Origin of the sequence: Saccharothrix sabaoui (assembly GCF_051756985.1) — a bacterium.
In the GTDB taxonomy this organism is placed as follows: domain Bacteria; phylum Actinomycetota; class Actinomycetes; order Mycobacteriales; family Pseudonocardiaceae; genus Actinosynnema.
The window spans coordinates 1-54,900 of sequence record NZ_JBPKJK010000052.1 but is presented as its reverse complement, the minus strand read 5'-3'; the positions used below and the strand labels follow the sequence as shown (position 1 = coordinate 54,900).

General features: G+C 74.0%; 45 protein-coding genes and 1 pseudogene. 14 read left to right on the top strand and 32 right to left on the bottom strand.

Going from position 1 to position 54,900, the window contains the following annotated elements; translation table 11 throughout:
- Positions 1-145: 145 nt before the first annotated feature.
- The 9 genes from ACR807_RS18385 to ACR807_RS18345 form a co-directional block, all read right to left on the bottom strand.
- On the bottom strand, positions 146-703 hold the full coding sequence (locus ACR807_RS18385; protein WP_438922557.1) for an acyltransferase: 558 nt from the start codon (positions 701-703) through the stop codon (positions 146-148).
- Entirely contained in the window at positions 700-1,791 is a 1,092-nt protein-coding gene (locus ACR807_RS18380) for a DegT/DnrJ/EryC1/StrS family aminotransferase (RefSeq protein WP_438922560.1), read from the bottom strand. Before ACR807_RS18380 ends, ACR807_RS18385 begins: the two co-directional genes overlap by 4 nt.
- On the bottom strand, positions 1,791-2,450 hold the full coding sequence (locus tag ACR807_RS18375) for a NeuD/PglB/VioB family sugar acetyltransferase (RefSeq protein ID WP_438922556.1): 660 nt from the start codon (positions 2,448-2,450) through the stop codon (positions 1,791-1,793). Before ACR807_RS18375 ends, ACR807_RS18380 begins: the two co-directional genes overlap by 1 nt.
- Positions 2,447-7,294 (bottom strand): DUF4082 domain-containing protein, encoded by a 4,848-nt coding sequence (locus tag ACR807_RS18370; protein WP_438922555.1) that lies wholly within the window; start codon positions 7,292-7,294, stop codon positions 2,447-2,449. The genes ACR807_RS18375 and ACR807_RS18370 overlap by 4 nt, the downstream gene beginning before the upstream one ends.
- Before the next feature lie 260 nt (positions 7,295-7,554).
- Positions 7,555-8,700, bottom strand: coding sequence for a DegT/DnrJ/EryC1/StrS family aminotransferase (locus ACR807_RS18365; protein WP_438922554.1), 1,146 nt, complete (start codon positions 8,698-8,700; stop codon positions 7,555-7,557).
- A gap of 8 nt (positions 8,701-8,708) precedes the next feature.
- Entirely contained in the window at positions 8,709-9,710 is a 1,002-nt protein-coding gene (locus ACR807_RS18360; protein ID WP_438922553.1) for an SDR family NAD(P)-dependent oxidoreductase, read from the bottom strand.
- 25 nt (positions 9,711-9,735) lie between these two features.
- Positions 9,736-10,797, bottom strand: a complete 1,062-nt coding sequence (locus ACR807_RS18355; RefSeq protein ID WP_438922552.1) for a Gfo/Idh/MocA family protein — start codon at positions 10,795-10,797, stop codon at positions 9,736-9,738.
- Positions 10,798-10,813: 16 nt separating this feature from the next.
- Positions 10,814-12,298 (bottom strand): sugar transferase, encoded by a 1,485-nt coding sequence (locus tag ACR807_RS18350; protein WP_438922551.1) that lies wholly within the window; start codon positions 12,296-12,298, stop codon positions 10,814-10,816.
- Positions 12,299-12,966: 668 nt separating this feature from the next.
- Positions 12,967-13,188, bottom strand: coding sequence for an RNA-binding S4 domain-containing protein (locus tag ACR807_RS18345; RefSeq protein WP_438922550.1), 222 nt, complete (start codon positions 13,186-13,188; stop codon positions 12,967-12,969).
- 119 nt (positions 13,189-13,307) lie between these two features.
- Here ACR807_RS18345 and ACR807_RS18340 point away from each other — a divergent pair, with 119 nt between their 5' ends.
- A complete protein-coding gene (locus ACR807_RS18340; protein ID WP_438922549.1) occupies positions 13,308-14,066 on the top strand; it encodes a DUF742 domain-containing protein in 759 nt (252 codons plus the stop codon).
- Here the strand turns inward: ACR807_RS18340 and mug are convergent.
- From mug to ACR807_RS18320, 4 genes are read right to left on the bottom strand one after another with little or no spacing between them, the layout of a single operon-like run.
- Entirely contained in the window at positions 14,043-14,558 is a 516-nt protein-coding gene (gene mug, locus ACR807_RS18335) for a G/U mismatch-specific DNA glycosylase (protein WP_438922548.1), read from the bottom strand. The genes ACR807_RS18340 and mug overlap by 24 nt on opposite strands.
- Complete coding sequence (locus ACR807_RS18330) at positions 14,555-16,360, bottom strand: bifunctional metallophosphatase/5'-nucleotidase (protein WP_438922547.1); 1,806 nt, start codon at positions 16,358-16,360, stop codon at positions 14,555-14,557. Before ACR807_RS18330 ends, mug begins: the two co-directional genes overlap by 4 nt.
- A gap of 40 nt (positions 16,361-16,400) precedes the next feature.
- Positions 16,401-17,366 carry a copper resistance CopC family protein gene (locus ACR807_RS18325; RefSeq protein ID WP_438922546.1) on the bottom strand — a complete coding sequence of 322 codons (966 nt, stop codon included), beginning with the start codon at positions 17,364-17,366 and terminating at the stop codon, positions 16,401-16,403.
- 11 nt (positions 17,367-17,377) lie between these two features.
- The gene (locus tag ACR807_RS18320; protein WP_438922545.1) at positions 17,378-17,935 is read right to left on the bottom strand and encodes a hypothetical protein; all 558 of its coding nucleotides are present in this window, start codon (positions 17,933-17,935) and stop codon (positions 17,378-17,380) included.
- A gap of 163 nt (positions 17,936-18,098) precedes the next feature.
- Here ACR807_RS18320 and ACR807_RS18315 point away from each other — a divergent pair, with 163 nt between their 5' ends.
- The 5 genes from ACR807_RS18315 to ACR807_RS18295 all read left to right on the top strand — a co-directional run bounded on the left by ACR807_RS18315 (position 18,099) and on the right by ACR807_RS18295 (position 25,435).
- Positions 18,099-18,836: a response regulator transcription factor gene (locus ACR807_RS18315; protein WP_438922559.1), complete on the top strand. Its 738-nt coding sequence runs from the start codon at positions 18,099-18,101 to the stop codon at positions 18,834-18,836.
- On the top strand, positions 18,814-20,253 hold the full coding sequence (locus ACR807_RS18310) for a sensor histidine kinase (RefSeq protein ID WP_438922544.1): 1,440 nt from the start codon (positions 18,814-18,816) through the stop codon (positions 20,251-20,253). Before ACR807_RS18315 ends, ACR807_RS18310 begins: the two co-directional genes overlap by 23 nt.
- Before the next feature lie 297 nt (positions 20,254-20,550).
- Positions 20,551-22,350: a glycosyltransferase family 39 protein gene (locus tag ACR807_RS18305; protein WP_438922543.1), complete on the top strand. Its 1,800-nt coding sequence runs from the start codon at positions 20,551-20,553 to the stop codon at positions 22,348-22,350.
- Between the two features lie 38 nt (positions 22,351-22,388).
- Positions 22,389-23,639, top strand: coding sequence for a bifunctional glycosyltransferase family 2/GtrA family protein (locus ACR807_RS18300; RefSeq protein ID WP_438922542.1), 1,251 nt, complete (start codon positions 22,389-22,391; stop codon positions 23,637-23,639).
- Entirely contained in the window at positions 23,636-25,435 is a 1,800-nt protein-coding gene (locus ACR807_RS18295; RefSeq protein ID WP_438922541.1) for a glycosyltransferase family 39 protein, read from the top strand. Before ACR807_RS18300 ends, ACR807_RS18295 begins: the two co-directional genes overlap by 4 nt.
- Before the next feature lie 66 nt (positions 25,436-25,501).
- Here the strand turns inward: ACR807_RS18295 and ACR807_RS18290 are convergent, their stop codons facing one another.
- The 4 genes from ACR807_RS18290 to ACR807_RS18275 all read right to left on the bottom strand — a co-directional run bounded on the left by ACR807_RS18290 (position 25,502) and on the right by ACR807_RS18275 (position 31,188).
- On the bottom strand, positions 25,502-26,701 hold the full coding sequence (locus tag ACR807_RS18290) for a hypothetical protein (RefSeq protein WP_438922540.1): 1,200 nt from the start codon (positions 26,699-26,701) through the stop codon (positions 25,502-25,504).
- Between the two features lie 112 nt (positions 26,702-26,813).
- Complete coding sequence (locus ACR807_RS18285) at positions 26,814-27,755, bottom strand: DUF389 domain-containing protein (RefSeq protein ID WP_438922539.1); 942 nt, start codon at positions 27,753-27,755, stop codon at positions 26,814-26,816.
- A 6-nt stretch (positions 27,756-27,761) separates the two neighbouring features.
- The gene (gene aspS / locus ACR807_RS18280; RefSeq protein WP_438922538.1) at positions 27,762-29,600 is read right to left on the bottom strand and encodes an aspartate--tRNA ligase; all 1,839 of its coding nucleotides are present in this window, start codon (positions 29,598-29,600) and stop codon (positions 27,762-27,764) included.
- A 403-nt stretch (positions 29,601-30,003) separates the two neighbouring features.
- Complete coding sequence (locus tag ACR807_RS18275; RefSeq protein ID WP_438922537.1) at positions 30,004-31,188, bottom strand: S8 family peptidase; 1,185 nt, start codon at positions 31,186-31,188, stop codon at positions 30,004-30,006.
- Between the two features lie 234 nt (positions 31,189-31,422).
- Here ACR807_RS18275 and ACR807_RS18270 point away from each other — a divergent pair, with 234 nt between their 5' ends.
- Positions 31,423-31,872 carry a GNAT family N-acetyltransferase gene (locus ACR807_RS18270; protein WP_438922536.1) on the top strand — a complete coding sequence of 150 codons (450 nt, stop codon included), beginning with the start codon at positions 31,423-31,425 and terminating at the stop codon, positions 31,870-31,872.
- On the opposite strand, the gene ACR807_RS18265 is transcribed toward ACR807_RS18270, so the two are convergent.
- Together ACR807_RS18265 and ACR807_RS18260 are read right to left on the bottom strand one after the other, a co-directional pair.
- Entirely contained in the window at positions 31,869-33,053 is a 1,185-nt protein-coding gene (locus ACR807_RS18265) for a S8 family peptidase (protein WP_438922535.1), read from the bottom strand. The two genes, ACR807_RS18270 and ACR807_RS18265, sit on opposite strands and share 4 nt — an antisense overlap.
- 150 nt (positions 33,054-33,203) lie before the next feature.
- Positions 33,204-33,506: a hypothetical protein gene (locus ACR807_RS18260; RefSeq protein WP_438922534.1), complete on the bottom strand. Its 303-nt coding sequence runs from the start codon at positions 33,504-33,506 to the stop codon at positions 33,204-33,206.
- Positions 33,507-33,759: 253 nt separating this feature from the next.
- Between ACR807_RS18260 and ACR807_RS18255 the strand changes: the two genes are divergently transcribed.
- On the top strand, positions 33,760-34,722 hold the full coding sequence (locus tag ACR807_RS18255; RefSeq protein WP_438922533.1) for a hypothetical protein: 963 nt from the start codon (positions 33,760-33,762) through the stop codon (positions 34,720-34,722).
- A 1-nt stretch (position 34,723) separates the two neighbouring features.
- Here ACR807_RS18255 and ACR807_RS18250 read toward each other — a convergent pair whose 3' ends face one another.
- The 8 genes and pseudogenes from ACR807_RS18250 to ACR807_RS18215 all read right to left on the bottom strand — a co-directional run bounded on the left by ACR807_RS18250 (position 34,724) and on the right by ACR807_RS18215 (position 43,936).
- Entirely contained in the window at positions 34,724-35,881 is a 1,158-nt protein-coding gene (locus tag ACR807_RS18250; protein WP_438922558.1) for an acyl-CoA dehydrogenase family protein, read from the bottom strand.
- Between the two features lie 2 nt (positions 35,882-35,883).
- Complete coding sequence (locus tag ACR807_RS18245) at positions 35,884-37,794, bottom strand: acetyl/propionyl/methylcrotonyl-CoA carboxylase subunit alpha (protein ID WP_438922532.1); 1,911 nt, start codon at positions 37,792-37,794, stop codon at positions 35,884-35,886.
- Between the two features lie 7 nt (positions 37,795-37,801).
- Positions 37,802-39,397, bottom strand: a complete 1,596-nt coding sequence (locus ACR807_RS18240; protein ID WP_438922531.1) for an acyl-CoA carboxylase subunit beta — start codon at positions 39,395-39,397, stop codon at positions 37,802-37,804.
- Complete coding sequence (locus ACR807_RS18235) at positions 39,394-40,545, bottom strand: acyl-CoA dehydrogenase family protein (RefSeq protein WP_438922530.1); 1,152 nt, start codon at positions 40,543-40,545, stop codon at positions 39,394-39,396. Before ACR807_RS18235 ends, ACR807_RS18240 begins: the two co-directional genes overlap by 4 nt.
- Positions 40,542-42,055, bottom strand: a pseudogene (locus ACR807_RS18230) (acyclic terpene utilization AtuA family protein). Before ACR807_RS18230 ends, ACR807_RS18235 begins: the two are co-directional and overlap by 4 nt.
- A gap of 56 nt (positions 42,056-42,111) precedes the next feature.
- Positions 42,112-42,852 (bottom strand): TIGR03084 family metal-binding protein, encoded by a 741-nt coding sequence (locus tag ACR807_RS18225; RefSeq protein WP_438922529.1) that lies wholly within the window; start codon positions 42,850-42,852, stop codon positions 42,112-42,114.
- On the bottom strand, positions 42,849-43,451 hold the full coding sequence (locus tag ACR807_RS18220; RefSeq protein ID WP_438922528.1) for a TetR/AcrR family transcriptional regulator: 603 nt from the start codon (positions 43,449-43,451) through the stop codon (positions 42,849-42,851). Before ACR807_RS18220 ends, ACR807_RS18225 begins: the two co-directional genes overlap by 4 nt.
- Before the next feature lie 83 nt (positions 43,452-43,534).
- A complete protein-coding gene (locus ACR807_RS18215) occupies positions 43,535-43,936 on the bottom strand; it encodes a nuclear transport factor 2 family protein (protein WP_438922527.1) in 402 nt (133 codons plus the stop codon).
- A 43-nt stretch (positions 43,937-43,979) separates the two neighbouring features.
- On the opposite strand from ACR807_RS18215, the gene ACR807_RS18210 reads away from it, so the two are divergent.
- A complete protein-coding gene (locus ACR807_RS18210) occupies positions 43,980-45,377 on the top strand; it encodes an FAD-binding oxidoreductase (RefSeq protein WP_438922526.1) in 1,398 nt (465 codons plus the stop codon).
- A 268-nt stretch (positions 45,378-45,645) separates the two neighbouring features.
- On the opposite strand, the gene ACR807_RS18205 is transcribed toward ACR807_RS18210, so the two are convergent.
- Positions 45,646-46,602, bottom strand: coding sequence for a hypothetical protein (locus ACR807_RS18205; protein WP_438922525.1), 957 nt, complete (start codon positions 46,600-46,602; stop codon positions 45,646-45,648).
- A 46-nt stretch (positions 46,603-46,648) separates the two neighbouring features.
- On the opposite strand from ACR807_RS18205, the gene pnuC reads away from it, so the two are divergent.
- From pnuC to ACR807_RS18190, 3 genes are read left to right on the top strand one after another with little or no spacing between them, the layout of a single operon-like run.
- The gene (gene pnuC / locus ACR807_RS18200) at positions 46,649-47,302 is read left to right on the top strand and encodes a nicotinamide riboside transporter PnuC (RefSeq protein ID WP_438922524.1); all 654 of its coding nucleotides are present in this window, start codon (positions 46,649-46,651) and stop codon (positions 47,300-47,302) included.
- A gap of 26 nt (positions 47,303-47,328) precedes the next feature.
- Complete coding sequence (locus tag ACR807_RS18195) at positions 47,329-48,405, top strand: AAA family ATPase (protein WP_438922523.1); 1,077 nt, start codon at positions 47,329-47,331, stop codon at positions 48,403-48,405.
- Between the two features lie 54 nt (positions 48,406-48,459).
- On the top strand, positions 48,460-49,917 hold the full coding sequence (locus ACR807_RS18190) for a YibE/F family protein (protein ID WP_438922522.1): 1,458 nt from the start codon (positions 48,460-48,462) through the stop codon (positions 49,915-49,917).
- Here the strand turns inward: ACR807_RS18190 and ACR807_RS18185 are convergent.
- Complete coding sequence (locus ACR807_RS18185; protein WP_438922521.1) at positions 49,844-50,206, bottom strand: DUF1304 domain-containing protein; 363 nt, start codon at positions 50,204-50,206, stop codon at positions 49,844-49,846. The two genes, ACR807_RS18190 and ACR807_RS18185, sit on opposite strands and share 74 nt — an antisense overlap.
- Positions 50,207-50,248: 42 nt before the next feature.
- Between ACR807_RS18185 and ACR807_RS18180 the strand changes: the two genes are divergently transcribed.
- Positions 50,249-51,112, top strand: coding sequence for a spermidine synthase (locus ACR807_RS18180; RefSeq protein ID WP_438922520.1), 864 nt, complete (start codon positions 50,249-50,251; stop codon positions 51,110-51,112).
- Between the two features lie 141 nt (positions 51,113-51,253).
- Here the strand turns inward: ACR807_RS18180 and ACR807_RS18175 are convergent, their stop codons facing one another.
- From ACR807_RS18175 to ACR807_RS18165, 3 genes are read right to left on the bottom strand one after another with little or no spacing between them, the layout of a single operon-like run.
- Positions 51,254-51,877 carry a hypothetical protein gene (locus tag ACR807_RS18175; RefSeq protein ID WP_438922519.1) on the bottom strand — a complete coding sequence of 208 codons (624 nt, stop codon included), beginning with the start codon at positions 51,875-51,877 and terminating at the stop codon, positions 51,254-51,256.
- The gene (gene hisS, locus ACR807_RS18170) at positions 51,874-53,166 is read right to left on the bottom strand and encodes a histidine--tRNA ligase (RefSeq protein ID WP_438922518.1); all 1,293 of its coding nucleotides are present in this window, start codon (positions 53,164-53,166) and stop codon (positions 51,874-51,876) included. Before hisS ends, ACR807_RS18175 begins: the two co-directional genes overlap by 4 nt.
- 8 nt (positions 53,167-53,174) lie before the next feature.
- Complete coding sequence (locus ACR807_RS18165; RefSeq protein WP_438922517.1) at positions 53,175-53,876, bottom strand: MBL fold metallo-hydrolase; 702 nt, start codon at positions 53,874-53,876, stop codon at positions 53,175-53,177.
- A 145-nt stretch (positions 53,877-54,021) separates the two neighbouring features.
- Between ACR807_RS18165 and ACR807_RS18160 the strand changes: the two genes are divergently transcribed.
- Complete coding sequence (locus ACR807_RS18160; protein ID WP_438922516.1) at positions 54,022-54,888, top strand: peptidylprolyl isomerase; 867 nt, start codon at positions 54,022-54,024, stop codon at positions 54,886-54,888.
- Positions 54,889-54,900: the final 12 nt, after the last annotated feature.

Sequence of the window (54,900 nt, the reverse complement as noted above, 5' to 3'; positions counted from 1 at the left end):
GTGCCGAACGGCACCTGGCTCTTCTCACCCTCGTCGTCCTCGAAGACGACCTTGCCGGTGACCTTGCCCACGGGTTCTCCTCTGTCGGCGGACACCCGTACACCCGCGAACGGCCGCCGGCGTTGCACCGGCGGCGCGTCGCGGCTCAGGCCCGGGTGAGGCCCTTGTCGTCCTCGGCGTAGCGGTCGCCGCAGTCGGGGCACGTCAGCGACGCGTCCAGGCGCTGCCCGCAGGCGCACACCCAGCCCTTGTGGCGGGCCGGGTTGCCGGCGACGAACGCGTGCGCCGGCACGTCCTTCGTCACCACGGACCCGGCCGCCGCGAAGGCGTGCTCGCCGATCTCGACGCCGCACACCACGACGGTGCCCGCGCCGAGCGTCGCGCCCCGCCGCACCAGCGTGGTCAGCAGCTCGTCGCCGCCCCGCTTGATCGCCGCGCGCGGGCGCAGGTCGTTGGTGAACAGCACGTTGGGGCCGAGGAACACCTCGTCCTCGCACGTCACGCCGTCGTACACGAGGGTGCCGTTCTTCACCGTCACCCGGTCGCCCAGCACGGCGCGGCCCTCCACGAAGGCACCGTCGCAGATGTTGCAGTCGCGGCCGACGCGGGCGCCCGGCAGCACGTGCGCGAACGCCCACACGCGCGTGCCGTCGCCCACCTCGTCGCTCTCGCACAACCCCTTGGGGTGGACGAAGACGTTCACCGCACGGCCTCCGCCAGCGCCTCGACGACCCGCTCCTGCTGGGCGGGCGTGATCTCCGGGAACAGCGGCAGCGACAGGATCTCCCCCGCCGCGGCCTCGGCCACCGGGAAGTCGCCGGGCGCGTGGCCCAGGTTCTCGAACGCGCCGGTCAGGTGGACCGGGGTCGGGTAGTGGATGCCCGCGCCGACGCCCGCCGCGTGCAGGGCCTTGAGCACCCGGTCGCGCTCGGCGACGCGCACCACGTACAGGTGCCACACGGGCAGGTTGCCGTCCAGCACGACGGGCGTGGTCACGCCGTCCACGCCGGCCAGCAGCCCGGTGTACCGGTCGGCGGCGGCGCGGCGGGCCGCGTTCCAGCCCTCCAGGCGGCGCAGCTTCGCGGACAGCACCACGGCCTGGAGCGTGTCGAGGCGGCTGTTGAAGCCGAGCACGGTGTGCTCGTACTTGCGCGGCGACCCATGCTGGCTGAGCAGCCGCACGGCTTCGGCCAACGACGCGGACGAGGTGAGCACGGCCCCGCCGTCGCCGTAGGCGCCGAGGTTCTTGCCGGGGTAGAAGCTGGTCGCGGCGAGGTCGCCGAGACCGCCCACGGGCACGTCGTGCCGCCGCGCGCCCTGCGCCTGCGCCGCGTCCTCGACGATCGGCACGCCGAACGCCCTCAGCTCCTCCACCGGGGCGGCCTGGCCGTACAGGTGCACCGGCAGCAGCGCCTTGGTGCGCGGCGACAGCGCGTCGGCCACCAGCGAGGTGTCGAGGAGCCCGGTGTCGGCCGCGCAGTCCACGAGCACCGGCGTGGCACCGGTCCGGGCGACCGCCTCGGCGGTGGCGATGAACGTGTTGGCGGGCACGACGCACTCGTCGCCGGGACCCACGTCCAGGGCGCGCAGCGCCAGTTCCAGGGCGTCGGTGCCGTTGCCGACGCCGACGCAGTGGGCGACGCCCTGGTAGGCGGCGAACTCCGCCTCGAAGGCGGCGACCTGCCGCCCCCCGATGAACGCGGTGGTCCTGAGGACCTCCGCCCAGCCCTCGGCGACCTCGTCGGCCACCTGCTCGTGCTGGGCACCCAGGTCGACCAGCGGGATGTCGATCACGAACCGTTCCCCTCTCGCAGCCTCCGGGCGGGGTTCCCCGCCCAGACCTCACCCGCGGGCACGTCCGTGAGCACCACCGAGCCCATGCCCACCACCGCGCCCGCGCCGATCGACACGCCCTCCCGGACCGCCGAGCCCTGTCCGAGGTAGGCGCCCTCACCCACGCGCACCGACCCGCCGAGCGACGCGCGGCCGGCGAACGTGACGCCGTCGCCCACCTCGTCGTCGTGCGTGACCAGCACGTGCGGCATGGCGACGACGTGCGCCCCCAGGCGCAGCGGTGTCGTCACCACCGCTCCGGCGAGCAGGACCGTCCCCGGTCCCACCACCGCGCCGGCGGCCACCGAGGCCGCCGGGTGCACCACGGACGCGTACCGGTCCTCCGGCAGGCCGAGCCGGGCCACCACGCCCAGCCGGCCGCGGGGCCGGTGCGCGTTCGCCACGCACACCAGCACCGCCGCGTCGGTCATCTCGTGCACCAGGTCCGACCCGCCGATGACCGGCAGGCCGTCCAGGTCCGCGCCGCGCCGCGCCGGGTCGTCGTCCAGCGCGCCGACGGGTCGCCACCGCTCCGGGAGGAGGCGGACGGCCGCGAGGACCTCGCGGGCCAGTCCGCCGCCGCCCACCAGCAGCAGGGGTCGTGGTGTCGTGCTCATCCGGTGGTGAACACGACGTCGACCCAGTAGTTGCCGCCCGAGTAGGACTGCTCCGGGAAGCCCGTGCCCGCCTTGAAGAGCCCGTTCGGCGCGCCCTCGACGGAGGCCGGGGCGCTCAGCGGCGGCGCGGTCACCGAGTTGCCCATGAAGTACCCGGTGTCGACCGAGTAGTGGCCGTTCGGGGCGGTGTAGGAGGCCACGTAGCTCGTCCCCGCGTTGACCAGGACCGGTTGGCTGAACACGAGGGTCTGCCAGCCGGTCGCCGTCTCGTTCTGGAACGTGCCGGTCGCCATCACCTGGCCGGTCGCCGACCACAGCGTGCCGGTGTGCGTGCCGGTGTTGCCCGCGCCCTTGAAGAACTTCACGCCGGTGACCGTCCCGTTCGCCGAGGGCACGAACCGCACGCCCAGCTCGAAGGGGTCGCCCTCGTCGGCCGACTGGACCGTCGGCACGGTGGCCGCGCTGAACAGCGAGCACGGGCAGGCGCCCGCGGTCGTCGTGGTGAACGACCAGGTGGTCGGCGCGGCCATCAGGTTGCCGTAGACGTCCGCGATCCGCAGGCTCGCCGTGTACGTCGTCCCGCCGCCCAGGGGCGCGGCCGGCGTCCACGTCACCTGCTGCTGGCTCGCCGACAGGGTCAGCGCGCCCGCGAGCTTCGCGCCGCCGGCGTCGACCAGGGTGAACTGGGCCGAGCCGAGGTCGACCGGTTCGTCGAACGCCGCGGTCAGCGGCGAGGTCCGGGACACCCCGGTGGCGTTCGCCAGCGGCGTGCGCTCGGTGACCACCGGCGGCGTGTTGTCGGTGTTGGGCAGGTAGACGACGTCGACCCAGTAGTTGCCGCCGCCGTAGGAGTTCGTCGGGTGGCCGGTGCCGGAGCGGTAGACGCCGTTGCCGCCGTCGCCCGCGGCCGGCGCGCTCAGCGGCCCGGAGGCCACCGAGTAGCCGCTGAAGTACCCGGCGTCCACCGAGTACCGGCCGGCGGTCGTGGTGTACGAGGCGGTGTAGGTGACGCCCGTCTGCACGTAGACCGGTGCGGCGAAGACCAGCGTCTGCCAGCCGGTCGCCGTCTCGTTCTGGAACGCGCCGGTCGCCATCACCTGACCGGTCGGGGACCACAGGGTGCCGGTGTGGGTGCCGGTGTTGCCCGCGCCCTTGTAGAACTTCACGCCGGTGATCTGGCCACCCGCGGTCGGGGTGAACCGGACGCCCAGCTCGAAGGTGCCGCTGTCGGCCGCCGCCGGGACGGTCGGCACGGTGGCGGGGCTGAACAGCGAGCACGGGCAGATCACCGTCGGGGACGTGGTGAACGACCACGTCACCGGCTCCGGCAGCGGGTTGCCGTTGGCGTCGGCGATCAGCACGCTCGCCGTGTAGCGGGTGTTCGCGACCAGCTTCGCCGACGGCGTCCAGGTGACGGTCCTCTGGTCGCCGGACAGCGACAGCGAGCCGGTGAGCTTCGCGCCGCGCGGGTCGGCCAGGAAGATCTGCGCGGACGCCGGGTCGAGGGCCTCGGTGAACGTCGCGGTGAGCGGGGCGGTCGCGGCCACGCCGGTGGCGTCCACGCCCGGCGACCGGGCGGTCATGGTCGGCGGGGTGGTGTCGCCGTTGAGGCCGTTGCGGTAGACGACGTCGACCCAGTAGTTCGTCGCGTTGTAGGTCGACTCGGGGAACCCGCCGCCCGCGCCGTAGCGGTAGACGCCGTTGGGGCCGTCCACGCCGTCGGCCAGGGCCCGCAGGCCCGCGTAGCTCGCGCCCACGCCGGCGAACCCGCCGGGCGTGACCGAGTAGCGGCCGTTGGGCGCGTAGTACGACACGATGTAGGTGGTGTTCGCCTGCACCTGGACCGGCGAGGCGAACGTCAGCTTCTGCCAGCCGGCGGCGGTCTCGTCCTGGAACGTGCCGGTGGCCATGATCAGGCCGGTGGACGACCACAGGGTGCCGGTGTGCGTGCCGCTGTTGCCCGCGCCCTTGAAGAAGCGGATGCCCAGCACCTCGCCCTTGCCGTTGAAGCGGACCTTGGTGCCCACCTCGATCGGGGTGGTGTCGTCGGCGGTGTACGTGGCGGGCCGGGCGAAGTCGTCCCAGACCGTGCACGGGCAGGTGGCCGGCCGGGTCGCGCCGGTGGTGAACGTCCAGGTCGTCTGCACGGTCTGGTTGCCCGCCGCGTCCTTGACGCGCAGGGCCGCGGTGTAGGAGGTGTTCGGGGTCAGCGGCGCGCTCGGCGTGAACGCGACCGTCTTGTCCCCGTTGGACAGCGCGGTCGAGCCGGACACCGCGCCGCTCGGGCCGGTGACCGTGAACTGCGCGGACCCGGGTGCGATGACCTCGTCGTAGGTGCCGGAGACGGCCGGCGTGAGCGACACCGTGCCCTCGCCGCTGAGCGGGTTGTTCGACACCAGCAGCGGCGCGCGCAGGTCGGGGCCGGGGTCCGGCGCCCACACGACGTCGACCCAGTAGTTGCTGCCCCAGTGCGACTGCGTCGGGAAGCCCGTCGAGCCGAACCGGAACAGGCCGTTGACGCCGTCCACGCCGTTCTTGAGGCCGGTCATCGGCTCCAGGTGGCGCTCCTGCTGGAAGAAGTACTCCAGGTCGTAGGAGTAGTGCCCCTTGGGCGCGAAGTACGACACGACGTAGGTGGTACCGCCGGTGACCGCGACGGGTTGCGCGAACACCAGGGTCTGCCAGCCGGTCACCGTCTCGTCCTGGAACGTGCCGGTCGCCATCACCTGACCGGTGGAGGACCACAGCGTGCCGGTGTGCGTGCCGGTGTTGCCGGGCCCCTTGTAGAACTTCACGCCGCGCACGTAGCCGTCGCTGTTGGCGCGCCACTTCACGCCCAGCTCCAGCGGCGACGGGTCGCCGCTGTCCGCGGTGTCGGGCACGTCGTTGTTCGTGAACAGGCCGCACGGGCAGGTGCGGGCGGTGACGCCCGGGGTGGCGACGACGGGGGTGGACAGGTTGAGCGAGTCGTCGACCGCGCGGACCCGCAGGCTCGCGGGACCGGACTTCCCCGGCGTGTAGGTGTAGCTCCACGAGGTCTGCCCGGCCTGCCACACCGCCGGGTGCCAGCGGGTGCCGCCGTCGGTGGACACCTCGACGCCCGCGACCCGGCCGGCGGCGTCGGCCACCGTGCCGGCGAACGCGTAGGGGGTGCCGACCGACGACACCGGCGGGACGGAGGTGAACGCCACCGTCGGCGCGGCGGCGTCACCGGTGGCGGTCGCCTGCACCAGGCCCGGCTGGAGGGTGGTCGCCTGCACGCCCATGTCGGCCAGGAAGTTGACCGTGGCCTGCTTCATCCGGATGTCGGAGGTCGGCGTGTTGGTGAGGAACGCGTGCTCGTCGTCCACGCCCCACGCCCACTGCACCGTGCCCGCGCCGAACACGAGGGCGCCGCTGGGGTGCTTGTAGTAGGTGATGGCGTGGGTCTTGGTGTCCGGCGTGTAGAGGTCGCCGTGGTTCTGGAGCACGTACGGGCCGTCGTCCATGGTGACCGTGGTGCGCGAGAGCTGCGCCACGCCCGGCGGCTGGAAGCCGTTGTCCTCCACCGAGTTCCACTCGTAGCCGAGGGTGCCCGGCTGGAAGGTGTAGGTGGAGCCGGCGCTCATGTTCTGCAGCGACGTGTGCCGCCACAGCCGCATCTTGCCGTACGCGGCGGGCACCTGGAGGGAGTCCTCGCGGCGGCCGTTGACGGTGAAGATGTTGCCCAGCAGGGCGTTCTCCGGCCGTCCGCCGTCCTGCGCCGGGCTGTAGCGCGGGTCGCGCCAGGTGCCGGTCCAGTCGGCCAGGTTGTCGTTCTGGGTGCCCTTGGTCTCCTTGTAGCAGGCGATCGTGCGCCAGTCGGTCCGGGAGTCGTCGATGGACTTCTCCCACCGGTGCTTCCAGAAGATCTCGTTGCCGGTCAGGAACGCCATGTGCACGCCGGCGTCACGGGCGGCCTCGACGTTGGCGCGCTGCTCGTTGGACCAGTACTCGTCGTGGCCGACGGCCATGAACACCTTGTGGTTCTTGATCAGGTGCCCGCGGCGGGCCGAGTCGGCGTCGGTGGTGTAGCTGACGTCGTACCCGTTGGCCTCCATGAAGCGCAGCATCGGGTACTCGGCGTTGAAGATGAAGTTGTCGTCGCCGTCGCCGCCGGTGTACGGGCGGTTGTAGCTGACCTTGTACGCCTGGCCGCCCTGGCCGGGGCCGTCGCCGAAGTAGAGGCTGTTGCCGCCGTAGCGGTTGTAGGCCACCCAGGTGGAGTCCGAGGTCTGGAACAGGACCTTGGAGGTGCTGGAGTCGTCGCGCACGACGAAGACGATCTCGTTCTCCGCGCCGCTGCCGTCGTCGCGGACGGCCCGCGCGTAGTAGAGGCCGGAGACGGCGTTCGTCGGCACGTTCCAGTGCGCCGACACCTCCCAGTTGCCGCAGTCGATGAGCGCGCTGCCGTCCGTGCCGCGCTTGCACAGCGGCTGGTTCGTCAGCCTGTCGGGGTCGACCCGCTGCTTGAAGCGCGCGCCGACGCCGCCGTAGTAGCCGAGGCGGTAGATGTCGAGGTGGTAGTTCGTGCCGGCGGTCAGCATCTTGAAGTCGACCCGGCCACCGGGGTTGACGCTGATGTCCGTGGTGAAGCCCAGGATCGCCTCGTCGCGGTAGCCGACCTGCCAGTCCGGGGTGCCCGTCAGGGTGTTCTCGCACGCCACCTTGTTGACCACGGGCGCGTCGCACGGCGCGGCGACGGCCTCGGGTGCGCGCAGCACCGAGACGACGACCACCGTCGAGGCCACGAGGGCGGTCACCACCAGTAGTCGCAGCAGGTGCACCGCAAGCGCGGGTCTCGCCCGCGTCGCATCGGCGGTCATGGGAGTTCACCTTTCGGACAAAGCGGCCTGTTCACTGGGCGTGACCGCGTCGGCACTGCCCCGACCAGCGGAGCGCTGTTGCTCCGATCGTCGTGCGAGTCCTGTTACGCGTTACACCACAGGGGAAGCGGACTCACCGCCGAGAACCGGCCCACCTCGGTGGGCGGTCACGGGCAGTAGCCGCTATGCGACACGCCCCGGCGGCGGGCGGTGATGGGCGCCCGCCGCCGGGGGTGTCGTGTGGGTGGTCGTCGACCTTGCTAGTGCGACACCAGGGGCAGGGCCAGCGCCGCGCGCAGCTCCTCGACCACGGTGTCCTGCTCCGCGGCCGTCATGTCGTGGTAGAGCGGGAGGATCAGCGACCGACCGGTGAACGCCTCCGTCACCGGCAGGTCGACGTGCGGGTGGCCCGCGTACGCGGGTTCCAGGTGGGCGGCCATGATCCCCCGGCGCGCCGACACCCCCCGCGCGGCGAGCCTGGCCAGGACCTCGTTGCGGCCCGGCGCCGCCCCCTCGGGCAGCATCACCCAGAACGACTGGTAGTTGGTGGTCCCGTGCGCGGGGTCGCGCACGGCGCGCAGGTCCGGGCCGTCCTGGCCGAACGCCTCGGCGAGCAGCTCGTGGTAGCGCGCCGCCAGCTCGCGCCGGCGCCGCACGATCGCGTCCAGCTTGCCCAGCTGCACCAGGCCGACGGCGGCCTGGATGTCCGTCATGCGGTAGTTGAACGCGGTCTCCAGGTAGCTCTCGACCACCGCCCCGCCACCGGAGTGCCGCTCCGCCGCGCTCACGCTCATGCCGTGCTCGCGCAGCCGCCTGCCCCGGACCGCCCACTCCTCGCGGTTCGTGGTGAGCATCCCGCCCTCGCCGGTGGTGATCAGCTTGCGCGGGTGGAACGACCAGGCGGCCATCGCCGCGTCCGCGCCGACCGGCACGCCGCGGTAGGTGGACCCGGCCGCGCAGGCCGCGTCCTCGACCACGGTGACGCCCTTCGGGTCGCAGAGCGCGCGCAGCGCCTCCACGTCCGCGGGCACGCCGCCCTGGTGGACCAGGATGACGGCCTTGGTGCGGCCGGTGAGCACCTGCCCGACGGTGGCCGCCGACAGGTTCCCGGTCTCCGCGTCCACGTCGGCGAACACCGGCGTGGCACCGCAGTAGCGGACCGCGTTGGCGGTCGCGATGAACGACAGCGACGGCACGACGACCTCGTCGCCGGGGCCGACGTCGAGCAGGTGCAGCGCCACGTGCAGCGCGGTCGTGCACGACGACACCGCGACCGCGTGCAGCGCGGCGACCCGGCGGGCGAACGCGTCCTCGAACGCGGCCACCTTGGGCCCCTGCGCGACCCAGCCGGAGAGCACGGCCGCCGCGGCGGCGTCCGCCTCCTCCTGGCCGAGCCAGGGCTTCATGACCGGGATCATCGCACCGCCTCGGCGGCGCCGTCGCCCAGGCCGACCCACCAGGCGACCAGCTCGCGCAGGCCGTCCACCAGGCCGATCTCCGGCTTCCAGCCCAGGTCGCGGGCGGCGGCGGAGATGTCGGCCAGGCGGCGCGTGACGCCGTTGACCGCGCGCTCCGGACCGTGCTCCAGCGGCAGGTCGGAGTCCATCGCGGACAGCAGCGCCAGCGCCAGCTCCCTGAGGCTGGTCTCCTGGGCGCTCGCGATGTTGTAGACGGCGTCGGTGACCGGCGCCTTCGCGGCCAGCACGTTGGCGCGCGCGATGTCGTGCACGTGGACGAAGTCCATGGTCTGCGCGCCGTCGCCGAAGATCAGCGGCGACTCGCCCTCGGCGATGCGCTCCATCCAGCGGATCAGCACCTCGGTGTACTTGCCGTGGGCGTCCATCCGCGGGCCGTAGACGTTGAAGTAGCGCAGCGCCACGTAGTCCAGGTCGTACATCGCCTTGAAGCTGCGCAGCATGCCCTCGTTGAAGGCCTTGGCCGCGCCGTAGAACGTGTCGTTGTTGTACGGGTGGTGCCGCTCGGTGGTCGGGAACTCCTCGGCCAGGCCGTAGACCGACGCGGACGAGGAGGCGATCACCTTCTTCACGTTCGCCGCGGCGGCGGCCTCGACCACCGTGAACGTGCCGTCGACCAGGGCCTCCAGCGCGAGCCGGGGTTCCTCGGCGCACTGCGTGATGCGGATGGCGGCCAGGTGGAACACCAGGTCGACGCCCTGCGTGAGGCGGCCGACCAGGTCGCGGTCGTTGATGTCGCCGTCGACGACGGTGAGCCGGTCCCCCGCGGCGGCGGTGGCGTCGGCCAGGTTCTCCCGACGGCCGCGCACGAAGTTGTCCAGCACGACCACCTCGGCGGCCCCGGCGGCGAGCAACTGGTCGACCACCGCGGAGCCGATGGTGCCCGCCCCTCCGGTGACGAGGGCCCGCTGCCCGCTGATCGGCTGAGCCGCTTCCGACATGATGCCTGTTCCTTCCGGTGCTTCTTCAGACGGCCGCGAGGCCGGTGGTCCGGCCGACGGTGACGAACTCCCCGCCGGCGGCGAGGCTGGCGGAGGCCGCTTCGAGGATGGCGAGGACCCGCAGGCCCGACCAGCCGTCGGTGAGCGGTGCGCGCTTCTCCGTGATGGACGCCGCGAACTCGGCCATGACGCCGCGCAGCGCCTCCTTCTCCGGCAGCGCGGGCGCGACGGTGTCGCCCCGGCGGTAGGAGATGATCGCCTGGTGGCGGTCCTCGTCGCTCTCGATGCGGTCCGCGCCCCGGTCGTGCACGGAGAGGCGCTGCACGGCGTTGAGGTCGTCCCACACGACGGTGCGGCGGGAACCGCCGACGATCATGGTGCGGATCTTGGTCGGCGACAGCCAGTTCACGTGCACGTGGGCCAGCACGCCGTCGGACAGCTCCAGCGTGAGGTGGCCGACGCACGCGCGGCCCGCGCCGATCGGGTCCGATCCGTGCGCCGACACGCGGGTGACGCGCACGTCGTCGGGCAGGATCGCGTCGAAGATCGACAGGTCGTGCGGCGCGAGGTCCCAGAACACGTCCACGTCGGGCTGCACGAGCCCGAGGTTGATGCGCACCGAGTCCAGGTACTGCACGGTGCCCAGCTCGCCGGAGCGCACCAGGTGCCGCAGGTGCTGCACGGTCGGCGTGTAGACGAACGTGTGGTCGAGCATCAGGGTCAGGCCCCGCTCCTCGGCCTCGCGGACCAGCTCCAGGCCCTCGGCGTAGCCCGCCGCCAGCGGCTTCTCCACCAGCACGTGCTTCCCGGCGCGCAGCGCGGCCAGGGCGACGGGCAGGTGGGTCGCGGCCGGGGTGGCGATGGCCACCGCGTCGACCGCCGGGTCGGCCAGCACGTCGTCGAGCGAACCCGACACGCGGACGGTCGAGTAGTCGCCCAGCACGCGGCGGGCCCGCTCGGTGTCCAGGTCGCACAGGTAGCGCAGCTTCAGCCCCGGGGTGGCCTGGGCGTTGCGCACCAGGTTCGGTCCCCAGTAGCCGGCGCCGATGACGGCGATGCCGATCGGCTGGTCCATCTCGTTCCCCATTCTCTCGGCCACCACTTCAGTAGGCCCCCTGCCCACCGAAGACGGCGCGGAAGGTCTTCCACAGGATCAGCGCGTCCAGGGCGAGCGACCAGTCCTCGACGTAGCGCAGGTCGAGCCGCACGGACTCCTCCCACGACAGGTCGCTGCGGCCGGAGACCTGCCACAGGCCGGTCAGGCCCGGCTTGACCAGCAGCCGGCGACGCATGTCGGGGCCGTACTTCGCGCTCTCCTCCGGCAGCGGCGGCCGGGGGCCGACCAGCGACATGGCGCCGGTGAGCACGTTGAGCAGCTGCGGCAGCTCGTCCATCGAGTACCGCCGCAGGACGCGGCCGACCGCGGTGACGCGGGGGTCGCGCTTCATCTTGAACAGCACGCCCGCGCCCTCGTTGACCGCCTGGAGCTTGGCGCGCAGGGCGTCGGCGTTGGTGACCATGGTGCGGAACTTCAGGATCGTGAAGTGCGCGCCGTCCTTGCCGACGCGGCGCTGCTTGTAGAGCACCGGGCCGCGGGTGTCGACCATGATCGCCACGGCGACCGCCAGCAGCACCGGCGCGAGCAGGCTCAGCAGGAGGAACGCGCCGATCTTGTCCACGGTCGCCTTGACCATGCGGCGCACGCCGGTGAACGACGGCTCGGAGACGCGCAGCAGCGGCATCCCCAGCACGCCGGTGACGTGCAGGCGCGGTCCGGCGAAGTCCATCAGGGCGGGCGCGACGACCATCTCGGTGCCGGTGCCCTCCAGGTCCCAGGCGAGCTGCTGGAGCCGGCGCGGCGTCCAGTAGGCGTCCGGGGTGACGGCGACGACGCGGTAGCCGCCGCGGCGGACCTGCTCGGCCAGCTCGGCGAACCGGCCGACGACGGGCGTGCCCTCCAGCTCGACGCCGATCTCGGCGCGGCCGTCCACGGTGCACACCGCGTCCACGCGCCAGCCCAGGTGCGGGGCGCGGCGGGTGCGCGAGATGAGGTCCTTGACGGTGTCGACGTTGCCGGCGGCCAGCACCGGCAGCAGGCAGCGGCCCTCGCCGCGGGCCCGGTGCAGGGGGCGGCGCAGCGCGTAGCGGACCGGGAACACGACCAGCGCGACGGCCGGTCCCACGACGAACACCCACAGGCGGGCGCCGGGCAGCCCGGCCGCCAGCGCGCCCAGGCCCAGCGCGACGACGGAGCCGAACAGGCCCCGGCCGAGGCGGCGGAACTCCTCCGCGCCCTGGCCCAGCACCGTGGTGTTCCACACCCGGTTGAGGAACAGCGACCCGATGACCACCACGACCGTGACCGCCTCGAGGGCGAGCAGCGGCAGCGGGCCGAAGGAGGCGTGGTAGTGGGACAGCACGGCGCCCGCCAGGGCGACGACCAGCAGGGTGCACAGGACGTCTGCGGCGATGACGCCGTAGCGGTAGGCGGGTTCCCAGCTGTCGACGGTGGGGTGGGTCGTGCGGTTGGTGGTGGTGCCGACCCGCGCGACCGGTCTGCGTCGCGTGGGCTGGACCTGCTCGCTCATCGTGGTACTCCCCCGGTTGAGCCGGTTCGGACGTGCACGTTCGCAGGGCATCCCCGACGGACCCGCGTGTGGTGTACGGCAAATGGCGCTCGGCGATTTTTCGCCTCGGCAAACCGTGATTCGTCTTGGCACCGACGTGCGTTACACACACGGCGAACGTGGGCCGGTCGGACATTCCCCGGTGCGGCACACGGCGCACACCCAGGAGCATCACGAGGTGACTTCGGGTTACCGGCGTCCGGGCCGGAAAGGCTTGCCGGAAACCGGTAGCGTGCCCGTACACAGTGGTCGGAGACCTCGCCGGGTACGAGCGGACCCCACTATCGCCGCACGGCCGCGTTCTGTTACAGGGGGTTTCCGGTCGTCGCCGACGTCGTCCGGGAATGAGTCCGGAAAGGGTCTTCCGCCCCTTCTCCGAGACCGCATCGTGGCGGGCCGCGATCACCCATTCACAGACCGGCAGCAGCTATTCGGCGCAACGGCGTCGCCACTTCCGGTGATGGCCGCCGGGCAATTCCCACCCGGCCGGCCGATCAAGGGTGACGGACACCACTGGGCGACACCACCGGGGGCGGTCCGCGACGGGCGGGGGTGAGCGCCGGTTCACCTCGGTCCGCGCCCCACCCCACCCCGGTGGCGCGGGGCCGCGGGAGTGCGGCGGGGTGCGGCTACGCGTTCGTCACCAGGCGGACCTTCTCGTCGCCGACGGCCACCACGTCACCGTCGCCCAACTGGGCCCCGCGCCGGTTCTCCACCCGGCCGTTGACCGTCACCTGCCCGGACTCCACCAGGTCACGGGCGTGCGCGCCGTTGTCCGCCAGGTCCGCCAGCTTGAGGAACTGGCCCAACCTGATCATGTCGTCGGAGATCCCGACCTCGCGGATGCGCATCGTCCTATCATCCTCTCGGCCGCACGTGCGCCCGCACGTGCACCGGTTAACGAGGATTGCACGGACTCGAAACACGATCGACACGCGCCGCGCGCGCAGGCGGCTACGGTTCCCGCAATGTGAGCACAGCCAGCTCGGACCCGGAGTTTACCGGTGGCGGGGAGCGCAAGCGCCGCCGGTCCCTGCGCGGCGAGGTAGGCACCACCGGTGCCCGGTTCGGCTCGTCGGCGCTGCGGCGCAGCCTGGAGGAACCGGACGTCGACGTGCCCAAGCAGCCCCGCCGGCGGCGGTCGCTGCGCGGTGAGGTCGGGGCCACCGGTGCCCGGTTCGGCTCGGCGGCGCTGCGGCGCTCCCTGGACGAGGAGCAGGACCGGTCGGAGGGGACCGCGCCGGCCGGGAAGCCGGCCGGGGAACCGTCCGACGAGCCGTTCGGGGGTTCGTTCGACGAGCCGTTCGACGACTCCACGCGGCCGTCGATCCCGGTGGCGCGCGGCGGACCCGCCCCGACGCCGGAGCCGGAACCGGTCGAGGAGTTCTCCGGCCCGCTGGTGCGCCCCTACGCGTGGACGGGCGGGCGCACCGCGTCCGACTACGACCTGAGGCTGGAGACGCTCGTCTCGCTGGAGGAGAACGGCATCGCCGTCGCCATGCGCGAGTCGACCACCGAGCAGCGGTCCATCGTGGAGATGTGCGCGCGGTACCCGCGTTCGGTGGCCGAGGTGTCGGCGCTGCTCAGCGTGCCGCTGGGCGTGGTGCGGGTGCTGCTCGGCGACCTGATCGCGCTGGGCGTGGTGGCGGTGCACGACAACGCGTCCGCGCCCGGCGGTCCGGACCTGACCCTGCTGGAACGCGTGCTAGCCGGTCTTCGCCACCTCTGAGCGCAGCTGCCCGAACACCTCGGCCAGGTCGCTCAGGCGGTAGTGCGCGTTCAGCCCGCTCGGGTTGGGCAGCACCCACAGCCGCGACGGCCCGACCAGCTCGTCCTGGGGGCCGACCCCGGCCTTCTTGCGGTCGAACGCGGTCCGGTAGGCCGTGACGCCCACCACCGCCACCACCTCCGGCGCGTACCGCTCGGCCAGCGCCGTCAACGCCACCCCGCCGGCCCGCAGCTCCTCGCGCGACAGCTCGTCGGCCTTCGCCGTGGGCCGGTCGACCAGGTTGGTGATGCCCAGGCCGTGCTCCAGCAGCTCGAACTGCTCGGAGGGCGTGAACAGGCGCGGCGTGAAGCCCGACAGGTGCAGCGCCGGCCAGAACCGGTTGCCCGGCCGCGCGAAGTGCTGCCCCTTGGCACCCGACATCAGGCCCGGGTTGATGCCGCAGAACAGCACGTCCAACCCCGGCCCGACGACGTCCGGAAGCGGCTTGGTCACCCGGCGACCACCACCGGGACGCCGTCCACGACGAGCCGCCAGTCGGTGCGGGAGAACTCGGCCGGGTCGATCTCGCCGCGCTCCTGCACCCACTCGATCAGCAGCTGCCTGATCTCCAGCTGCCGGTTGTGCAGCACGGGCGCGGTGGCGACGTGCGGGAAGTTGCCGCCGCCGGACTGCCGGTAGTTGTTCACCGCGACCGCGAACGCCTGGTCGGCCGCGACGGGCGTGCCGCCGTAGCTCAGACCGGTGACCCGCTGCCCGACCGGCTTCGCGAGGTCGACGTCGTAGGTCAACGGCGCGTCGAGGCCCGCCGCCACGTCGTACAGGTAGTCGGGGGTGTTGTCGGCGTTGGTCACCGCGTCGGGCGCGTGCGGGCCGGGACCGTTCAGCGGCTTGAAGTAGCTCACCGAGCGCTCCAGGTAGTCCTTGAGCTGCGCACCGGTGAGTCGTACCCCGAACAGGGTGTTGTCGAACGCGTAGAGGCCGGCCACGTCGCGCACCGACACGTCGCCCGCCGGGATCGCCGCCGCCCGGTTGAACGGCGAGGCCAGCGACAGCACCGGCAGCGCCTCGGTCAGCGACGCCTTCAGCGCCTCGCCCTGCACGCGGTTGACGAAGTCCAGCGCGGCGGTGTCCTCGTAGCGCGCGGTGGCGGCGGACATCGCGGACCGCGAGGTGCCGATCTTCGAGTTCACGTACGCGACGACCCGGTCGTGGTCGGCGCGCAGCTTGCGGGTGATGACCGCGTCCTCGGGGACCGTGGCGGTGTCGAGCACCTGGGAGCGCGAGGCGGTCAGCGCCCACCCGCCGCGCGCCGTCCACTCCAGGTCGAACTCCATCAGGCTCAACCGCTTGCCCCAGAACAGGGGCTCGGTGAGCAGCACCGGGCGGCCGGTGACCTTGTTCGTGACGAAGCGCTGGGCGATCTCGGTGTGCGCGTGGCCGACCAGGATCGCGTCGATGCCCGGCACCTCCTCGGCGACCAGCGCCGAGCAGTTCTCCGGGAACGGCACCAGGTCGCCCAGCGAGGACGACAGGTCCGCGCCCGAGTGGGCGGCGACCACGACCAGGTCCGCGCCCGCCCGCTTGACCTTCGGCACCCACTCGCGGGCCTGCTCCAGCACGCCGGGGAAGGTCATCCGCCCCTCGACGTGGGCCTTGTCCCAGATCGCGATGCCCGGGTTGGTGAGGCCGAGGACGCCGACCCGCAGCGGGGCCGCGCCCGTGCGCCACACCGTCTTCACCACGTACGGGCGGAACGCGGGGCGGCCGGTGGCGGCGTCCAGCGCGTTGGCCGCGAGCAGCGGGAAGTCCAGCTGCTTCTCGAAGGCGCGCAGCAGGGGGATGCCGTAGTTGAACTCGTGGTTGCCGAGCGCGGCGGCGTCGTAGCCCAGCTCGTTCATGGCCGTGGCCATCGGGTGGACCTTGCGGCGGCCGATCGTCTCGACCTTCGCGTAGTAGTAGGCCAGCGGCGTGCCCTGGATGGTGTCGCCCGCGTCGACCAGCAGGGTGCGGTGCGCGCCGCGCTCGCCGCGCACCGCCTTGACCAGCGTGGACAGCTTCGCCAGGCCGATGTCGTTGTGGGCGCTGTCGTCGAACTCGCGGTTGGCGAAGTAGTCCCAGTTGAACACGTTGCCGTGCAGGTCGGTGGTGCCGAGGACGGTGAGCGTGAACCGGCGACCGCCGGTCCGCCCGTCCGGGGCGGCCTGCGCCGTCCCGGCGTGGAACCCGGCGGCAGCGAGGACGCCCGCGGCGGTGCCCGCGAGCACGGCACGGCGGGGCAGGGGGGACCCGGTCATGGGGTGACCGTAGCCATTGACCGTTGACGCGGTGGCGCGCTCACGCCTTGCCGGTCGCGTTGCCGGTCGGGCCGGGTCGGTCGTCGGGGGCCTCGCCGGTCAACCGCTGGGTCGGCTCGCCGGGCGCCGGGTCGCCTGGGGTGGGGTCGCCGGGAGTCGGGTCGGGCAGTTGCCCGGTAGGCGGGTCCACCCGCTCGGTCGGCGGGTCGACCCGCTCGGTCGGCGCGTCGGCGGGCAGCACCCGCGTCGGAGTGGCACCGGCGGCACCTGCGGCACCGGCCGCACCCGCGGTTCCCGCGGCACCGGCGGTCGGCGGCGTGGGGGTCCGGTCGCCCTCACCGCCCTTGCGGCGGCCCGCGGCGATGGCGACGCCCAGGCCGACCAGGATCACGGCCAGGGCGATCCACACCCACACCGGGACGCCGCCGCCCTCCCCACCCTCCCCCGCCGGGGTGGCGGCGCCGGTCGTGGCGGTCGGCGCGCCGGTCGTCCCGTCCGTCGTCGCGTCCACCGTCCCGTCCGTCGTGGGCGTGACCTGGCCGGTGGTCGAGGCGGCCGGGGCGGTGGTGGTCCCCGCCGGGGCCGGGGGCGGGGTCGTGCCGGGCACGCCCGGCGTGCCCGTGGCGGCCGGCGGCTGGGCGGGGGCCGGGAGGGTGAAGGCGAACGTCCCGTCCACGAAGTCGCCGTCCAGCGACTGCACCATCCAGGTCACCGAGTACTGCCCGGCGGGCGCGCCGGAGTCCTTCATCGGGATGGTCAGCGTCGCACCCTGCGCCGCCACCTCGCCCAACGGCCACGCGCTGCCGTCAGGGCCGGTGACGGTGATGGTGGCGCTCTCGGCGGGCACCGGTTCGGTGAACGTCAGCGTGAGCCGCGTGGGCCGCTGGGCCGGTGCGGAACCGTTCGCCGGGTCGCTGGACACCAGGTCGGTGTGCGCCCACGCCTGGGGCGCGACGCCGAGCAGGGCCAGGGTCGCCAGCAGCGCCGAGAGCGCCAATCGCGTCATAGCCGTAGTTTCTACCGCGTCGGCGGGGTGTCCTGCCCGTCAGCCGGCGGTTGGTCCTGGCCCGGCTGCTGCCGGCCCTGCCGACCGTCGGCGCGCACCGCGTCGCCCGCCAGGACCGCGTCGGCCGTGGAGCCCGTCGCCACCACGGTGACGGCGTCGCCGGCCGCGATGTCGTCCAGGTCGCCCCGACCGCCGTTGACCTGCGTGTCGTCGTCGACCTGGTAGGTCTTGACGAACCCGTCGTCGCTCTCGACCGTGATGGACGAGTCGGTCACCCCGGTGACCTCGCCGTTCTGGAACTCGCCGTGCTGGGCGTCGCCGAACGGGCCGCCCATGATCGTGAAGCCGGGACCGCCGCGCATCCCGTACGCGCCGCGCGGGCCGCCCATGCCCTGCTGGGCGGCCTCGGAGTTGCTCGCGGCGTAGATGACCCCGCCGCCGGCGGCGGCGATGCCCACGGCGATGGCGACCGCGACGAGCGTCCTGCGGCCGTTCCAGCTCGGTCCGGGAGCGGCGGCCCCCGGCGGCGGCTCGTCACCCCAGGTCGGGTTCTCGGTTTCGGTAGTCATGACGGCCACCGTCCCGGGCGAGCCTGTGCGGGGGCTGTGCGGCCCTTGGGCGGTGCCTGTGCGTCACCCGCCCGTGCCCCTCCCGCACGCCGTCGACCGGCGAGGACGGTTCACAGGTGGTACACAGGGTCGCCACAGGAGCGGCTCAAGCGCCCGCACGATGATGTGGAGCATGCGCGCGGTGACCTCCCCCGAGATCCGGCGGCCGGACGGGAGCCCGGTGCGGGTCCTCGTGGTGGACGACGAGTCCACCCTGGCCGAACTCATGTCCATGGCCCTGCGGATGGAGAAGTGGGAGGTGCGCACCGCGCTGGACGGCACGTCCGCCGTGCGCGTCGCGCGCGGGTTCCGGCCGGACGTGGTCGTGCTGGACGTGATGCTGCCCGACTTCGACGGCCTGGAGGTGCTGCGCCGCCTGCGCACGGACTTCCCGGCCCTGCCGGTGCTGTTCCTGACCGCGAAGGACGCGGTGGAGGACCGGATCGCCGGGCTCACGGCGGGCGGCGACGACTACGTCACCAAGCCGTTCAGCCTGGAGGAGGTCGTGCTGCGGCTGCGCGCCCTGCTGCGCCGCACCGGCGTCACCGGGGCGACCGCGGGCTCCGAGCTGGTCGTCGGCGACCTGGTGCTGGACGAGGACACCCGCGAGGTGCGCCGCGGCGGCACGTCGGTCGACCTGACCGCCACCGAGTTCGAGCTGCTGCGGTTCCTGATGCGCAACCCGAGGCGGGTGCTGTCCAAGGCGCAGATCCTGGACCGGGTGTGGAGCTACGACTTCGGCGGCCAGGCCAACATCGTCGAGCTGTACATCTCGTACCTGCGCAAGAAGATCGACGCGGGCCGCACGCCGATGATCCACACGATGCGGGGTGCGGGGTATGTCCTCAAGCCTGCGCCCTAGGACGTGGTCGCTGCGCACGCGGCTCGTCGTCGGGCAGTTGGCCCTGCTCGCCGTGGTGTGCGCGACCGTCGGCGTGGTCAGCGGGTTCGCGTTGCGCGACTTCCTGGTCGACAAGCTCGACGAGCAGCTGTTCGGCACCGCCGACCGGGCGATCCGGGCGCAGCTCGCGCCGCCGGGCAACCGCCGGCCCGACGACCCGCTGGAGGGGCCGGGGTTCGGCGTCGGGACCATCGTGATCATCAAGGACACCGGCAGCACCTTCCGGGGCAGCCTGGTCGCCCCCTCCGGCGAGACCGTGGCGCTGGTGGACGAGCAGGTCGCCGCCGTCGAGTCGGTGCCCGCGGGTTCGCCGCCGCGGACCGTGTCGCTGGGCGACGCCGGGGACTTCCGGGTCGTCACCGTCGCCCTGCCCTCGGGCCGGACCGTCTACACCGGTCTGCCGATGGACGACGTGGAGGGCACCGTGCTGCGCCTGGGGCTCATCCTCGGCGGGGTGTCGCTGGCCGGGTTGCTGGCGGCGAGCCTGGCCGGGACGTTCGTGGTGCGGCGCGCGCTCAGACCGCTGGACCGGGTGGCCGACACCGCGACGCGCGTCGCCGGGCTGCCGCTGCACCAGGGCGAGGTGGCGCTGGCGGAGCGCGTGCCCGAGGCGGACACCAACGCGGACACCGAGGTCGGCAAGGTCGGCCTGGCGCTGAACAAGCTGCTCGGCCACGTCGGGAGCGCGCTGGAGTCGCGGCACGCCAGCGAGACGCGCGTGCGGCAGTTCGTCGCGGACGCCGGGCACGAGCTGCGCACGCCGTTGGCGGCGATCCGCGGATACGCGGAGCTGACCCGCCGCACGAAGGACACCGTGCCGCCGGAGATCGGGCACGCCATGCGCCGCGTGGAGTCCGAGGCGGTGCGGATGACGTCGCTGGTGGAGGACCTGCTGCTGCTGGCGCGCCTGGACGCGGGCCGGCCGCTCGCGCGGGACCCGGTCGACCTGTCGCGGATCGTGGTGGACTCGGTGAGCGACGCGCGGATCGCCGGGCCGGAGCACGAGTGGCGGTTGCAGCTGCCGCCCGAGGCGTTGGTGGTGACGGGTGACGGGCACAAGCTGCACCAGGTGCTGGCGAACCTGCTGTCCAACGCGCGCACGCACACGCCGCCGGGCACCACCGTCGTGACGCGACTGTCCACTGTGGGCGAGCACGTCGAGGTTGCGGTGACCGACGACGGCCCCGGCGTGCCGTACGACCTCCAGCCGGAGGTCTTCGAGCGCTTCACCCGGGGCGACACGTCGCGCTCCCGTGCGGCGGGCAGCACCGGCCTGGGCCTGTCCATCGTGGCCGCCGTGGTCGCCGCCCACGGCGGCGCGGTCCGCGTCGACAGCCGCCCCGGCCGCACCACCTTCACCGCCCGCCTCCCCCGCTAACCCCCGAGAGTCCAACCCCCAGGTCCCGAGAGTCCAACGCTCAGGTCCCGAGAGTCCAACCCTCAGGACCCCTGAGTTCTTCATTCGGGCATACCGACCGGTCGGCTCGAACGAAGAACTCACCGGGCCTGAGCGTTGGACTCTCGGGGTCTGAGCGTTGGACTCTCGGGGTCTGAGCGTTGGACTCTCGGGGTCTGAGCGTTGGACTCTCGGGGTCTGAGCGTTGGACTCTCGCGGCACAGGTGGTTCACAGGGTGGGGACAGGGGTGGCTCAGGTGGCGGGCCCAGGGTGTGGGCATGCGAGCGCGACTACCCCTTTTGCTGTTGCTGGCCGGGACGGCGGTGCTGTACCTGTGGCGCCTGGGCGACTCCGGCTGGGCGAACGCCTACTACTCCGCCGCCGCGCAGGCCGGGGCGGCGAGCTGGGAGGCGTGGTTCTTCGGCGCCACCGACCCGGCCGGCTCGATCACGGTGGACAAGACGCCCGCCGCCACCTGGGTGATGGGGCTGTCGGCACGGCTGTTCGGCGTCAACGCCTGGAGCGTCCTCGTCCCGCAGGCGCTGATGGGCGTGGCGAGCGTGGCCCTCCTGCACGCCACCGTCCGGCGCACGGCGGGCGAGGCGGCCGGGCTGGTCGCGGGCGCGGTGCTGGCGTTGACGCCGGTGGCGGTGCTGATGTTCCGCTTCAACAACCCCGACGCGCTGCTGGTGCTGCTGCTCGTGGCGGGCGCCTACTGCACGGTTCGCGCCACCGAACGGGCCCGGGTCGGGTGGCTGGTGCTCGCGGGTGTCGCGGTCGGGTCCGGGTTCCTGGCGAAGATGCTCCAGGCGTTCCTGGTGCTGCCCGCGTTCGGCCTGGTGTACCTGGTGTTCGCGCCCGCGCCGGTGCTGCGCAGGGCGTGGCACCTGGCCGCCGCGCTCGGCGCGCTGGTCGTCGCGGGCGGCTGGTGGGTGCTGGCCGTCGAGCTGGTACCCGCGTCGGCACGCCCCTACGTCGGCGGGTCGCAGCGGAACAGCGTGCTGGAGCTGGCGCTGGGCTACAACGGCCTGGGCCGGCTGACCGGTGACGAGGTGGGCAGCGTCGGCGGCGGTGGCGGCTGGGGCTCCACCGGCTGGAGCCGGTTGCTGGGCGCGGAGATGGGCGGTCAGATCGCGTGGCTGCTGCCGACCGCGCTGGTGCTGCTGGTCGCCGGGTGGTGGGCCGGCCGGCGACCGGAACGGGTCGGGCTCGCCCTGTGGGGCGGGTGGCTCGTGGTCACCGCCGCCGTGTTCAGCTTCATGAACGGCATCATCCACGCCTACTACACGGTGGCCCTGGCCCCCGCGATCGGTGCGGTCACCGGCACCGGCGCGGTGGCGCTGTGGCGCAGGCGGCACGAGCCGCCGGCGGCGGCGGCGCTGTCCGGCGCGCTCGCGGTGACGGCGCTCCAGTGCTACCTGCTGCTGCTCGACTGGTCGGCGACGTTCGCCGCGGTGGTGCTGGTGCTCGGCCTGCTGGCGGCCGTCGGCCTGTTCCTGGCCGCGGTCGTGCCGGTCGCCGTGCTGGCACCGGTCGCGCTGGTGGCCGCGCTGCTCGGGCCGGGCGCGTACTCGGTGGCGACCGCGGCGACCCCGCACTCCGGCGCGATCCCCGCCGCGGGACCCGCGCGGGGAGGCCAGGCGGGCGGGGTGGTGCTGTTCGACGGCGGGCGCGGCACGTCGAGGGGCGGCGCGGGCGGCCTGCTGAACGCGGCGGAACCCGGCGAGGCGCTGGCGGCGCTGCTGCGGGACGGCGGCGAGGGCTTCACGTGGGCGGCGGCGGCCGTCGGGTCGAACGCGGCGGCCGGGTACCAGCTGGGCAGCGGCGTGCCGGTGATGGCGGTCGGCGGGTTCAACGGCACCGACCCCTCCCCCACGCCGGAGGGCTTCCGGCGGCTGGTCGAGGAGCGGCGGGTGCGCTACTTCCTCGGCGGCGCCGGCATGCCCGCGGAGAGCGGCAGCGACGCGTCGCGGCGCATCGCCGAGTGGGTCGAGGACACGTTCGAGGTCACCGAGGTGGACGGCGTGGCCGTCCACGACCTCACCGCGCCGGTCCTCACAGGCGGGGCACAGGCATGACACACGGAGCGCCCAGCCACGCGCACGACGGTGGCGCCATGACCTTCGCGACGCCCACGGCGACCACGGTGCTCGACGTGGTGGTCCCCGTCCACAACGAGGAGCGCGACCTCGCGCCGTGCGTGCGCAAGCTGCACGCGGACCTCACCGAGAGCTTCCCGTACACCTTCCGGATCACCATCGCGGACAACGCGAGCACGGACGGCACGAAGGACGTCGCCGACGGGCTGGCCCGCGACCTGCCCGGGGTCACCGCCGTGCACCTGGCCGAGAAGGGCCGGGGCCGCGCGCTCAAGGCGGTGTGGTCGGCGTCGGACGCCGCCGTGCTGGCGTACATGGACGTGGACCTGTCCACGGACCTCGCCGCGCTCGCGCCGCTCACCGCGTCGCTGATCTCCGGCCACTCGGACCTCGCCATCGGCAGCCGCCTGGCGCGCGGCGCGCGGGTCGTGCGCGGGCCGAAGCGCGAGTTCGTCTCCCGCTGCTACAACCTGCTCCTGCGCGGCGCGCTCGCCACCCGGTTCAGCGACGCGCAGTGCGGCTTCAAGGCCATCCGCGCGGACGTGGCCCACCGGCTGCTGCCGCACGTGGAAGACACCGGCTGGTTCTTCGACACCGAACTGCTGGTGCTCGCCGAACGGGCGGGCGCACGCATCCACGAGGTGCCGGTGGACTGGGTGGACGACCCCGACAGCCGGGTGGACATCGTCTCCACCGCGGTCGCCGACCTCAGGGGCGTCGCCCGGGTGGCCCGCGGCCTCGTCACCGGCCGCATCCCGATCGGCGAGCTGAGCGCGCAGCTGGGGAGGCGACCGCTGGAGCCGCACGCGCCGGGCGTGCCCGCCGGGCTGGTGCGGCAGCTCGTGCGGTTCGCCGCCGTCGGCGCGGTCAGCACGCTGGCCTACCTGCTGCTGTTCGTGCTGCTGCGCGGCGGGCTGGGCGCGCAGGGCGCGAACCTGGTGGCCCTGCTCGTCACGGCCGTCGCCAACACCGCCGCCAACCGCCGGTTCACGTTCGGCGTGCGCGGCGGGCGCGGCGCGGGCAGGCACCAGTTCGAGGGGCTCGTCGTCTTCGGCCTGTGCCTGGCGCTGACCAGCGGCGCGCTCGCCGTGCTGCACCTGTTCGCCGCGCCCGGCGGTGCGGCCGACCTGGTCGCGGTCGTCGGGGCCAACCTGCTCGCCACCGCGCTGCGGTTCCTGCTGCTGCGCAACTGGGTGTTCCGCGCGCGGCGCGGTGCCGCCGCGCCCGTCCGGACCGCACCCGACCAGACCCTGGAGACCACCCGATGACCGCCACCCTGCCCGCCCCCGCGCCGGCGCCCGCCGTGCCCGCGCCGGAGCGCGGCTGGACCACGCCCGCGCTGGTCGTGCTGCTCGTCGGCACGGCGGCGCTCTACCTGTGGGACCTCACCGACAGCGGGTGGGGCAACAGCTACTACGCCGCCGCGACCCAGGCCGGCGCGCAGAGCTGGACGGCCCTGCTGTTCGGCGGGCTCGACGCCGGCGGCGTGATCACGGTGGACAAGCCGCCCGCCGCGCTGTGGGTCAGCGGCGTGTTCGCGCGGCTGTTCGGCTTCTCCAGCTGGACGGTCCTCGCGCCGCAGGCGGTCGAGGGCGTGCTGGCGGTGTGGCTGCTGCACGCCACCGTGAAGCGCACCAGCGGCCCGGTGGCCGGGCTGCTCGCGGGCGCGGCGCTCGCCGTCACACCGGTGGCCGTGCTGGTGTTCCGCTTCAACCTGCCCGACGCGCTGCTGGTGCTGTTGATGGTGGCGGGCGCGTACTGCACGGTGCGGGCGCTGGAGAGGGCGTCGGGCCGGTGGCTCGCGCTGGCGGGCGTCGCGGTCGGCTTCGCGTTCCTGGCGAAGATGGGGCAGGCGTTCCTGGTGCTGCCCGCGTTCGCGGTCGCCTACCTGCTGGCCGCGCCGACGTCGTTGGCCAGGCGGTTCCTGCACCTGATCGGCGCGGGCGCCGCGGTCGCGGTGTCGGCGGGGTGGTTCGTCCTGCTGGTCGGGTTGTGGCCGACCGACGCGCGCCCGTACATCGGCGGCTCCGCCGACGACTCGCTGTGGGAGCTGGCCGTGGGCTACAACGGCCTGGGCCGCATCTTCGGCGGTGCCGGCGGCGGGGCCGTGGGCGGTGGCACGGGCGACGGCAGCCTCGGGTTCGGCGGCGGCACCGGCGTCGACCGGCTGTTCGGCGCGAGCATGGGCGCGGAGGTCTCGTGGCTGCTGCCCGCCGCGCTCGTCGGCCTGGTCGCCGGGCTGTGGTTCACCCGCCGCGCGCCGCGCACCGACCGCACCCGCGCCGCGCTCGTCCTGTGGGGCCTGTGGGTGCTGGTCAACGGTGTCGTGTTCAGCTTCATGAGCGGCATCACGCACCCGTACTACACGGTGGCCGCCGCGCCGGGCGTCGCCGCGCTCGTGGCCATCACCGGCCGCGAGCTGTGGCGGGGCCGCGCGCACCTGCCCGTGCGCGTGTCGCTCGCGGTGGTGGTCGCCGCCTGCGGCTTCTGGGGCTTCGCGCTGCTCGACCGCTTCCCGGACTGGCTGCCCGCCCTGCGCTGGGTGGTGGGTGCGCTGACCGTGGCCGTCGCCACCGCGATCGTCGTGGGCGCGCGCCGGGTGGCCGCGCTCGCCGTCGTCACCTCGCTGCTCGGCGCGGCGTCGTTCGGCGTCGCCACGGCCGCCACGCCGCACTCCGGCTCGATCCCGATGTCCGGTCCCGCCGGGTACGCGGGCGAGGGCGGCGCGGGCGCGGAGAGGGGGGACGACAACTCCGAGCTGGCCGAGCTGCTCAAGGCCACCACCGGCACGTGGGCCGCCGCCACGCTGAGCGCGCAGGGCGCGGCGAGCCTGTCCCTGGCCTCCGGCAAGGCCGTCATCGGCATCGGCGGCTGGAGCGGCGGCGACCCCGCGCCGACGCTGGAGGAGTTCCGGCGGTACGTCGCGGAGGGCCGGGTCGGCTACTTCGTCGCCGAGGGCCGCGGCGGCGGCGTGGGCGGGGGCGGCGGCGACATCCCGACGTGGGTCGCGGACAACTACGAGCCGACCACCGTCGGCGGCGCGACCGTCTACCGGTTGAGCTGACCCCCGGCGGTCAGGGGCGGTGGCGGCGCACCGGGGGGTGCCGCCACCGCCACGGGCGGCGGAACGCTACCGGAACGCCGGGTACAGCGGCAGTTCGGTGACCGTCGACCCGTAGCGGGAGACCAGCGCCGCGACCACCTCGTCGGCGTGCGCGGCGACGTGCTTGACGCCCATCGCGAGCGCGTCGGCCCGCAGCCGCACCCACCGCGCGGTCAGCACGGTGCTGCGCGGCGGCGAGTCCAGCGGCCGGTGCCCGGACGGCAGCGCCGAGTCGAGGCCCGGCAGGCCGCGCCACGTGCCCAGCCACACCCACAGCAGCTGCGCCTCCAGCAGCCGGGGCAGGAACACCGCGTCGTCGTCCAGGTCGGGCCACACCGAGGACACCTCGGCCCGCCACGCCGCGACCATCGCCTCGGACATGCCGGCGGGCAGCCCGTAGGCGCACCAGCACGACGGGAACGGCACCCGCAGGCACGCCGCGTCGAACACGATGTCGCGCACGCAGCCGCCCTCGAAGTCGAGGAACCGCACGCCCCTGCTGGTCACCAGGTGGTTGTCCGGGCACGAGGTGGACGGGCTGAACGCCCGCCGGCGGGACGTGGTGAACCCGCGCACCGCGTCCTGCGCGAACCCGCGCACGGACTCGGGCGTGTCGACGCCCAGCGACGAGGACAGCAGGTCGGGCAGGCCGCCGAGGGCCGTGTGCACGTCCACCACGATCGGGTCGGCGCAGCACTGGCTGCCCTGGCGGCGCATCAGCGCGTCGAAGTCGGCGTCGCGCCCCGCGGTGGTGGCGTGCAGCCGGCCCATCGCGTGCGCCCACGACAGCAGGCCGCGCTCGGCGGCCCGCGCGTCCGGGCCGAGCAGCTTCTCCGCCAGGCGCGGCGCCTTGCCCAGGTCCTCCAGCACGACGAGCCGCTTGGCGTTGTCCTGCGCGACCAGCTCGGGCGTCAACCGCTCCTCGGACGGCAGGGCGGTGAGCAGCTTGTGGCTCACGACCTCGTGCGCGAACGGGTCGCGGTCGGCCACCGGCTGCGGGTAGCGCTTGACGACGAGCGTGCGGGGCAGCGAGAACGGCGTCTGCGCCACGCGGACGCGGGCCACCACGGACCGGCCGGCTCCCCCGAGGTCCTCGGGATCGGCCAGCCGGACCGGTGCTCCGAACCTCCCGCTCAGGACCGACTCCGCCGCCGCCACCGCGTCGTCCAGCTCGGAAGGGGCAGCGTCGTCGATGTCCTGCGGGCCGGCGGTGATGTCCACGCTCATTGCCTCCGACCCTACTCCCGGTGGTGCCCGGGCTGACAGGACCCGTCCGGGCGCCGCGCCGGCGGTGCGCGCCGACCGCCGGGCTCAACGGTATGTCGAAATGGTGGCCGAGTCAGCCCTTCGCGAGCGGTCTGCCCAGGTCACGAACCTGCCCTCGGCGGTGCCGCACGACCAGGACCAGCGCCGCGGCCACGACGACGCCCACCAGGTTCACCGCCAACTGGGCAACCGAACGGAGGCATATGTCCCACTGGCCGAGAACCGCGGCGACCGCGGCGTACCCGGCGGCGGGCACCGTGGTGACCGAGATGAACACCCCGACGAGCGCCGCCGACTTGGACGACGTCATCGACAGCATGCCCGCCGCGCCCGCCAGCAGCGCGACGATCAGCGAGAACGGGCCGACCTCGAACACGAAGTCGACCTGGTGCCCGGACAGCGCCAGGTCCCGGTCGAACAGGTCGGTGTACGACCCGAGCCAGGTGGCGAACGCGGTGACGAGCATGGCCAGCGGGAAGCCGACGACCAGCGCCAGCGAGGCGCGCTTCACCAGGTCCCGGCGCCGCAGCACCAGGCCGACGGCGATGGCGGCGAGCGGGCCGAACTCGGGACCCACGACCATCGCGCCGACCAGGGTGACCGGCGAGTCGGTGACCACGGCGACCGCCGTGAGCAGGCACGCGATCGTCAGGAACGCCTGGAACGTGCCGTTGAGCTTGGACTCCTCGCCGGTGCGGGCCAGCAGCTCCTCCCACACCACGGCGTCCGCGCCGTCGCCCGGCACGGACTCCTCGGCCCGGTCGGCCGCGTCGGACAGCGCCGTGTCGATCTGCTCCAGCGTCACGCCGCCGTCGCGGTCCAGGCCCAGCGCGCACAGGGAGGCCACCACCTCGTCGGTGGCCTCCCGGGCGACGTCGGCCTCGACCACGTCGCCCTCGGGCAGCACGGCCGCGCCCTTCAGCAGCACGACGTGCGTGACGCCGGGGTGCCGCTTGAGGAGGTCGAGCACCTGTTCGGTCTGCCCGACCGGGCTGAGCGCCCGTAAGTGCAGCACGTCCGGCTACGCGTTCTTCTCGGGCTTGTCGGCGGTCTTCTCGGCGCTGTTCTTCTCGGCGTTCTTCTCGGAGCTGTTCTTCTCGGCGGGCTTGGCGTCCACGCCCGCCTCCTTGCGCTGCTGGGGCGTGATCGGCGCGGGCGCGGCGGTCAGCGGGTCGTAGCCGCCGCCGCTCTTGGGGAACGCGATGACCTCGCGGATCGAGTCGTAGCCGCCGAGCAGCATGGCGATCCGGTCCCAGCCGAACGCGATGCCGCCGTGCGGCGGGGCGCCGTACTTGAACGCGTCGAGCAGGAAGCCGAACTTCTCCTGCGCCTCGTCCGGGGTGATGCCCATGACCTGGAACGCCCGCTGCTGCACGTCGGCGCGGTGGATGCGGATGGACCCGCCGCCGATCTCGTTGCCGTTGCAGACGATGTCGTAGGCGTAGGCCAGCGCGTTGCCCGGGTCCTCCTCGAAGCGGTCGACCCACTCCGGGGTGGGCGAGGTGAACGCGTGGTGCAGCGCGGTCCACTTGCCGCTGCCGACCGCGACGTCGTCGCCGATCTTGTCCACGGCCTCGAACATCGGGAAGTCCACGACCCACGCGAAGGACCAGGAGCCCTCCTCGATCAGGCCGACCCGGTGCGCGATCTCCACGCGGGCCGCGCCGAGCAGGGCGCGCGCCGTGTCCGGGTCGCCCGCGCCGAAGAACACGCAGTCGCCGGGGTTCGCGCCCACGGCCTTGGCCAGGCCGTCGCGCTCGGCGTCCGAGAGGTTCTTCGCGACCGGGCCGCCGAGCGTGCCGTCCTCGTTGACCAGCACGTACGCCAGGCCGCGCGAGCCGCGCTGCTTGGCCCACTCCTGCCACGCGTCGAGCGTGCGGCGGGGCTGGGAGGCGCCGCCGGGCATGACGACCGCGCCCACGTAGGCGGCCTGGAACACCCGGAACGGGGTGTCCTTGAAGTACTCGGTCAGCTCGGTCAGCTCCAGGCCGAAGCGCAGGTCCGGCTTGTCGGTGCCGTACTTGGCCATCGCCTCGGCGTAGGAGATGCGGCGGAACGGCTGGGCGATCTCGTGCCCGGCCAGCTCCTTCCACAGCGCGGAGACGATCTTCTCGCCGAGGGCGATCACGTCGTCCTGCTCGACGAAGCTCATCTCGATGTCGAGCTGGGTGAACTCCGGCTGCCGGTCGGCGCGGAAGTCCTCGTCCCGGTAGCAGCGGGCGATCTGGTAGTACCGCTCCAGGCCGCCGACCATCAGCAGCTGCTTGAACAGCTGCGGGGACTGCGGCAGCGCGTACCAGGAGCCGGGGCGCAGGCGCGCGGGCACCAGGAAGTCGCGGGCGCCCTCGGGCGTGGAGCGGGTCAGGGTCGGGGTCTCGACCTCGACGAACTTCTCCGCGTGCAGCACGTCGCGGGCGATCCGGTTGGCCTCGCTGCGCAGCCGCATCGCCTTGGCCGGGCCGCTGCGGCGCAGGTCCAGGTAGCGGTGGCGGAGGCGGGCCTCCTCGCCGACCTCCAGGTGGTCGTCGAGCTGGAACGGCAGCGGCGCGGCCTCGTTCAGCACCTCCAGCGAGGAGGCGTAGACCTCGACGTCGCCGGTGGGCAGGTCGGCGTTCTCGCTGCCCTCGGGGCGGCGGGACACCTCGCCGACGACCTTGACGACGAACTCGGAGCGCAGCCGGTGGGCGCGCTCCGCCATCTCGCCCTCGCGGAAGACGACCTGGGCCACGCCGGAGGCGTCCCGGAGGTCGATGAAGATCACGCCACCGTGATCGCGCCTGCGGGCCACCCACCCGGTCAGGGTGACGGACTGCCCGGCGTGCTCGGCGCGGAGCGTCCCGGCCTCGTGCGTGCGCATCACGGGTACTGCTCTCCTCGGGGTAGCTCGACCAACGACTGGTCGTCAAGGCTAGCCAACGGCCCCGCGGCCGGTGCCACCAGGTTTCCCGAGGGTCCCGCGGCGGGTGCCGCCGGGTTTCCCGACGTCGTGCCGGCGTCGGGCCCCGGACGGCGGGGGCCACCCCGGTGAGCCGGGGCGGCCCCTGCCGTCCTGTCCCCCCCATGCGGCGGTCCCCCCCGGTCCGCCGTGGTGACCAGTCTGGACCGCGGGTGCTGAACGAATGTTGAAGAAATCTTCAATCCGCAGGTGGGAGGGGGTTTCGGCCGGTACCGCGCCGGCCGTCACGACGGCGGCGGCGACCCCCGGGGACGGCGCAGGGCCGCCTCCCGCGCGGGGAGGCGGCCCTGGTCGGGTGCTGCTGCGGTCAGGCGCTGGGCGCCAGGTAGAGCAGGCGGTTCGGGGAACCGGTGCCCGGGCTGGTCACGACGCCCGTGGTGGCCTGGGCGACCAGGTAGCTGGCGACCTGGGCCGGGGTGGCCGAGCGGTTGCCCTGGAGGTAGCGAGCCGCGGCGCCCGCGACGTGCGGGGTGGCCATCGACGTGCCGGAGATGGTGTTGGTGGCGGTGTTGCCGGTGTACCACGCCGAGGTGATCGACGAGCCCGGCGCGAAGATGTCCACGACCGAGCCGTAGTTCGAGTAGCTGGCGCGGGCGTCGGTGTTGGTGGTCGCGCCGACGGTGATGGCGGCGGCCACGCGGGCCGGGGAGAAGGACGACGCGTTGGCGTTGCTGTTGCCCGCCGCGACGGCGTAGGTGACGCCCGCCGCGATCGAACGGCTCACGGCCGCGTCGATCGTGGAGGAGACGCCGCCGCCGAGCGACATGTTCGCGACGGCCGGCTTGACGTGGTTGTTGGTCACCCAGTCGATGCCCTCGACCACGTCGGCGGTGGTGCCGGAGCCCTGGTTGTTGAGCACCCGGACGGCGTAGACCGTCGCGCCCTTGGCCACGCCGTAGGTGGTGCCGGCGATGGTGCCCGCGACGTGCGTGCCGTGGCCGTTGCCGTCCTGGGCGACGCTGTCGTTCTCCACCGCGTCGTAGCCGTTGCGGGCCCGACCGCCGAAGTCGTTGTGCGAGATGCGCACGCCGGTGTCGATGACGTAGGCGTTCACGCCCGAACCGGTCGAGGTGTAGTTGTAGGTGGTGCTCAGCGGCCGGTTGCGCTGGTCGATGCGGTCCAGGCCCCACGGCGCGTTGCTCTGCGTCGCCTGCGTGGTGAAGACCTGGTCCTGCTCGACGTACTCGACGGCCGGGTTGGCCGCGAGGCGCTTGGCGGCCTTCTCCGGGAGGGAGACGGTGAAGCCGTTGAGCGACTTGCTGAAGACCGTGTCGACCTGGCCGCCGTACTGCTTCGCCAGGCTGTCCGCGGACGCCGCCGAACCGTCCTTCAGCTTCACGATGAAGTGGTTCTGCACCTTGACGGCGGCGTCCGCCGCACGGATCTCGCCCTCCGCGGCCTGGGCCGGGGAGGCCAACAGGGAGGTCGCGGTGACGGCGAGCGCCGTCGCCCCGACGCCGGCCAGGAACCGGGCCTGTCGTGACTGTCGCATGCGTTGTCCGTTCTTCGGTGGTGGCTCGGCACCGCCCCGGTTCTTGCAGGGACCAGGGACGATGACGTTGGGCCACCTCGCCCTCGCTGACGGTCACAAACGTAAGCAACGGAACCGTTAACCCGGAAGTGTGAACAATTGACGGTTTCGCAGGAGCGTCAAGAAGACGTTCGACCTGCGTTTTCCCAGAGTTCGAAAGCCCCTTGCGCCCGGTCGGCGCTACCGTCCGGGGCCATGCGCCTGGAACCGGTGACCGAGCAGAACTACCCGGTCGTGATCGACCTGGAGGTGCACGAGGACCAGCGCGCCTTCGTCGCGACCAACCTGCGGTCGATCGCCGACGCGTGGGTGCACCGCCCGGGGCTGGAGCCGCTGGCGCTCCGCGACGGCGACGACCTGGTCGGCTTCACCCTGCTCGAACGCGAGGGGGCCGACGTGCTGCACGTCGTCCGGTTCATGGTCGACCGCCGCGCCCAGGGCCGCGGCCTCGGCCGCAGGGGGCTGGCCGCGATCGCCGACCTGGCGCGCGCCGAGGGCCGCACCCGGCTGAGGCTGGGCGTGGTGCCCGGCAACGCGGTCGCGGTCGGCCTCTACCGGGCGTTCGGCTTCACCGAGACCGGCGAGGTGGACGGGGGTGAGGTCGTGATGGCCCACGACCTCGCCCCCGCCGACCTGCCCGGCTAGCGCGCCGGCGACCAGTGCAGGAGTCGACCGCCCCACGGCAGCGGGGTCGCCTCGCGCACGATCTCCGCGTGCACCTGGGCCGGGGTCGCGGTCGGCGCGCCCTGCGCGTACCGCGCGGCGACGCCGGTGACGAAGCCGGTCGCCATCGACGTGCCGCTCAGCGTGTTCGTGGCGGTGTCGCCGGTGTGCCACGCCGAGGTGATGCCGATGCCCGGCGCGTACAGGTCGACGCCGGTCCCGTAGTTGGAGAACGACGCCCGCGCGTCGGCCTGGGTCGTCGCGCCCGAGGTGAGGGCCTCGGTGACCCGGGCCGGCGAGACGCCGGCGACGCTGCCGTTGCTGCCGCCCGCGGTGACCGAGGCGGTGATGCCGGCCGCGATCATCCGGCGCACCGCGTCGTCCAGGGCGGTGGACGCCGCCCCGCCGAGGCTGAAGTTCGCCACGGCGGGGCGCACCGCGTTCCGGGTCACCCAGTCCACGCCGGCGACGACCCCGGACGTGCTGCCGCTGCCGCTGGCGTTCAGGACCCGGACGCCGCACACCCGGACGCCCTTGGCCACGCCGTACGTGCTGCCGGCGATGACGCCCGCGACGTGCGTGCCGTGGCCGTTGTCGTCCTGGGCGACGAAGTCGTTGTCGACGGCGTCGTAGCCGTGGACCGCCCGACCGGCGAACTCGCGGTGCGTGGTGCGGATGCCGGTGTCGATCACGTAGGCGGTGACGCCCGCGCCGACCGTGGTCCAGCTGTAGGTGCCGCTCAGCGGCAGGGACCGCTGGTCGATGCGGTCCAGGCCCCACGGGGCGTTGGTCTGGGTCGCGTTGGCGTGCACGACCTGGTCCTGCTCGACGTACTCCACGGCCGGGTCGCCGGCCAGCAGGCGGGCCTGCCGCGGGGTGAGCGAGGCGGTGAAGCCGCCGAACGCGTCGAGCGTGCGCGTGACGCGGCCGCCGAGGCGGGACGCGACGTCGGCGCGGCCCTCCTCGACCTTCACGATGTAGCTGCCGGGCACGGCGGACGGCGACCCGGCGTGCAGGACGGCGCCCTCGGCCCGGGCGGACGGGGCGAGGACGGCGGCGGCCAGGGCGGCGGCCAGCGCGGTGCCGGCCAGGGCGGTGCCGGTGCGGCCGGGGCGGGTGCGGGTGGGGCGGGTGCGGGTGGGGCGCGGTAAGGGTGTGCGCATGGCTCTTCCTCTGCAGGGGGAAGGGGGACCGGCGCGGATCGCGTGCCGGGTGGTCGAGTGTGCCGAACGCGGGCCCGTCGCGGGACCGCCGCGGGGCCGGCGGTTCGGGCCCGCCCGCGCGGGGGTCCACGTGGTGGACGGCCGGGTGGTTCACCGCGTGATTGAGAAGCCATTCAACGCTGTGGAGAAAATATCGCCGATGTTGTCGCCGAAAGGCGAAGCGACGGCGTTCGACGGTGTTGCGCAGAACTTCTTCTCCGCAACGACGCGGTCTTCCGGAGTCGCTTCCGGGAGGCCGAACCGGTCGAACCGGACTTCCGAACCGTTTCCGAACGCCCTGACCAGCGGTGACGGCGCATTCTGCGCAACCCGGGCCGGAACGCGCGTGGACCCGCCGGCGGTCCGGTCCGCCGGCCGCCGGGGCGGCCCGTTGCCGCACCCGGTGTGCTCCACATCACCCCACGTCCCCAGGGCTGTGCGCGCCCGGGGCGGCCGGACGCGACCAGACGTCCCAGTGCGGTGCGACGATCGCGCGACCAGGACCTTCACACCACTGCTGTTAATGAGAATTCAAACATTCCACGGCCGACCGGATTTCGCCGTCCGATTCGGTTAAATTCACACCGGAAAACCCGATCGGCTGTACCGCACCGGTGATTTCCCGCGCTAACGTCGCTCGCCTTGTCCATGGGAGAACGGAGCGAAGATGCCTACGCCAGTCGTCGGACAGGAATCGCGGGTACGCGATCCCCGGCGGATCGACACGGGAACGGACCCCTTCGCGGACGCATTGCGCGCGGCGATCCGGGCGAAAGGGCTCAGCCTGGAACGCATCCAGCACAAGCTGCGGGGCCGCGGCGTGGCGGTCAGCATCGCCGCGCTGAGCTACTGGCAGTCGGGGAGGCGACGGCCGGAGCGACCGGACTCGCTCGCCGCGGTCGGGCACCTGGAGGAGATCCTGGAGGTCGGCGAGGGCGGCCTGAGCACCCTGCTCGGTCCACCGCGCCCGCGGGGCAAGGCACGACCGCGGACCCGGACGGCGGGTCCCGACGGGTGGGTCGGCGACCACGACCACGCCTCGATCGCCGAGCTGCTCGCCGACGTCGACACCAGCACCGACCAGGACCTGACCCGGCTCAGCCTGCGCGACCAGGTGGAGCTGGCGCTGGACGGCAGCACCCGCCGGGTGCGGTCGCGGCAGGTGCTGCGCGCCGAGCGCGCGGGCGTGGACCGGGTGCTGCTCGGCTACGACACCCGGCTGCCCGGCGATCCGCTGCCGGTGATCGGCACGCTGCGCTCGTGCCGGCTGGGCCGGGTGTCCGCCGACCCGCGCAACGGCCTGATGGTCGCCGAGCTGCTGTTCGACCGCCCGCTCCGCCGGGGTGAGCGGACCGCCGTGGAGTACGAGCTGATCCACGTCGCACCGCACCACCCGACGTACGACAACACGCACTCCCGCCGGTTCCGCCTGCCGGTGCGGGAGTACGTCCTGGAGGTCCGCTACGACTCGCGCTGCCGACCCGCGCGCTGTGAACAATTCACGACCGGTTTGACCGGTGGAGAACCAACCGACGTGCGCGAGACCCCGGTGGACACCTGGGGCTACGCGTACGCGGTCGCCCTCGACTTCGGCCCGGGCGTCGTCGGCCTGCGCTGGGAATGGGCCTGAGCTAATAGGAGCGCGGCAACCCGAGGGTGTGCTGCGCCACGAAGTTCAGGATCATTTCCCGGCTGACCGGGGCGATCCGGGACAGCCTGGACGCGGCGAGCAGGGCGCCCAGTCCGTACTCGGACGACAGCCCGTTGCCGCCGTGGACCTGGATGGCCTGGTCCACCGCCCCCGCCACCGCCTCACCCGCCGCGTACTTGGCCATGTTGGCCGCTTCGCCCGCAGCCCGGTCCTCCCCGGCGTCGTAGAGGGCCGCGGCCTTCTGGGTCATCACCCTCGCCAGCTCGACCTGGATCGCGCACTGCGCCAACGGGTGCGCGACGCCCTGGTGCGCGCCGATCGGCACGTCCCAGACGGTCCTGGTGCGGGCGTACTCGCTCGCCTGGTCGAGTGCGCGGCGGGCCATGCCGGTGGCGAACGACGCCGCCATGATCCGCTCGGGGTTCAGGCCGGCGAACAGCTGCGCCAACCCCGCGTCCTCGGTGCCCACCAGGGCGTCGAGGGGCAGCCGGACGTCGTCGAAGAAGCACGTGAACTGCTTCTCCGGCGACACCACCTCCATCGGGATGTGCCGGTACGAGAAGCCGGGCGCGTCCGTCGGCACGATCACCAGCGACGGCAGGAGGCGGTTGCCGGTGGCGTCGACGTGGCGCGCCACGACCAGGACGTGGCCCACCTCGTCCACGCCGGAGATGTAGTACTTGCCGCCGCTGAGGACCCACCCGTCGCCGTCGCGGCGGACGGCGGTGGTGAGCCGGTGCGAGTTGGAGCCCGCGTCCGGCTCGGTGATGGCGAACGCCATCTTGGTGGTGCCGTCGGCGAACCCGGGCAGCCACCTCCGCTTCTGCTCCGCGGTGCCGAAGCGGGCGATGACCGTGGCGCAGATGGCCGGCGAGACGACGGTCAGCAGCAGCGGGCACCCGGCGGCGGCCAGCTCCTCGCAGACCGCGGCCAGGTCGCCGATGCCGCCGCCACCGCCGCCGTACTCCTCGGGCACGGCCACGCCGAGGTAACCGAGCCTGCCCGCCTCGGCCCACAGCTCGTCGGTCTTCTCCCCCGCCCGCGCCTTGGCGGTGAAGTACCCGTGGCCGTACTTGCCCGCCATGTCCGCGACGGCCCTGCGCAGCGCCCGCCGCTCGTCGCTCTCGGTGAAGTTGATCGTCACGACCCCGCCCCTCCGCCCGTCCCCGCGAGCGGGGCCTCGCCCACGACGACGAGCACGTCGCCCGCGTCGACCTGCCGACCCACCTCGACCAGCACCTCCGCGACCGTGCCGCCGGTGGTGGCGAGCACCCGGTGCTCCATCTTCATGGCCTCCAGCACGAGCAGCTCCGCCCCGGCCGCGACCTCCTGCCCCGCCCCGACCGCCACCCGGACGACCGTGCCCGGCATGGGCGCGACGGTCGCGCCCTCGGCCACCGCCGCCTCGGGCTCGGGGAAGCGCGGGCGCAGCCGCAGCGACACCGCGCCCACCTCGACCCGGTCGCCGTGGACCGCGACGCGGTGCGCGGTGCGCACGCCGGCGCGCTCGAACACCACCTCGTCCGGCGACGCCGACACCACGGCCAGGTCCAGGCTCGTCGTCACGCCCGCGCGGGTGTGCCGGTAGTCGACCTCGACGACCTCGTCGCCGTGCTCGAACACCGCCCGCTGCGGCTGGGAGACGAGGTTGCGCCAGCCCAGCGGGACCCCCACCGGCAGCGCCGCGCGCCTCCGCTCGGCCAGCGCCAGGGCCGCGGCCAGGGCGGCGGGGCGCACGTCGACCGCCGGCGGCTCGGTGAGGCGGTGCTCGTCGAGGAACCCGGTGTGCGTGGCCCCGGCCTCGAACGCCGGGTGCCGCAGCACCCGCACCAGCAGGTCGCGGTTGGTGACCAGCCCGTGCAGCTCGGCCCGCTCCAGCGCGGCGGCCAGCTTGCGGACCGCGGCGTACCGGGTCGGCGCCCACGCGACGACCTTGGCCAGCATCGGGTCGTAGTGCACGCCGACCTCGCTGCCGTCCTCCACGCCGCTGTCCACCCGCACCCCGGCGGGCACGGCGAAGCGGTGCAGCACGCCGCTCGCGGGCCGCCAGTCGTGCGCCGGGTCCTCGGCGTACAGGCGGGCCTCGATCGCGTGGCCGGCCGGCGCGGGCGGCTCGGCGGGCAGCCGGGCGCCCTCGGCGATCGCGAGCTGCCAGGCCACCAGGTCGAGGCCGAACACCTCCTCGGTGACCGGGTGCTCGACCTGGAGGCGGGTGTTGACCTCCAGGAAGTGGAACGCGCCGTCGTCGGCGCAGAGGAACTCGACGGTGCCCGCGCCCACGTACCCGATGGCCTCGGCGGCCCGGGTGGCCGCGTCGAACAGCCGCGCGCGGAGCCCGGGGGTGACCGCGGGGCCCGGCGTCTCCTCGACGATCTTCTGGTGCCGCCGCTGCACGGAGCACTCGCGCTCGCCCAGCGCCCACACGGTGCCGTGCGCGTCGGCGAGCACCTGCACCTCGACGTGCCGCGCGCGTTCCAGCAGGGGTTCGCAGAACACCGTGCCGTCGCCGAACGCGGACTCGGCCTCGCGCCGCGCGGCGGCCACCGCCGCGGCCAGCCCGTCGCGCGACCGCACCACGCGCATCCCGCGCCCGCCGCCGCCGGCGGACGCCTTGACCAGGAGCGGGAACTCCTCCGCCGACGCCGGGTCCAGCTCGGGCAGCACCGGCACGCCCGCCGCCGCCATCCTCTTCTTGGCGGCGACCTTCGAGGCCATCGCCTCGATCACCGCCGGGTCGGGCCCGACCCAGGTGAGGCCGGCGGCCAGCACGGCGCGGGCGAACGCCGCGTCCTCGGACAGGAACCCGTAGCCGGGGTGCACCGCGTCCGCGCCGGACGCGAGCGCGGCGGCGACCAGCAGGTCGGCCCGCAGGTAGGTCTCGGCGGGCGACGCGCCGGGCAGGCGGACGGCGGCGTCGGCCTCGCGCACGTGGGGCGCGGGGGCGTCCGGGTCGGAGAACACCGCCACCGGCGACACGCCCAGCTCGCGGCACGTCCGGATCACCCGGCGGGCGATCTCGCCCCGGTTGGCGACCAGCAGCTTGCGGATCATCGCGTCCTCACATCCGGAAGACGCCGTAGCCCTCGGCGCCCCTGATCGGTCCACAGTGGATCGCCGACAGGCACAGGCCGAGCACCGTGCGCGTGTCGCGCGGGTCGATCACGCCGTCGTCGTAGAGCCGGCCGGACAGGAAGGCGGCCAGGGACTGCTGCTCGATCTGCCCCTCCACCACCTGCCGCATCGCCGCGTCGTCCTCCTCGTCGTACTCCTGGCCCCGGGCCGCCGCCGACTGCCTCGCCACGATCGACAGCACGCCCGCGAGCTGCGCCGGCCCCATCACCGCCGACTTGGCGCTGGGCCAGGTGAACAGGAACCTGGGGTCGTAGGCCCGGCCGCACATGCCGTAGTTGCCCGCGCCGTAGGACGCGCCCATGACGACGGTCAGGTGCGGCACGCGGCTGTTCGACACGGCGTTGATCATCATCGCGCCGTGCTTGATGATGCCGCCCTGCTCGTAGCGCGCGCCGACCATGTAGCCGGTGGTGTTCTGGAGGAACAGCAGCGGCGTGTCGGCGCTGTTGGCGAGCTGGATGAACTGCGCGGCCTTCTGCGCCTCCTCGCTGAACAGCACGCCCCGCGCGTTGGCCAGCACCCCGACCGGATAGCCGTGCAGGTCGGCCCAGCCGGTGACGAGGCTGGTCCCGTAGTCGGGCTTGAACTCGTCGAACCGGGAGCCGTCCACGAGCCGGGCGATCACCTCGCGCGGGTCGAACGGCACGCGCAGGTCCGTCGGCACGAGGCCGAGCAGCTCCTCCTCGTCGAACAGCGGCGGCTCGGCCGGCTTGGGCGCGGGGCCCTGCTTGCGCCGGTTCAACCGGGCCACCACGCGCCGGGTCAGCCGGATCGCGTCGACCTCGTCGGCGGCCACGAAGTCCGCGAGCCCGGACGTGGTGCCGTGCATCCGCGCGCCGCCCAGCGACTCGTCGTCGGACTCCTCGCCGGTCGCCATCCGCACCAGCGGCGGCCCGCCGAGGAACACCTTGGAGCGGCCGTCCACCATGATCACGTAGTCGGACGTGCCCGGCACGTACGCGCCGCCCGCCGTCGCGTTGCCGAACACCGCGCTGATCGTCGGGATGCCCGCCGCCGACAGCCGGGTCAGGTCGCGGAACGCCCGGCCGCCGGGGATGAAGATCTCGCTCTGGCTCGGCAGGTCGGCGCCGCCGGACTCGACCAGCCCGATCAGCGGCAGCCGGTTCTGCAGCGCGATGTCGTTGGCGCGGAACGTCTTGCGCAGCGTCCACGGGTTGCTCGCGCCGCCGCGCACCGTCGGGTCGTTGGCCACGACCACGCACTCGACGCCCTCGACCACGCCGATGCCGGTCACCACGCTCGCGCCGACCGGGTAGTCGGTGCCCCAGGCGGCCAGCGGCGACAGCTCCAGGAACGGGCTGTCCGGGTCGACCAGCAGCTCGACCCGCTCGCGCGCCGACAGCTTGCCGCGCCGGCGGTGCCGCTCGGTGTACTTCGGCCCGCCGCCCGCGAGGGCCTTGGCCTGCTCGGCGTCCAGCTCGGCCAGCTTGGCCAGCAACGCCTCCCTGTTCTCGGCGTAGCCCGGCGACCGGGTGTCCACCGCCGTGCGCAGCGTCGTCATGCCGTGTACCCCAATCGCCTGGCCGCCAGCTCGGTCATCACCTCGGTCGCGCCGCCCCCGATGCCCAGGACGCGCGCGTCCCGGTAGTGCCGCTCCACCTCCGCGTCGCGGAGGTAGCCGGCGCCGCCGTGCAGCTGCACGGCCGCGTCCACCACGAACGAGCAAGCCTCGACGGCGGCGTTCTTCGCGAAGCACACCTGCGCCACGACCTCCTCGCCGCGCGCCGCCCGCACCGCCACCTCGCGCACGTAGGTGCGGGCGAGGTCGGTCCGCTGCGCCATCTCCACCAGCCGGTGCGCGACGACCTGGCGCGTGATCAGGGGCCGGCCGAACGCCTCGCGCCGCCGCACGTGGGCGACGGTGAGGTCGAGGGCGCGCTGCGCCGTCGCGTACGCCTGCACGGCCAGCGAGATCCGCTCCGCCTGGAACTGCCGCATGAGCAGCGCGAAGCCGCCGTTCTCCGGCCCGACCAGGTTGGCGGCGGGCACGCGGGCGTCCGCGAAGGACAGGTCGGCGGTGTCGGAGCAGTGCCAACCCATCTTCTCCAGCCGCCGGTCCACGCCGAACCCGGGCGTGCCGCGCTCCACCACCAGCAGGCTGATGCCCTCGTGGCCCGGTCCCCCGGTGCGCACCGCCGCGGTCACGAAGTCCGCCCGCGTGCCGGAGGTGGTGAACGCCTTCGCCCCGTTGACGACGAAGTGGTCGCCGTCGCGGCGCGCGGTGGTGCGCAGCGCGGCCACGTCCGACCCGCCGCCGGGCTCGGTGATCGCCAGCGACCCGATCAGCTCGCCCGCCAGGGCCGGTCGCGCGAACCGGTCGATCAGCGCCGGGTCGCCCGCGTCCACGATGTGCGGCACCGCGATGCCGTGCGTGAGCAGCCCGGCGACCAGGCCGGACGAGCCGCCCGCCTGGATCAGCTCCTCGGTGACCACGACGGTGTCGAGCAGGTCGCCCGCGCCGCCGACGGACTCGGGGAAGCCGACGCCCAGCAACCCGATCGCCGCCGCCGCGCGGTGCAGCGACCGGGGCAGCTCGCCCGCGCGCTCCCACCCGTCGAGGTGCGGCACGACCTCCTTCTCGGTGAACCGCCGCACGGTCGCGCGCAGGTCGCGCCGCTCGGGCGTGCCGAACAGGTCACCAGTGCTCACAGCAGCTCCTCGGGGACGTCGACGTGCCGGGAGCGCAGCCACTCGCCCAGCGCCTTGGCCTGCGGGTCGAACCGGGTGGAGGAGGCGACGCCGTCGCCGAGCAGGCCGCGCAGCACGAAGTTCAGCGCCCGCAGGTTCGGCAGCTCGTGGCGGACGACCTCGTCCGCCTCGGGCAGCAGCTCCTTGAGCCGGGCCACCGTCAGCTCGGCGCGCAGCCACTCGTACCGCGCGTCGGTGCGCGCCCACACGCCGAGGTTGGCGTCGCCGCCCTTGTCGCCCGAGCGGGCGCCGACGACGGCGCCGAGCGGGACCCTCCTGGTGCGTCCGCTCATACCGCGACCACCTCCCCGCCGGGCAGCACGACCCGGTGCGCGACGGCGTCGCGCGGCACGTACGCGGCCCGGTACACGCCGAACGGCGTGCCGTCGCCGGGCGGCGCGGTGACGTGGAAGCCCGGGTAGGACGCCAGCGCCAGCTCCACGGCCGCCCGGGAGAACGCCTTGGCGCGCCCGGGGTCCGCCGTCTTGACCGTGGCGTGCAGCAGCGCGCTCGCGGTCTCCTCGGTGTCGGCGTCGGCGCGATCGGTGCGCGCCAGCACCCACGTGAGGTCGTCCGCGCCGAGCGCGGCCTCCAGCTGCCGCCGCACGAGGGCGGCCTTGGCCTCCACGTCCAGCCCGGTCAGCACGAACGTGGTGGAGTTGCGGAACCCGCCGAGGGTGTTGAGGCAGACCTTCAGCTCGTCCGGCGGCGGCGACCCGCGCACCCCCGAGATCCGCACCCCGCGCTCGTGCGGGTCGAGCCGGATCGTGTCGAAGTGGCTGACCACGTCCGGGCCCGGGTAGGCCGGGTCGCCGATCTCGTAGAGCAGCTGGGCGGTGACCGTGTCGGCGGTGACCGCGCCGCCCGTGCCGTCGTGCTTGGTGATCAGCGCGGACCCGTCGGCCTCGACCTCGGCGATCGGGAACCCGGGCCGCTCGGCGTCGATCTCGGTGAAGAACGGGTAGTTGCCGCCGGTGGCCTGCGCGCCGCACTCCAGCACGTGCCCGGCGACGGTGGCCCCGGCCAGCCGGTCCCAGTCCCCGCGGCCCCAGCCGAAGTGCGCGGCGGCCGGCCCCACGACCAGCGAGGCGTCCGTGACGCGGCCGGTGACCACGACGTCCGCGCCCGCCTTCAGGGCTTCGGCGATGCCCCACGCGCCGAGGTAGGCGTTGGCGGTCAGCGCGTCGGGGAAGTGGGCGCGCACGTCGTCGCCGGTCACGCAGGCGACCTTCGCGCCCGTGCCGAGCGCGTCGACCGCCTCGGCCAGCCCCTCGGGGTTGAGCCCGCCCGCGTTGGACACGATCTTCACGCCGCGTTCCAGCGCCTCGGCGAGGTTGTCCTCCAGCTGGCGCAGGAACGTGCGGGCGTAGCCCAGGCGGGGGTCCTTCGCGCGGTCGCGGCCGAGGATGAGCATGGTCAGCTCGGCCAGGTAGTCGCCGGTCAGCACGTCGAGGTGACCGCCGTGCAGCATCTCGCGCACGGCGGAGAACCGGTCGCCGTAGAAGCCGGACGCGTTGCCGATGCGGATCACCGCCGCTCCCGCCCCGCGCCGGGGGGACCGGCGAACGCCTGCGCGATCGGCAGCCACGCGCTCGCCACCGGTCCGGACGCGGTGACGGCGAGGTCGTCGCGGTGCCGGCGCTGCGTGGCGAGCAGGCAGAAGTCCAGGGCGGGGCCGGTGATCCGGTCGGCGGCCCCCTCGGGGCCCCACGCCCACAGCTCGCCGTCCGGGGCGGTCAGCTCGACCCGCACCGGGTCGCCCGGCACGGGCAGCCCGTTGACCAGGAACGCGTAGCCGAACGCGCGCACCGCGATGTGCGCGACGTGCTTGAGCCGCCGGGTGGGTTCGCGGACCACGCCGAGCGCGTCGGCCACGTCCTGGCCGTGCGCCCACGTCTCCATCAGCCGGGCGGTGGCCATGGACGTCGGGCTCATGGGCGGCCCGAACCACGGCACCCGGCCGCCCTCGGGGACGGCGAGCAGCGCGGCGGCCAGCTCCTCCCGGCTCGCGCGCCACCCGTCGAGCGTCACGGGTTCCCGCGCGCCCTCGTCGACCATGTCGGGCGTGGCCGTCGCCAGCGCTCCGGCGAACGCGGCCGGGTCGCGCGCGGCGAGCGCGGCGATCCGGTCCGTCCAGCTCAGGTGGGCGACCTGGTGGGCGATCGTCCAGCCGGCGGCGGGCGTGGGCAGCGACCAGTCGGCGTCCGCGACCAGGTCGTCCAGCACCCCGCTCTCGGCGCGCAGGTCGTCCAGGACGTGCTCGATCACGGCGTCTCCTCCCGCAGGGTCTCCTCCAGCAGCCGCGCCCAGTGCCGGACGACCCGCCGGCGCCGGTTCCCGTCGTCGGTGAGCTGGTTCGCGAGCGCCAGGCCGCGGACCAGGTCCAGGGTGATCTGCACGGCCTCGCGCACGCCGGGCCTGGTCTCGTCGGCGCCGAGCAGCTCGACGGCCAGCCGGTGGGTCTCGCGCCCGATGCGGACCTCCAGCGGCACGACCACCGTCTTCAGGGCGGCGTCGGTGCGGGCGGCGACCCACAGTTCGAGGGCGGCGGTGAACAGGTCGCTCGCGTAGAAGTCGGCGATCAGCTCGACCACCGCGGTGACGCCGCCGTGCGCGGTGCGGGCGCGTTCCTTGAGGTGCAGGACGCTCTCCGCGCCCAGGTGCTCGACCGCGGCGGCGACCAGCTCGCCGCGGGTGCGGAAGTGGTGCAGCTGGGCGCCGCGGGAGACGCCCGCGCGCTCGGCCACGACCGTCGTCGTCGTGCCCGACCAGCCCAGCTCGACGAGGCACCCGACCGTCGCCTCCATGAGCTTGCGCCGGGTCTCGCGGCTGCGGTCGGCCTGCCGCTGCCTGGTCTCGGTGGCCATGCGGGCGAGTGTTCCGCCCCACTAACAAACAGTCAAGACTGATTGTTAGTGGGGCGGTTCGTCGGCGGGGCGGTCGCCCCGGGCTACCAGCCGCCCTGGGCCATCGTCTGGAACAACCACCTCCCGTCGACCTTCACCAGCAGGTCGCCGTACCGCACGACCTGCGCGTGCCCGTCCGCGGTGATGGTCGCGTCGGTGATCACGAACACCAGGTCGGCGGTGAGGAAGTGCGGCGTCCGCACCGACTCCATCCCCACGTCCCCGTCGCCCAGCGACGCGGCCATGTCGGCCAGGAACCGCGCCCGGTCCCACGACCGCGCCGACCCGTCGGTCACCGCGTTGACGGGGAACAACGCCTTGTCCGCCATCGCCTCGACGTCCTTGGCCACCGCCAGGGCGTCCCACTCCGCGAACCACGCCAGCACCCCGGCCACGTCCTCGTCGGTCGGCGTGAAACCCGCTCCACTGCCCGGTACCCCAGTCATGCCGTACAGCGTACCGTACAAAATACGGTGAGAGCATGGCCGCATGGTCACTTCACGGCGGGACGTGCTGCGGTGGGCGGGGACGGGCGCGATCGGGGCGGCGGTGGGCGGGCACGGCGGGCCACCGCCCCGGTGGGCGCGATTACGGGCGCGGCTGTCCGGTGACCTGCTGCTGCCCGGCGACCCCGGCTACGACACCGCGCGGCTGCCGTTCAACAGCCTGTACGACCACCACCGGCCCGCCGCGATCGCCCGCTGCGCGCACCCCGACGACGTGCGGCACTGCCTGGACGAGGCCCGGCGGTCCGGCGTGGCGGTGGCCGCGCGCGGCGGCGGGCACGGCTACGACGCCCACTCCACCCCCGACCGGGGGCTCGTGGTGGACCTCGCGCCGCTGTCCGGTGTCGAGGTGCGCCCGGGCGGCACGGCCGTTGTCGGCGCGGGCGCCCGCCTCCGCGACGTCTACGCGGCGCTGAGCGCGACCGGCCGCTGCCTCCCGCTGGGCAACTGCCCGTCGGTCGGCATCGCGGGGCTCACCCTCGGCGGCGGCCTGGGCTGGCTCGACCGCGCCCACGGCCTGACCTGCGACCGGCTGAGGTCGGCCCGGGTCGTCACCACCGACGGCCGCCTGCTGACCGCCTCGGCCGAGCGCGAACCCGACCTGTTCTGGGCGCTGCGCGGCGGTGGCGGCGGGAGCTTCGGCGTCGTCACGTCGTTCGAGTTCGCCACCGCGCCCGCGCCGCCCCTGCTGACCGTGTTCCGGGTGCGCTTCCCGGCCGGGTCGGCGGCCGACGTGCTCGGCGCGTGGCAGCCGTGGAGCACGGCCGTGCCGGAGGAGCTGTCGAGCACCTGCGTCGTGCTGCCGGACGGCTCGGTCGACCTCACCGGCTGCCGGATCGGCCCGGCGACCGCGCTGCGGGCCGAGGTGGGCCGCCTGCTCGACGCGGTCGGCACCCGCCCGCCGCTGGAGGACGCCGAGGTGGACCTCCCCACCGCGGTCGGGATCATGACCGGCGGCCACCCCGCCCGCAACGCGTTCCGGGCCTCCTCGCGCCTCGCCGACGGGCCGTGGACCGACCCGGCCGCCGTCGCGGGCACCCTGGAGGGCAAGCGCAGCGCGCTGCTCGTCGTCGCCGCGCTGGGCGGCGCGGTGGACCGGGTCGGCCCGCGCGGCACCGCCTACCCGCACCGGGGCTCGCCCACCTCGGTCGAGGTGTTCGGCGCGGTCGCCGACCGGCCCGCCGACGAGGTCACCCGCGAGGTGGACGACGTGCAACGCGCGCTCGCGCCGCTCGTCGGCACCGGCACGTACGCCAACTACCTCGACCCGCTCCAGGAGGACTGGCCGAGCACCGCGTACCGGCACAACCTGCCGCGCCTGCGCCGGGTCGCCCGCCGCTACGACCCCGACGACGTGCTGGGGTCGCCGCTGTCGGCCTGACCGGCGTCCACCCGACGTCCAACGGCCGTCCCACCGCGGTGGGCGACCTCGTCCCGGTCCACACCCGGTACCCGCCGCACCGGCGGGTCACCGACACCGACGGACCCCGGGGAGAACCCGTGCGTCGACCACCGACCGGACCGGGCTCCCCCGCCCCCCGGCCGTGAAGCCCCGCTCGTGCTGTCCCCGCTGCCGGCAGTGAGCGCCTACGACCCGCGCGGCGCCTGCGGTCCGCCCGGGACGGTGGTGGACTCCGGCGCCGTCGAACTCACCCGGCCCGATCCCGGTCGGGCGGGCAGTTGTGGCTCACCAGGCCGTTGGCCACGAAGTCCCCGGTGCCGGTGGTGACGTCGTACAGCGCCCGCGTCACGCCGAGCGCCTCCACGGCCACCACCGGCAGCCGGGGCGTCACGGGCACCGCCACGCCCTCCACGGCGTTGCGGTGCGGCACGGCCGGTTCCACCAGGTGCAGGAACCGCAGCCGCTCGGCCAGCCCGCCGACGACGCGCACGCCGCGCACCTCGACCACGTGCGGCACCGCCAGCCGGGTCAGCGCGAGCACCGCCGCCTCGAACACCGCGCTGTCCGAACTGGACATCACCAGCTCGCCGCCGGTCGAGCTGCCCCGCGAGTCGAACAGCCCGGCCAGGAAACCCTTCGACCACTCGTCACCGGGCGTCGTCGGCCACTCGACCAGGTCGCGGTCGCGCGGCACGGAACCGGCCGCGAAGTCGCGGGCGCGCGCCAGCACGGCGGGGTCGCCGGGCAGGCCGCCGCGCACCACGCCCCACAGGTAGCCCTCGCGGTACTCCCGCACGTGCGCGGGCGGGGCGGCGAACCGGCCCGTGCCGACCAGGCGGGCGCCCTTCACCAGGAACGGCCGCTCGTCGAGGTCGTCGCCCTGGCCGGGCGTGACGTGCTTCCAGCCCTCGTCGGTGAGGAACCGGTGGTCACCGCCCGCCACGACCTGCGTGCCGTCGCCCAGCGTCACGCGGTACGCGGGTTCGGCGGTCTTCCCGTGGGCGCGCACCCGCGTGACGACGAACCGGCCGTCCCGCGTGCCGAACACCTCCTCGCCCACCGACACGTCGGCGATGGGCCTGGTCCGGCCGTCGGCCAGCAGCACGGGCGTGTCCCCCGCCAGGCAGCGGGTGCGAGCATGTCCGCGGGACCCCGGTAGGGCCCGCCGCCGGTCCGCCACGTCCCGCTGCCCGTCCCGTCGCATACGCTCATTCGAACACGTGTTCGAATCATGGTCAAACGGAGTCGCCTTGTCCCCGCTGGACGTCGTCCTGTGGCCCTTCACCACCCCGGCGGTCACCGTCGGGGGCGTCAGCACGAGCTGGGGCGAGGTGGCGGGCTTCGTCACCGGCGCGCTGTGCGTCTGGCTGGTGGCCCGCCAGAACCCGTTGAACTGGCCGATCGGCATCCTCAACAACCTCGCCTTCCTGGTGCTGTTCGCGACCAGCGGCCTGTACGCGGACTCCGGTCTCCAGCTCGTCTACGTCACGCTCGCCCTGTACGGCTGGTGGGCCTGGTTGCGCGGCGGTGCGGAGCGCACCGCCCTGCCCGTCAGCCGGACCACCCGCGCCCAGTGGTGGTGGCTCGCGGCCGCCGGCGTGGCGGCCACCCTGGTGCTGGTGTGGGTCCTGAGCTCGTTCACCACCTCCAACGTCCCGTGGGCCGATTCGGTGACGACCGCCCTCTCGCTGCTCGCCACCTGGGGCCAGACCCGCAAGAAGGTCGAGTGCTGGTGGCTGTGGATCGCCGCGGACGTCGTCTACGTCCCGTTGTACGCCTACAAGGACCTGTGGCTGACCGCGGTGCTCTACGTCGGCTTCCTGGCCCTGTGCGTGCTCGGCCTGCGCAACTGGACGAAGGCGGTGCGCGCCGACGAGGCCGCCACCGCCCGGACCGCGGTGTGAGCGGGCCGGGGACGAGCGGGTCCGGGGTGAGCGAGTTCGACCACGCGCTGGTGCTGGGCAAGTTCTACCCGCCGCACGCCGGGCACCACCACCTCGTCCGCACCGCCGCCGCCCGCAGCGCGCGCACGACGGTGACGGTGCTGGCGTCGCACGCGGAGTCGATCCCGGTCGCCGACCGGGTGGCGTGGCTGCGCGCGGAGCACGCCGGGACGCCCGGCCTCGTGGTCCTCGGCGACGTCGACGACCACGAGATGGACTTCGACAGCGACGCCGTGTGGGAGCTGCACATGGGCGTGGCGCGCGCCGTGCTCGCGCGGCGCGCGATCCTGGACGGCGACCCGGCGTCGGCCGCCGTGGACGCGGTGTTCTCCAGCGAGCGCTACGGCGACGAGATGGCCAAGCGGCTCGGCGCCCGGCACGTGCCGGTCGACCCGGACCGGGTCGCGCACCCGGTGTCCGGCACCGCGATCCGGGCAGACCCGCGGGCGCACTGGGCGCACCTGGCGCCCGCCACCCGGGCGGGGCTGTGCGCCCGGATCGTGGTGCTCGGTGCCGAGAGCACCGGCACGACCACGCTGTCGCGACAACTCGCGGCGCACCTCGGCGCACCCTGGGTACCCGAGTACGGCCGCGCCCACACCGAGCACAAGCTGACCGCCGCGCGGGCGTTCGACCCGGACGCCCCGCTCGACCGTCTGGTGTGGACGGTCGGCGACTTCCAGGACGTGGCGCGCCGGCAGGAGGAGCTGATCCGCGCCGCCTCCACCGGACCGGTCGTGGTGTGCGACAACGACGCGTGGGCGGCGACCGCGTGGGGCCACCGCTACCTCGGCGCTCCGCGCGACGACATCGCGCCGGACGCCCGCCGCCCCGCCCTCTACCTGCTGACCGACCACGAGGACGTGCCGTTCGAGCAGGACGGGTGGCGGGACGGCGAGCACCTGCGCGCCTGGATGACCGGGCTGTTCCGGGAGGGCCTGGCCGCGCGCGGCGTGCCGTGGCGGCTGGTCACCGGGTCGCCGGAGCAGCGGCTGCGGCAGGCCCTGGACGCCTGCGAGGAGGCGGTCGCCCAGCACTTCCGCTTCACCGACCCGTTGGGTTAGCGGTCGGCGCGCCGGGCTGTCCGGTCGGCGGGCGCCACCGGGCGATCGGGCAGTATGTGCGCCGTGCAAGCCAAGGACCTGATCGCCGCGCACGGCCACGGCCACGGGCGACCCACCGGCCCCGCGTCCCACCAGGTGCGGCGGTTGCTGCTGGTCCTGCTGCTGCCGCTGGTGCTGGCGACGGTCGTGGGCGCGTTCGTGCTCTACCCGTTCGGGCACGACCAGCGCACCGGCGCGGAGGTCGGCATCACCCAGGTGCCGGTGCTCGGCGACGTGACGGCCGTGGTGGCCGGCGGGTGCGGCCCGGAGGTGGGCCAGGCCGGGGCGACCGGGTGCGTGCTGGTGACCGTGCGGATGACCGACGGCGCGGCGGCCGGGCGGGACGTGCGGGTGCCGGTGCCCGACCAGCCGACGACGCCGGACTTCTCGGTGGGCGACGCGGTCGTGCTGTCCTTCGGCGGCGGCGACCCGAACAGCAGCGCGTCCTACCAGCTCGTCGACTTCCAGCGCGGCACGCCGCTGCTGCTGCTGGCCGTGCTGTTCCTGGCGGCCGTGCTGCTGCTCGGGCGGTGGCACGGGCTGGCCGCGCTGGGCGCGCTGGCGCTGAGCTTCGTGGTGCTGGTGGTGTTCGTGCTGCCCGCGATCCTGGCCGGCGAGAACCCGCTGACGGTGGCCGTGGTCGGCGCGGGGCTGATCATGTTCGTGGTGCTGTACCTGACGCACGGGGTGTCCGCGCGCACGTCCACCGCCGTGCTCGGGACGCTGGTGAGCCTCGCCCTGATCTGCCTGCTGGGCGTCGCGTTCTCCGCGTTCGGCAAGCTCACCGGCATCGACCAGGAGACCGGCAACCTGGTCGCGGTGCTGGGGCACGGCATCGACACCCGCGGGCTGCTGCTGGCCGGGACGGTCATCGGCGCGCTGGGCGTGCTGGACGACGTGACCGTGACGCAGACCAGCGCGGTGTGGGAGCTGCGCCGGGCCAACCCGTCGCTGGGGTTCCGCGACCTGTACGCGGCGGGGTCCCGGATCGGCCGCGACCACCTGTCGTCCGTGGTGAACACCCTGGTCATGGCGTACGCGGGCGCGGCGCTGCCGCTGCTGCTGGCGTTCTCCCTGTCGGGCCGCACGCTGGGCGAGATCCTGACCGCGCAGGAGGTGGCGCAGGAGGTCGTGCGGACCCTGGTGGGCAGCATCGGCCTGGTGGCGGCCGTCCCGATCACCACCGCCCTGGCCGCGTGGGTGGCGGGCCGCGAGGACGCGCCCGCCACCGCCGGGGCGGCCGGGCCCGACGACGACCCGGAGGACGACCGGGAAGAGGACGGCCCGGAGGACGACGTGCCCACCGGGACCGCCGCCTGGAGCGCGCGGGTGACGGGCGACCTGCGCACCGGCTACGACCCCGCGAAGGGCCCCTGGCGACGGCCTCCCCGGACGGCCGCTAGCGAGCGAGCAGCACCACCAGCAGCGCGACCGCGGCGGGCACGGACTGCACGAACAGGATTCGACGACTGACCGTCGCCGCGCCGTACAGCCCGGCCACGACGACGCACGCCAGGAAGAACACGGCGAACGCGAAGCCGACCGACCCGCCGGCCACGACGCCGACCAGCAGGCCCGCGGCGAGGAAGCCGTTGTAGAGGCCCTGGTTGGCCGCCAGCGCCTTGGACTCGGCGGCGAACTCCGCCGTGGTCCCGAACGCCGCGCGACCGCGCGGGGTGTTCCACAGGAACATCTCCAGCACGAGGATGTAGAGGTGGACGGCCGCGACGAGCGCGGTCAGGACATCAGCGGCGATCTGCACGTGCATCACCCTAATGCCGGAGCGACGACTAAGTTGTCGGGTGTGGGACGACTGCGCAAGACCGACGAGACCATCACGAGGGAGGTGGACTCGGGCATCGCGGAACTCGTCCCCGACCAGGACGTGCCGCGGGCGTGGGTGCTGCGCCTGAACGGCACCCCGCAGTCGCACGTCGACCTGGACGACCCGACGCACCTGGAGTTCGAGTACCTGCGGCGGCTCGGCCACGTCGCCGACCTGGTGGCCCCGGACGGCGACCCGATCCGCGCCCTGCACCTCGGCGGCGGCGCGCTCACCCTCCCCCGCTACGTCGCCACCACCCGCCCGCGCTCCACCCAGCAGGTCGTGGAGATCGACGCGGCGCTGGTCGAGCTGGTGCGCGGCGTGCTCCCGCTGGACCGCAACTGGCGCATCCGCGTCCGCACCGGCGACGCGCGGGCCGTGCTGGTCAGGGCGCCCGAGGACACGTTCGACCTGGTCGTCACCGACGTCTTCGCGGGCGCGCGCACCCCGGCGCACCTCACGTCGGTGGAGTTCGTGCACCAGGTGTCCCGGACGCTGCGCGCGGGCGGCGTCTACGCGGCCAACATCGGCGACGGCGGCCCGCTCACCTTCGCCCGCGCCCAGGCGGCCACCGTGCGCGCCGTGTTCCCCCACGTGTGCGTCCTGGCCGAACCCACCGTCTTCCGCGGCCGGCGCTTCGGCAACTTCGTCCTGGTCGCCTCGCACACCGAGCTGCCGATCGCCGCCCTGACCCGCCGCACGGCCGGCGACCCGTTCCCCGGCCGGGTCGAGCACGACGCCTCGCTGACCCGTTTCATCGGCGGCGTGCCGCCCACGACGGACGCGACGGCCACCCTCTCCCCCGCACCGCCCAAGGGCACCTGGGGCCTGCCGGACGACTGACCGGCTCCCGCCGCCCGACCGCCCGACCGCTCCCGCGCGGCACGACGGACGACAGCCGTGCCCGCCGGTTCGCCCCGACCGCCACCGGCCACCCCGCCCGCCGGCGACCGCCCTTGCCGCGGACGGCCGCTGGCGTGCGGGCTAGTCCAGCGTCGACACGAACCGGGAGATGGCCTTCGGGTTCAGCTTCTGCGCCAGCTTGCCCGTCGGGGCCGTCGCGGCCAGCTGGTAGAGCGGCCGGTCGGCGGTGGCCAGGCCGCGGGCCTCGGCGCGGAGCTGGGCGACCAGCAGCTCGGAGAAGAGGAGCCCCGGCGGGTCGCCGCGGCCCGCGAGGACGTCCGCCAGCGTGCGCAGCGGCAGGATGCCCTGCTCGCGGGCGCCGGTGCCCGAGTAGACGGCGAGCGCCAGGTTGACCGCCTTGCGCCCCCCTCGCACGAGCAGGCCCACGGTGCGGGCCCCACGCACGTCGGTCACCAGCAGGTCGAGCTGCTCGGCGGTGTGCAGGTCCACCGAGCGGGTGCCGAACGCCCGCACGGACAGGACCTTGCCCTCCAGCCGCACGCGCCGCCGGGCCTCGGAGACGGCCAGCAGCGCGAAGGGCACGAAGAAGATCGCCGCCGTGACCAGGCCGGCGGTGCGGCCGGCGAGCAGCCCCAGCAACCCGCCGAAGGCGGCGGCGACGACGAGCGCGCTGACGACGACCGTCACGGCGCGCTTGCGCACCTGCTCCGGCTCCAGCAGGTCGAGGGGGATGCTCTCGCTCACCGGCCCAACGCCTCCAGCACCGACGTCACCGCGTCCGCCAGCGGCACGGACCGCTGGTCGCCCGTCGCCAGCTCCTTGAGCTGCACGACCCCGGCCTCGATGTCGCGTTCGCCGAGCACGAGCGCGAACCGCGCGCCCGAGCGGTCGGCGCCCTTCATCGCACCCTTGAGCCCCTTGCCGCCGTAGGCGAGGTCGTAGCGCACGCCCGCACCGCGCAGCGGCGCCGCCAGGGCGACCAGGCGGGACTTCGCCGCCTCGCCCAGCGGCACGCCGTACACCTCGCAGCGCGCCGGGTCGCCGGGCACGACGCCCTCGGCCTGGCAGGCCAGCAGCGCCCGGTCCACGCCCAGCCCGAAGCCGACGCCGGACAGCGGCTGGCCGCCGAGCTGCTCCATCAGGCCGTCGTAGCGCCCGCCGCCGCCGATGCCGGACTGCGCGCCCAGCCCGTCGTGCACGAACTCGAACGTCGTCTTCGTGTAGTAGTCGAGGCCGCGCACCATCCGCGGGTTCTCCACGAACTTCACGCCCAGGTCGCCGAGGTACCCCTTGACGGCCTCGTAGTGGGCCAGCGACTCGGCGGACAGGTTGTCCACCATCAGCGGCGCGTCGGCGACCAGCTCGCGCACCTCGGGCCGCTTGTCGTCGAGCACCCGCAGCGGGTTGATCTCGGCGCGGCGGCGGGTCTCGTCGTCCAGCGGCAGCCCCGCCAGGAACGCCTGGAGCTTCTCCCGGTACCGGGGTCGGCACGTCGAGTCGCCCAGCGAGGTCAGCTCCAGCCGGAACCCGGTCAGCCCGAGCGACCGGAACCCGGCGTCGGCGACCGCGATGACCTCGGCGTCCAGCGCCGGGTCGTCCACGCCCACGGCCTCGACGCCGACCTGGTGGAACTGCCGGTAGCGGCCCGCCTGGGGCTGCTCGGCGCGGAAGAACTGGCCCGCGTAGGCGAGCTTCACGGGCAGCTGCCCGCGGTCCAGGCCGTGCTCGATGACGGCGCGCATGACGCCCGCCGTGCCCTCGGGCCGCAGCGTGATGGACCGGCCGCCGCGGTCGGTGAAGGTGTACATCTCCTTGCTGACCACGTCGGTGGACTCGCCGACGCCGCGCGCGAACAGCGCGGTGTCCTCGAAGACGGGCAGCTCGACGTAGCCGTAGCCGGCGCGGCGCGCGGAGTCCACCAGCGCCTCGCGGACCGCCAGGAACGACGCGGAGGTCGGCGGGAAGTAGTCGGGCACGCCCTTGGGCGCGGAGAAGGGCGGTGCGGAAGAGGTCGGTGCGGAAGAGGTCGTCACGGTGTTCCCTACAGTCCTCGCTGCGGTGCGGCCGGCGCGTCGGGGGAACCCAGCTCCAGCAGGAACGGGTTGCTCGCGCGCTCGCGGCCGATGGTCGTCGTGGGCCCGTGGCCGGGCAGCACCACCGTGTCGTCGGCCAGCGTCAGCACCTTCGTGCGCAGCGACGCCAGCATCTCGCGGTGGTCCCCGCCCGGCAGGTCGGTGCGCCCGATGGAGCCGGCGAAGAGGGTGTCGCCGGACAGCACGAGCCGTCCGCCCTCCTCGGTGCCGGCGCGGAACATCACCGACCCGCCGGTATGGCCCGGTGTGTGGTCGACGGTCAGCTTCAGGCCGGCCAGGTCCAGCTCGGCGCCGTCGGCCAGCTCGCGCACCTCGCGCGGCTCGCGCATCTCCAGGTTGCCCCCGAAGAACGCCCGCGACTCGGCGCTGATGCCCTTGAGCGGGTCCGACAGCAGCTCGCGGTCCCGGGGGTGCACCCAGGCGGGCACGTCGTTGCCGTCGCAGACGGGCGCGACGGAGAACGAGTGGTCGAAGTGGCCGTGCGTCAGCAGCACGGCGACGGGCGACAGCCGGTGCTCGCGCAGCGCCTCGGCGACCGGCTCCTCCGCGTCCTGGCCGGGGTCGACCACCACGCACGGCCCGCCCGCACCCGTGGCCAGCAGGAAGCAGTTGGCCTGGAGGGCGCCGGTGGGGAACCCGATCACGAGCACGGGAGCACCTCTCGACGGCAACGGATCGACAACGGATCACTGCGGACCCCGCCACCAGCCTATCCGCCACACGCCGGCTATATACGTGCCCCCTAGACTGCTCACCGATCGTCGCCGTCGACGCAGAGACCAGGGAGGGTGCGAGGTGCCGACCAACGTGCAGCGCCGCGAGCAGGCCAAGCGGAAGCTGGAACGCCAGCTCGTCCGCCGGGCGGAGCGCGCGAAGCGGCGCCGGGTGTTCGCCGTCGTGGGGACCGTGGTCGCGGTCGTCGTCGTCGCGGGCGGTGTGTACTTCCTCGCCACGGCCGACTTCGGCGGCGGCGGTGGCGACGACGCGGCGGCCAGCTCCAGCGCGCCCGCACCCATCACCATCCCGACCGAGGTCAAGGCCCTGCCGACCCGCCCGACGCCCCTCGCGGACCCCGCGAGCTGCGAGTACCGGCCGTCGACGGAGCCCGCCTCGAAGGAGGGCACGAAGGCGCCCGAGGGCGGCGGCATCGCCGCGTCCGGCACCGTGCAGGCCACCGTCAAGGCCAACATCGGCGAGCTGAAGCTCACCCTGGACCGGGCGCTCGCGCCCTGCGCGGTGAACAGCTTCGTCAACCTGGTCAAGCAGGGCTACTACGACGGCAGCACGTGCCACCGCATCGGCACCGAGGGCCTCCAGATGCTCCAGTGCGGCGACCCGACGGGCACCGGCTCCGGCGGCCCCGGCTACGCGTTCGACAACGAGACGTGGCCCGAGCTGACCTACGGCCGCGGCTACCTGGCCATGGCGAACGCCGGCACGGACGAGGCGACGCAGAAGGGCACGAACGGCAGCCAGTTCTTCATCGTCTACGGCGACGCGCAGCTCTCGCCCGACTACTCGGTCTTCGGCAGCATCGACGAGGCGGGCCTGAAGCTGATCGATGAGGTCGCCCGCGCGGGCCACGACGGGTCGTTCGACCCGGCGCCCGGTGGCGGCAAGCCGAACAAGGAAGTGAAGTTCGAGACGGTCAGCGTCGCCTGACCCGACCGGACC

Coding starts and splice junctions, on each gene's coding strand:
- ACR807_RS18215 (WP_438922527.1), bottom strand. CDS start 43,936: ATGACTGGGGTACCGGGCAGTGGAGCGGGTTTCACGCCGACCGACGAG.
- ACR807_RS18305 (WP_438922543.1), top strand. CDS start 20,551: ATGCGAGCGCGACTACCCCTTTTGCTGTTGCTGGCCGGGACGGCGGTG.
- ACR807_RS18325 (WP_438922546.1), bottom strand. CDS start 17,366: ATGACGCGATTGGCGCTCTCGGCGCTGCTGGCGACCCTGGCCCTGCTC.
- ACR807_RS18275 (WP_438922537.1), bottom strand. CDS start 31,188: ATGCGACAGTCACGACAGGCCCGGTTCCTGGCCGGCGTCGGGGCGACG.
- ACR807_RS18265 (WP_438922535.1), bottom strand. CDS start 33,053: ATGCGCACACCCTTACCGCGCCCCACCCGCACCCGCCCCACCCGCACC.
- ACR807_RS18255 (WP_438922533.1), top strand. CDS start 33,760: ATGCCTACGCCAGTCGTCGGACAGGAATCGCGGGTACGCGATCCCCGG.
- ACR807_RS18350 (WP_438922551.1), bottom strand. CDS start 12,298: ATGAGCGAGCAGGTCCAGCCCACGCGACGCAGACCGGTCGCGCGGGTC.
- ACR807_RS18345 (WP_438922550.1), bottom strand. CDS start 13,188: ATGCGCATCCGCGAGGTCGGGATCTCCGACGACATGATCAGGTTGGGC.
- ACR807_RS18220 (WP_438922528.1), bottom strand. CDS start 43,451: ATGGCCACCGAGACCAGGCAGCGGCAGGCCGACCGCAGCCGCGAGACC.
- ACR807_RS18355 (WP_438922552.1), bottom strand. CDS start 10,797: ATGGGGAACGAGATGGACCAGCCGATCGGCATCGCCGTCATCGGCGCC.
- ACR807_RS18210 (WP_438922526.1), top strand. CDS start 43,980: ATGGTCACTTCACGGCGGGACGTGCTGCGGTGGGCGGGGACGGGCGCG.
- ACR807_RS18290 (WP_438922540.1), bottom strand. CDS start 26,701: ATGAGCGTGGACATCACCGCCGGCCCGCAGGACATCGACGACGCTGCC.
- ACR807_RS18240 (WP_438922531.1), bottom strand. CDS start 39,397: ATGACGACGCTGCGCACGGCGGTGGACACCCGGTCGCCGGGCTACGCC.
- ACR807_RS18370 (WP_438922555.1), bottom strand. CDS start 7,294: ATGACCGCCGATGCGACGCGGGCGAGACCCGCGCTTGCGGTGCACCTG.
- ACR807_RS18330 (WP_438922547.1), bottom strand. CDS start 16,360: ATGACCGGGTCCCCCCTGCCCCGCCGTGCCGTGCTCGCGGGCACCGCC.
- ACR807_RS18315 (WP_438922559.1), top strand. CDS start 18,099: ATGTGGAGCATGCGCGCGGTGACCTCCCCCGAGATCCGGCGGCCGGAC.
- ACR807_RS18360 (WP_438922553.1), bottom strand. CDS start 9,710: ATGTCGGAAGCGGCTCAGCCGATCAGCGGGCAGCGGGCCCTCGTCACC.
- ACR807_RS18310 (WP_438922544.1), top strand. CDS start 18,814: ATGTCCTCAAGCCTGCGCCCTAGGACGTGGTCGCTGCGCACGCGGCTC.
- ACR807_RS18270 (WP_438922536.1), top strand. CDS start 31,423: ATGCGCCTGGAACCGGTGACCGAGCAGAACTACCCGGTCGTGATCGAC.
- ACR807_RS18320 (WP_438922545.1), bottom strand. CDS start 17,935: ATGACTACCGAAACCGAGAACCCGACCTGGGGTGACGAGCCGCCGCCG.
- ACR807_RS18190 (WP_438922522.1), top strand. CDS start 48,460: ATGTGCGCCGTGCAAGCCAAGGACCTGATCGCCGCGCACGGCCACGGC.
- ACR807_RS18295 (WP_438922541.1), top strand. CDS start 23,636: ATGACCGCCACCCTGCCCGCCCCCGCGCCGGCGCCCGCCGTGCCCGCG.
- ACR807_RS18205 (WP_438922525.1), bottom strand. CDS start 46,602: ATGCGACGGGACGGGCAGCGGGACGTGGCGGACCGGCGGCGGGCCCTA.
- ACR807_RS18300 (WP_438922542.1), top strand. CDS start 22,389: ATGACCTTCGCGACGCCCACGGCGACCACGGTGCTCGACGTGGTGGTC.
- ACR807_RS18245 (WP_438922532.1), bottom strand. CDS start 37,794: ATGATCCGCAAGCTGCTGGTCGCCAACCGGGGCGAGATCGCCCGCCGG.
- ACR807_RS18375 (WP_438922556.1), bottom strand. CDS start 2,450: ATGAGCACGACACCACGACCCCTGCTGCTGGTGGGCGGCGGCGGACTG.
- ACR807_RS18365 (WP_438922554.1), bottom strand. CDS start 8,700: ATGAAGCCCTGGCTCGGCCAGGAGGAGGCGGACGCCGCCGCGGCGGCC.